Raw genomic sequence first — 57,671 nt, forward strand, 5'->3', positions numbered from 1 at the left:
GGCTAGAAAACGCTCAGTGTTAGAAGATATACCCGGTGTTGGTCCTAAGCGTAGAAGAGAGCTGCTTAGACATTTTGGTGGAATCCAAGAAGTAGAGCGCGCCAGTGTTGAAGAAATTGCAAAAGTCTCTACCATAAGCAAAACAATTGCCGAAGAAATCTATGCGGCACTCCATCCTGATATTTGAATGCCAGATGAATATACCCAATATACTTACATCGTTACGTATTGTTTTAATTCCTGTCTTTGTGCTGATCTTCTATTTGCCTTATAGCTGGGCACCTATTGCTACAGGCGTGGTATTTGCCGTTGCTGGCTTTACTGATTGGCTGGATGGATATTTAGCTAGAAAGTTGAATCAAACCTCTCCCTTTGGTGCTTTCTTGGATCCTGTTGCGGATAAGTTAATGGTAGCTATATCTCTGGCTCTATTAGTTGAAAGCTATGCGTCATGGTGGATCACAATTCCGTCGATCGTAATTATCGGTAGAGAGATTGTAATATCAGCTCTACGTGAGTGGATGGCTGAAGTGGGGCAGAGAGCGAGTGTGGCTGTCTCTTATATCGGGAAGGTAAAAACAGCACTACAGATGCTGGCGATTATGCTCATGATTGTTACAGAGCCCTACACGACAATATCGATTGCAGGGATTGTTGCACTGTATCTAGCAGCAGCATTAACTTTATGGTCTATGTATCAGTACCTTAGAGCTTCTTGGCCTGCTTTATCTGAACAGATGTAAGTGGTTAATAATTAAGCAGATTTTTTTATAAAATATGTGTTGACTTATAAATGGGGCTCTCTATAATACGCACCACATTGTTACAGCAGAGCGGGAATAGCTCAGTGGTAGAGCACAACCTTGCCAAGGTTGGGGTCGCGAGTTCGAACCTCGTTTCCCGCTCCAAATTCTAAAGTAACAATATTGAGGCGCGGTGGCAGAGTGGTCATGCAGCGGACTGCAACTCCGTGTACGCCGGTTCGATTCCGACCCGCGCCTCCATCTTCTGCCCGGGTGGTGAAATTGGTAGACACAGGAGACTTAAAATCTCCCGCTCGCAAGAGTGTACCGGTTCGAGTCCGGTCCCGGGCACCACTTCTGGTAATCACTTCCATAGATTTATCTTCAATGCTTATATAGATTTTACGTTAGTTTTTCGTTACCTGCGTACGTCTTTCTATTTGTGGTGCGAGGTCCTACAAAAAACTTCCTATCCTAACTATTTGATTCTTAATCTGTTTTGTCAGCCAGTTTATTTTTCATGTTGATATACCTATCTTCTATCCATGTGATTTATATGGTGTTTTTTAAAGGTGTTTCATGAATGCGCCTCAAGCCCTTATTGGCGGGCCTTAATGGATATTGCATTGTTTGAATTGATGTCTATTGTTACTGTTATTAAGTGAATAGCCTTGCTATATATAGGGTTGGTTGTTTTTGCTTAAGGGATCAGCGCAGTCAACGAGATAGTCATTGCTATACTTAAATGACATCGAGGGATATAAGCAACACGCAGGAAAGGGGGTTTAGAGATATTATGACAGATCTTCCGAAAGGTATATTTATACTGGCTGTTGCTGGTGTTATCGGGTATCAGGCAATCAAAGCGCTTGATATGGATTATCTTGCTCAGTCGCCGAGCTCTCCTTCAACTGCGAATAAGGCTGCAAAAGGTCCTTTAAATGACGCTGATAAAGTAGAGGCTGTATTGGCAGGTGCTGATCCTACTGATGTATTTAAGCCAGCTGCAGCTGGTAAAAAGCTTTCGGTTGTTTGTGATAGTGGCTATATCGCAGGCGATATTAATAAGAACCGCTATTCCAAAATTAGTTATGCCTCTATCACTGAGCGAGGAATAACCTACATTCAAGTTTCACGTTACTCACCAACCTATCTTGTCCAAGAGCACTATCAAGCTGTAACGGCAACGGAAGTAAGTAAGGTGCCTCACAGAATAAAAGCAGCGCTGAAAGCCAAAATTAGCAACCCATACGGATGCAGCTCTCAAGATTTATATCTCTCGCAGATAAATTATCTTAAATAATAAAAGTTATATTTGCTGGAAAAATTAAGCCCTTCACTAAGCATGAAGGGCTTAGTTTTTTATGGTTGTCTTAATTTGAGATTTGGTGAATTAGCTGGGCTGTATCAAGCATTCGATTTGAGAAACCCCACTCGTTGTCATACCACGCGAAAACCTTAATGGTGTTTTCGTGGGTCATGGTTTGGGTGGCATCAAAAATACAGGATTCGGGTCTGTGATTGAAATCGATGGAGACCAGGGGTTCGTGATTGCATGCAACGATTCCTACGTAGTTATTGTCTGCTTCCCTTTGGATTAAGTCGTTTAGCTCGCTTGCTGAGCAGTGGTTCTTTAGTGTTGCGCTGAGATCAACGAGGGATACGTTTGAGGTGGGAACGCGGATAGCCATGCCTGATAGCTTTCCTTTAAGCTCAGGTAGGACTAGTCCAACTGCTGCTGCAGCGCCTGTTTTGGTTGGGATCATGGAGCTGGCAGCAGATCTTGCTCTATATAAGTCGCCGCTAAAGGCGTCCATTAAATGCTGATCGTTAGTATAGGCATGTATGGTTGTCATTAAGCCTGACTTGATGCCGTAGTTGTCGTTAATAATCTTGGCTAGAGGGGCTAAGCAGTTTGTTGTGCATGAAGCGTTTGAGATGATGGTGTGATGAGGTTGAATTGAGTCTTGGTTTACACCGTAAACAACGCATGCGTCCGCATCTTTAGATGGCGCTGATATCAAAACCTTTTTGGCGCCGGCCTCTATGTGTTTAGATGCTGAAGCTCTATCCGTAAATAATCCGGTACATTCAAACACAATATCTATATCTAGATCAGCCCAGGGTAGGGCGCTGGTGTCTTTTTCACGAAACACTTTTATGACGTCGCCATTAACGATTAAAGCGTCGTTCTCAGCAATAACTTCATGTCTGAATTGACCGTGAATACTGTCGTATTGCGTTAGGTGTGCATTTACCTGAGGGTCACAAAGGTCGTTGATGGCAACTATCTGTAAATTGTCGCTCAAGTGGGATTCATAAAAGGCTCTGAGGATATTTCTGCCTATTCTGCCGTAACCGTTGATTGCTATTTTTGCCTTCATAGTACTTCCTTATCATGCAGTTAGGGTTACTTTTAGCGTAGCTCATCTAGACATTCCGGCAATATAAAAATTGAAACAAAGCGGCGCGCGTATATAATAATATGTATCATTTGATACATATTTAATATTATATGAAACAGAATACACAGAATTTGGTAAAAGAAACTGCCGATAAGCTGTTGCGTGAAGGCATAAAGCCCACACAGCAGAACATTAGAGATCGAATTGGAACAGGCTCAATTACGACGATAAACAAAGCGTTAAATGTTTGGTGGTCTGAGCTTGGGCTGCGTCTTGATGAGGCTGAGCGAAACCCAGACATTCCAGAGCCGGTTGCCAATACTGCTAACAAGCTTTGGCTACAAGCGCTTGCTTATGCTAATAAGGAGCTCGATTCACAAAGAAGCGCCATGGAAAGCGAGTTTGCTGACAGAGCTAGAAAGCTGTCTAGAGCATCTTCTGCTGACCATGGAGAGTTAAAGGAGCTGAGGGCGCAATGTCTTCGATTGCTGCAAGATAATGAAAGACTCTCAAATGAGAAGGGTGATGGCCTTCTAAAAATCGCAGAGTGCGAAACAAAGCTTATCGAGAGCCACTCAGAGATATCTCGTCTTACAAGAGAGTTGAGGCAGGCAGAGATAATGTCTGAAGGCAGCTCTAATATCGATCAATATATTGAGGTTCAAGTGGAGAATCGCACCCTGCAAGAGGAGAATAAGAGACTCAATAGGGCAATTGATATTCTTACGGGAGAGAAGGCTGAGCTGCAGCTAGAGGTGATAAAATTAAAGCAAATGTTATCGCCTAATTAGAATCCTAAAGTAGTGATGCTATATATTATTAACGATGTTAATCTTCATTAAGCTTTGTGCAAAATTGATTCATAGCTTGCTGAGCATATCTTTAATAAAATAATGCTTGCTACAGGTAAACTAATTTCTATCTATTTATAGGTAACTATCTGAAATGGATATAGTTTTAAGAGAATCAGCACAAGATCAAGAGATTGTTGATGCCTTACATCAATGTGGCCTTGATGATGCTGTGTGCTGTAATAGTGAGCAGGACTTCAAACAGGCTAAGGTTCTTCTTCTTAAAGAAAAGCTAAAGAATGTAACAATTCAGCTTCTTGATGATGATGGCTATGCTATTAAGCAGGTAACAAGTAAGCCCAAAGATCCAAGGATAGCCCGCGAACAGCTTAATGGTAGGCAGGTGGCGGTTGTTAAGGCGCTGGAGAAGGTGCTTAGGCATTGTAAGAAAGAAGGTGTCCAGCTTGTTGGTTATAGTGATGAGTTGGTTGCTTTGCCTGCGCACATTCCAGTTGAAGAAATTTCGAATGCTGGGGCCATGGATGTTGAGAGCTTTGATGTATACAAAGGTGCCGATGCTATCGCGCCTTCAAGTGATATTTAGAATAATAAATTTATATAAATCAGATAATTAGGCCGTAAACTTGAGCTTAAATATCTATGGGCAACCTGGTTATTAGGAAGCGAATATGTCGACCCCAATTAAGATTTTGCTTGTTGATGATCACCCTTTAGTTAGGGCTGGATTTCAACGCCTGCTGATATCTGATGAAAGCATTGAGATTGTAGGGGAGGCAGATAACGGTCAATCGGCTTGTGAGATGTACTCGCAATATGAGCCTGATGTCGTGATTATGGATCTGAATATGCCTGCAGATTCAAATCCTGAAGAGACTGCTTCTAATAATCTGAATGGCGGCCTTGAAGCGATTCGACGAATTATTTCAAAAGACCCAAAAGCAAAAGTGCTGGTATTAACAGCAATGGAGACGGATCCATTTCCAGCTCACGTTGTAAATGCTGGAGCTAAAGGCTTCTTAACCAAAAGGTGCGCTCCTGATGAGCTTTTAGAGGCCGTAAAGGCGATTCATAAAGGTGAGGAGTACATTACCGAAGAGATACGCTCACGAATCAATGGAGACTCTTCTGGCGAATCATCTTTAGGCAGTCTTACAAAGCGTGAATTGCAGATATTCTCGCTGCTGGCCGAAGGCCGGACGGTTGCTATAGTCGCTGAAGAGATGTTTTTGAGCCCTAAAACCATTCATGCTCACCGTACAAACATCTTTAGAAAATTAAAAATTAGCAACAATTCTGAGCTAGTTCACCTCGCAATTCGTCACAACATCGTCCAAGCTTAAGGTAACTCTCTTAAACGAGGTTGCCGATATGAGTGTACTGGACTTTACAGAGTTGCACCTAGAAACCGAGTTTCTTTGGAATGAAATTTCTGTAGGCGATCGCGTAATGCTTGACGCTGATCTATACGAATCCAATAGCTGTAAGCTCCATAAGTACCAGCCTTATGAGGTTCTGGCTAAAATGCACTGTATGGCGCCAGAGCCATCTGTCTTAATCGTCGAGTCTGATGTGACAGGCGAGCTCATAAACCTTCATCCAGCGCTATTGTGTAGCTATCAATCAGCTGAAGTACCCATTACTCATTCATAGCTTTTTTATCCGATTTTGCTTTCGTGCTTTAAATTTAGTCTCCAATTGAGCATATTTTTTTCTAGTTAAGATCTAGGTATTTATTGCTGCAAAAGTAGGTGTTAAATCTAATTTTGTTGGTGTTTACTGACGTCATATTTTTATCAGCTATGAGGCGTTAAGAGTAGCTTTAATTTATGGAAAAGCGAGCACTTGCATAGATTATAGCTATTGGTAACTCACAATATCATACTTCGCATAATATATATTATGTTAAATAGGATGTTTATATATGTAACTAGGTCTATCGCCTTCTTTGTGTAGATACGTGTGAATTCCATCGTAAACGTAAATTAGTTTAATTAAGTTTGGAATTGCTTAGAGGTGCCGTAACTACTTCGTACTTGGAACTTGTAGAGATCTATTGTGAGAAAGCCCATTCCTAACTTACGTAAACTTGCTCTGAAATTGATACTGTAAATTCTCGTGCGGAGAGCTTTGCAAAATACTTATATGTGGGGAAAGTATCGAAAAGAACAACGTAGCGAACGTACCATGACGCTGCTCTTTTCTCTTGTTGTAAATAGATGAGTTTAATAGCGATTATTAAGAACCAACACCTGACACTTTACAGCGCTGTTCTTCATTTTTTAACTTTAAGAATGGCACTAATGCTCTATCTTCAAAATCGTAAACTATGATTTCGGGGTGGTTTGTATCGAATGCTTGACCTAAAAAAACGCAAGCTGCATTTGATGCACAAGGCAACAAATGGACCTGTTGAACTCCATGATTGGAGCTTAAATCTAATAGTAAGCTGTGCATTCCTCTTGTAAACGCCATTCCCTCTATTGGGTGCCCTATTGCGCCATTACCTAATCTTTCAGCTTCCTTTACTGTAACTTCAACTGTTTTTATGCCTGAAGTATTCTTGCTATTAGACAATTGTTCAAATTGTGGAGGTTTAGCTGTCAGCGATATCTGGATTACGATCTCAGTTTCATCATTCCCAAGTTGTTCCATACCTTTAATGTCAAAGAAGTGCCGATTAGGTGCTTCTATCGGCCAACACCACTGACCTCCGTCCCTGTACCGCAGCATGGGCATAATTTCATTTTTGTTCCCTAGCTTTGCGCCTAAGGCTATCAGTGCTGACATAGGCCCAAATGCAAACAAGGCAGAACGGTAGCGATGGGAGTGAAGCTGCATAAGTAATTTGTCTGCAACACTATTAATGATCCCAGGCATTAGTGGCTTTATTAGTGATGGTGATAAATCACGAAGCATTGCCTCGTTGTCACTTAAATCATTCAATGAACTATCAATTCTTTGTTTTGTAACTGCTAAGCATTGACTTATTTGTAGCGGAGATGGAGCGCTGATAGTGTTACGTTGAACTGGCCAAAGAACTGAGTAGACGGGTATTGGTTGGTAAGCGACTCCATCCAATAATTTTTTTACGATAGATATAAAATTTGACCGCATTGCTGCAAGTCGTTCTGCTGGATAGTCGGATTTAGCCACCTTATCAACTAGCCTGTGATGTTTATCACACAGCAGTAACACATTTTGGGGGTTATCTGATAGGAGCCTCGATGCGACAGGGATGCTTCTAGCGCTCTTTTCAGAGGACGCGATATTATGAGCTAGATACGAGAAATTTCCTTCTTCTCCTGTCAATTCATCGAAACCAAGGTCTACACCGCAGCCGTCAAACATACAGCGTCCGTGACTGTCCTGCATGACTTTACGTTTTGTCTCGACACTGAAGTCTTTTCCCCTTCCTGTTTCCCTTGTTTCGGTTTCAACTTTATAAAAAAATTCAAGTACATTGTTTTCATCAAGTTCTACATTTGAACAAGTAGATGAGTCCCATAAAGAAGTAATAACATCAATATCACGAACATCTGTTTTAGAAAAACAGGAGCTTTGATAGTTACGCAATACAACTTTGCCACCTTCTGGAAGTAGCAGATCAATTGCCTCCTTACTTTGGAGACCCTCCTCGCCTTCATTACTAGGTAAAACAAACCTCATTACAGCATTGATGCAGCTTTCCTGTATAAGAAGGATTAGCGTGGAATGAATATCCTTATCTACAAATATGCCGATATCTTTCCACTCAATGCCTTCATTTTTTAACCTTTTCTTATAGGTTTCTATTAAAGCCATATCTTCTAGAGGCGGCTGTAGTGTCTGGATAGCTATGTTTTCTTCAGTCATATTCATTGATTAAATACTCTGCCTTCATTTCCCTAAGGCTGCCATTTGCACTGGTATATATCGTTATAGAATCGGTTCCGACAATAACAAATATTAAGCTTCTATCTGGATTACGTTTGCAGCACGCCTCCCAGTCTTTTATATCTAATTTTGAAGGCTTTGGGTGTGGTTCAGGGTGCGTATGCCATGTACCAATATATGCCAATTGCCCTTGGCTTTGTTTGAAATGTTGATTCACTTTTTCTTGGTGGTAAGGATCAACCAAGGAGAATCTTGTTCTGGTTGACCGATCCAATCCGATTGGCACAGTAACCTCGTTGATAAGATAGTCGTTAGGTTCACTAAATGAACCAATAAGAACACCAAACTGCTCATTATCGGTTAGTTTCTTCTGTTTGTGTTCATCCCATATATCAAGAACCTTTTGCTTAATTCTCACTGTCTGAGTGTCATGTATGAATATCAGTGGATAGTCAGTCACGGCAAAGGTCACAGCTTGCATTTAATAATGGTAATGTTTTTAAGGATTGATCAAAGTTGTAGTACCTGTGTGTTAGTTCGAAGCCTTTTTGTAAAGCGTCGATAGAATCCCCTTTCCAACTTATTTTTGAAGATTCTGAAATATTACCTCTTAGGTATCTTACTGCTAAATCAGTTGCCATTATTGCAGTTTGTGCTGAATTGACACCGCTGTAAGGCAAGTATAACTGACCACATCCTGCATGATTGACAGTTAAAGATTGATCATCTTCTAAAAAGTTAAGGTTTGATGATAATCCATTTGTTTCAGTCTCATTGTCGATATACGCACACCTGAGGCATCCCTTGGAGCCGTGTATATCTAATACAGCATGCCCTCCTACACCATAACCTTCGACCCATGTATTTATAACGGCTGACTGAACTTGGTTTTTTATTAGAAAGTCATGAAAAAGTCGCTCATGAGTTGGAGAGCCGATTGCTATCACTATAAGATCAAAGCTCTGAAGGAAGGTTTTTTGCGTGATATTCTTATCAAGAAGTTCTCCTACAATGCATTCAATATTAAGCCAGGGGTATTTTGTCCCAACCTGATATTTCAATGCTTGCGCTTTATTAATTCCTACAAACGAAATATGTAGACTATTCCTATAGATGTTTTCGAACTCAAAGACATCATAATCAAGTAAGTAGAGCTCCCCCACACCAGCTGATGCTATCTTGTCAGCAATCTCACTGCCGACTGAACCGCAGCCAACCAATAAAACTCTTTTGTCTGTTAAGTGTAAATTGGCCCCACTTCGAGGCATCAGCAAAGCTGGATTAAATAGAAGAACATTGCATGGTTCTAGTGTCCACGACTCTAATTTTTCGCTTGTTAAAGGAAGGGCTTTTTTTACTGAATTTTTTAAACTGATTCCAAACCATGCTGTGCCAGATGGTGTTGGGCCGTTAATAACTAACCAAAACTTAGAGGAACGGTATGAACCAGCTTGTTCTTTCAAATCCTGCGCTGCTTTATCATCAAGAGTATTCGTTAATTCTAAGAACCATTCCTTAATATTGTCTCTGGATGTTGGTGGCAGTGGCAAAAACGGCACTGAAAGTACATATCCAATAGCGCCAGATTTTTTGCGTTCTGATAGCAACTGAGTGGAATTAATATAAGCGTACTTGTTCAGTTTTTTTGAGCTTTCAGTAACACCAAGAAACCTACTATCTAATCCATATCGACTGCTACTTAGGGGGTTGTATATCGTTATAGTTTCACTGCTTCCTTCTTCAGCGGCCAGAACCAGACCATCTTGATCATTAGCACAGATAGCTGACCAATTTGCCTGAAACTCTCGAAGAAGCTCTTTGTTATTCCAATCAGGATCTTCTATCGCCTTAGTTAGGATACCAATATGCTTCTCTAAAGATGCTTCAATTGCTAAATGGGGCTGTTCGTAATTAATAGATAATGAATCGGTATCACTTACACAAATGCAGGCATAATCTTTCTCAGGAACTGACAATACATGGGCCAGTTGACCGTAGTCAGATGAATCGTCGAGTACAAAAATTGGTATGCTTTCAAACTGAGTTATATGAAAGTGGACTAATTTTACCTGCTTAGTGCCAATTTGATGCAATACAACAAGAGAAGATTTACCATCATATTTTTGCGTGCAGGCAACATATCCGCGCTTAATTAAGTAACTCTCGATTTCATGATAATCAAGCACCTTGCGATGTACCTACTATGCCAGCTGAAGCAAATCTTGATGCTTTGTTGTTAGAGCTGCCGTTGTTTTCACTATCAGATGGAATATGAAAGTCCTCTCCAAACAACTTGTTAAGAATTTCACATTTTTTGGTTAGGTTTTCTTCTTTTGATGCCTCGTCAAGCTTGTTACGCATATTTATGAGTTTATTTCTAAGTTGCGTACCTGTTGATAGGCTACTCCCATCAAAAATATCTCTTCTTGGTGGCACAGGCAGGTGTACTGTGACGCGATATTGCTCACCTACAGGAGAAAAGTATCCATAATCAACCATATGACTCACAGTACACAAGAGCGCCGAAAGATCATCAAATTTCCCGTCCTTATCCACGTTAGGCACAAACCCACGCTTGGCCATAACAGTAAGGCCTATTGAAAATATTTTTTTACATACACTTTCGCTGAATTGGTGGTCACGCCAGCGCTTTAGATACCTAGCTACTCGATTAAACTGTTGAAGTTTTCTATCTGCTGAACCTATGTAACTACTCTTATCTTTAATCCAGGATTTTAAACCTTTCGGGTCGCTTTCCGACCATTCGCGGTTTTCTTCATCTGAATTGCGCTTTCCAACGGCTAATTCGTAGGTGCCATCTGCTTTTTTTCTATATATCGGGAAATCAATATGGAGGTTTTCGCTGCTATAGTTTGCTGTTACACAGGGCTTCTTAATCTTTGCATTTTTGAACCCCCTCTTTTCTAAAACATCAAACACAACTTTTTTGGGATCAACGGGGTTATCAGGTGCACTTGTACTGTCAATAACAATGGAACGGTCAATATCAAAGTCATCAGCTTTTTTGAGGATAGCTGTATCAGTAGCTAGAGATCCTTGTAAAAAGTCTTCTGTAACTGGGTATCCTTCATCTTTAAAGGCCGATTTGATGGCTGCGGTGATACTATCATCTCTTTCCCGAGCCTTTCGGTAAGCATCATCTTGACAACCAAGCTTTATTCTATTGTGGAAGTTAATGAATTCTGTTTGCACACCCATTTTGATCACCTTTAATTACCAGTCTTAATAATTTGTGGGATCAAACTCTAGGATTTCAACCCTGATCAAAAACAGTTTTTAACTTATAAATGAAAGGCTTATAAATAATTGTAGGAAACTTGCTTATTCATAAGCTGATTTCTCCTATTGTTATTTTTTTAAGCATATTAAGGTCACTCGGGGGATTCAATAAACTTGCTTTTATGAGAACAACTGCTCCCTTCAGAACGATAGTTCTCACAGCCCCAGAACTTTCCATATCGGCTTTCTCTCATCATCAAATTACCACCACATTCAGGGCATATAGGAATCCACCAACCGCAGCTAGAGTTCGAGCAAATTCTGAATTCATTGCTATTGTTCATGGCGCTGTTGCACCTTGGGCATGTTCGCTCTTTGTAATCACATAGAGGGTAATTACTGCACGCCATAAAAGAACCGTGAGGCCCCTCTCGTTTTACAAGAGTTCCAGTTTCGCATGACCTGCAGCTACGCTCTTTAGCTTCTGACTGTCCTTGATCAATACCAAGCTCATCCAGAGCTAGTTCATATTTGTCCTCTACCAGTTCTTTCACAAAAGAAGAGGCTCTAGCCATATCTGCTATCAGGTAGCAGTGATGTTTAGCTCGAGTTATTGCTACGTAAAAAAGCCTGCGCTCCTCTGCCTCAGGGTATTCTTCAGCTTTAGGTAGAAGTTCTTCGATCAGAGGGTGTGTGAGCTTCTTAGACGGGAATCCGTGTTTACCATTATCCAAGCCTACAATAATCACAAAATCAGCCTCTTTGCCCTTAGAGGCATGAAATGAGAGCTGTGATATTTCCAGGTTCGGATACATTGATCTAATGTGCCTCAGCTGGGAACTCTCAAAAAGCTTAAAGTGATACCTGGCCAGAAAGTATACCGTTGCCCCTGGTTTGGCTGATTCAGAAATCCTCGATAGAACCGAAACTACATGCCCATAATAATCATCGCTATTGATGTTCTTTCTAATGAGGGAAACTGAGGGTTGATCTACGTGTACATGTGAATGCATCTCTTTTTTGACTTGCGATGGATTCTTCATCACAAACCGAGACGCAACATCACCAATCTTGTTATTGAACCTGAAGGTTTTATCTAAAGAAATTGTCTTTGTAGCCCCAAACATCTGATCGAAACCAGTTGTCAGGCCAACATCGCTACCTGTGAACCTATATATTGCTTGCCAGTCATCCCCAACACAGAAAATAGAAGTGTTCTTTCTGGAATCCCGTAACTGCCTTACCAGTTCCGCCCTTGGGAATGAAATATCCTGGAATTCATCAACGAGAATGAATTTCCAATGAGATTTGAAACTTCCATCTTCAACATATGAAATAGCTTTACTGATCATATCTTCAAAATCTATCTCCCTATTCTCTGCCAAGTGGTCCTCATAGCGGTTGATAATAGGTTCAAGTAGTTCAGCAGCAGCTACAAGCTGGGGGCTTTCTTTCTTGTTCTTAATAGCCTCTAGGCTAGAACCTGATGATTTAAATTGCTTTAAGAGAGCTGATAACAGCGAAGAGAAGTTTGTAACCGCACCGAACTCACGTAATGTGCTCAGCATTGAGTCAGCAGGAAGCGGATTAAATTTAACGCCTTTCAAAGCCAGCTTAGTTTCAAGATTTGCGAGGAGTTCCCCTTCCACCTGTTCATGGTGAAACGTTTCAATAAGTACTGTTTCATGCTCTTCATGTAGAGCTCTTTTCCAGTTAATGCCTTCCCAGTATTTATCTTTATCTACATATGGTGCAGTGTTCCCTTGTTTATCTATACCAAAGTGCTCGAGGTATATCTCATACTCGGGAAGGTAGAAGTCAGGTTTGTACTGTCGGAAGTCAGGCGTTCTTGTGTTAGCTGCTTGGTAATCAACTTCATACTTGTATTCGATACCCATTGAGTACAACCAATTAGCGATCAAGCATTCCTCAAAGCTTTTTACGTTTTCTCCTTTGAATGTCCTGATCTCATTAGCTCGAATGTATTCGTAGTAATCACCCTGAGTCTCAAATTCAAAGGGATTGGCTTCAGGAAAGAGGTATTGCTCAAAGTACTGCAGAACTAACTCTTTGTATTTGGTATCACTGAGAAGTGATGAGAACCATTGATCCACATAGCTTGTGAAGAGCTTTTCATCTGTGGCTAATGGAGAGATTGAAGGTTTCTCCCCTTCTACGTCTGAAATGATTTTCTGGCCTAATACATGGAACGTATAAGCTGCTACATTCGATACACCAAGTTTCTCCTGAATCCGCTCTCGCATCTCTGCTGCCGCTTTATTCCCATAAGCCAATAGCAGTATTTCATGACCTACAGCTTGCTTGCTCTCAAGCAGATAACCTGTCTTGCCAATCATCGTGCTGGTTTTGCCTGTCCCTGCACCAGCTAATACCAAATTGTTATCTTCGTCAGTGATGCAGGCTAAGCGTTGCTTGTCGGTAAGAGGATTGGATTCAACCTTATCGAATAAAGTCCCATGCTCAGCAAGTTGTTGCTCTATATACCTGTTACGTAATGATTCGATAAATGCGGGGTTTCTAGACGACCAATTTCTTAATGTCCCGTAGAGGGCAATAAGGTCGGATGGCAATGCATTATAAGAATCAGTGTCAGGGAGTTTAGTTTTACCGAGTGCACTTGAAGCAAAAGCACTGATCTTCTCTACATGGCTAGTCCTGATATAGTGAACTTTACTGAGCTTCTCATTAATTCTATTTAACGCCTGCTTTGCAGTCGTCGAATGAAAGTAATAGAAATGCTGGAATGCTTGTTGAACTAACTCGCCTGTTTCTGATTTAGGTAGAAAACGGATCTTCTCTTCACCGACTTCGAGGCTGCTGAATAACCAACCATTAGAACATTTGGGAACGTCAGATAATAAGTCCCAAGTAACGAGCTCACGCTCACCTCTGTTGGTAAGACGTATGCCATCAACGGTGACCTCAATTTCTTGGGGCTGTTTACCGAAGAGCTTGGAAAGAAAACCAGCTTTGACTGTTAGCTTGTCCATAAACTAAGAATTATTATTCCTTTAAAAGCTATATGAAGTTAGCTTAAACCTAACATGAATCAAGCTGGAATAATCTAGCTTTTTCAGTATATAAGTCCACAAAATCAATTGATTAAAAACTTTTCCTATAAATTAGGATAATAGCTCCGTAAAACAGAATTAATGGCCTAAGCCTGTAGTTCTGCAAACTATGAAGAGTTTTCATAATTGTATAGACACGGAAGTAATTATTTTACCTTGGCCTCGAAATTTTGATGCGTTCTAGTGCTTCTTCGTTTGAAATGAGCCCGTGTGTCGCTAGTCTTGCAATATCTATTTGCTCATCACTGAGATGCAGATTTGATAGCTTCAGATTCCCTCTGACTACATTCAGCAGAGCATCTATGGGTAATTCCGATTCAAGCAACGGTTTTAGAATTAAACCACGTTGCGAGTAGAATCTTTCTACATCATGCCAGTAGATACCCCAATTATCAGGCTCACGCGTACCATCATTGTCGAGTAGTACAAAGGCGCTACCCATGAAATATTCGTCCCACTCTTCTTTCAGTCTAAGGTGTAGCAAAGTTGCTTCAAGTACAGGGTATCGTGCAACATGACCGCTCCGTTTTGGCACGCAACTCATAAAAACTTGTGAGCCTAGAAGTAACGCAATACCTCTGAGGTGACAGTAACGCCTAGCATTCGCATCCATAGATTCAGGACCATAATTTGAAGCCCCCCTGAAAAGGTTAGCTTTATAATCCTCCCAGTCGCTTAATAGGCCCAACTCTATAAGCAGTGCTTCAAATTCCTCACTACGACCTATGGCCTCTTCACCATTTAGCTCAATACAGAATCCCATTTTGAACCTTAGTGTGTATGACCGTTTACAAGTTTACGCATATTCTTAACGTCTCCATCCTCAAGGAGAGGCTGAAGTAGTGCCAGATCTATTCCAATTAGTAGTGCTGTAGCGACCAATTTAGTCATTTCAAGCTCGGATTCTGGGCAAATCGCTGGTGGGCAGTGACAAATAACGAGCCTGAAAGCTTCTTGGTTGATCCCCTGGTAAAAATCGCTGTTCATTGTTAGCCCCTTGCACTGAAATAACTGTCTTCAGTGAAGCACAAATCAACATGTAGAAAAAAGAATTCTCTTCATGTTTGTGTGCGCTAACATTCTGTAAAAAAAGGATATTTTTAGAATAAGTTCAAAGTAAGTTTTGTTCTACAATTCATTACCTTTATGAATGTAAGGCCAAATAAGGGAGGTTATATGCTCTGTTCGATCCTTTTTTGTCGACAATAAACAAACATATGAAATAACAATTCTATGGTGGCGATTAGTATCGAAAAAGCAACAGTGAAGATTATTATGTCTAAATAAGGATCTTCTTCAGTTATCTTGAACGGGGGGGTGACTACTGATCTAAGAGTTTCTGTTTCCAGAATTGTGCTAGGCGCGGGTGGGTTTCCAATCCCTTTTTGGTAAATTTCACCACCATTCTTGGCCGACGTTTCATTGGCCTTATTGATTTTGTCCGTCATATCAGCTGTAAAGTGAATTGAGCTGTTAACTATCAAGATAGTGAATACTATTACAGAAAATGCTCCTGCACCTAAGATATTCCAAAATGATGCATGACTAAGATATTTAAAGATAATCACTAGAAATGTAGCCCCGCCAATGACTGCATCAGGCTGAGTTGAGGAAACGAAATATGTTGTAACTAATAATAGGCATTCTAAATATGAGGCAATGCGATTAGCTATATTTTGAGCTGTATCAGTAATTTCCTTTTCAATTAAATACGCAAAGGTGAGTAAAATGAACAAGCAAAGAGGCAGTGCAAAGCTGCTCCCTGAAATGTGCATATAACTAGTAATTATTAGAATAAAAATAACATCAATAAAAAAACGTTTTTTAATTTTCATTTATGAATAATCCATGTCTAGAAGTCCGATAAGCTAGGAGACTCACCTTCTTGAGCCATGCGGTGACTGCTTGGCTGGGAATGCGAACACTAGGTAAGTCATCAAGGTATCTAACAGCCTAATCTTGAATATACTTTCTGACTGATTTCTAAATCAGGCAAACTAAATATGATTTTCCCTTGTACGTCGCTGAGGGCTGCTCTTTTCTCACAGTAGTAGTTATTACGCCCTGAACTCTGATCCATAATGAAAGCAGCAGCCTTCCCAGATAGGTCATAGATAACTTTGAAGTAAGAACTAGGCACTTTGTGTTCTTCGTCTGCTTTTGGCATAGAAGGCATCTCAGCGGTATAGAGAGGCCCAGTAATAACAAAGAGAGACTTCCTAAAAGACACTGCCTCTCGGACCGCTTCTTCTAGGTTCTTCCAGGGGCCCTGATTTAAATCTTTTTTCTGAGGCGTGATGTTGGACAAGTAGTTCAACTCAGACCAATAGCGGGAGCCAGCAAATGAGGCCAGAGGAGCCTGATGCCCTCGATCCGCTTCTAATACGGAGCTAGAAGCGCTTTTATAATCTGCAGCCTCTAATGTTTTATTCTCATCTAAAAGTGGCTCAGCGGCCCATTTTCTTCCAGGCGTATCCCCGAAATTGGACACATCAACTTCATATACCACCCAGTCTGCAAATTTAGTGCTTCCATTATTCGATAGCGCATAAACATGACCAAACACTAAATCATTGCCCTCAGGGTTTGACGGGCAGCCAAGTGGGCAATGAACCGATAAAATATCCGCTACTGAGGTTGAACTTAATGCGGACAGGAGTATGACTGAAGCGATGTGTCTCAATGTAGACCCTTATTTAGTTGCGCTGTGTGTTATATGAGTCTTCAGAATCAAGTTTGGCCTTAAGCTTCTCTCTGAGTATTGTGACGTCCTTAGGAGCATCAACTGAGAGTTTAACTTGTCGAGAACCAACGGATTCGGGGTGAAGGTGGACAACGATGTCATCACCAATGTAAAGCTTCTGACCTTCCTTGATAGTTACAGTAAGCATTTCGATAATCCTCCATGAATTAATGCTACGTTTAAACGATATCACGAAACAAAAAGTGTTGAAAAACAAAAAATGTTTGTGCTATAACAAATTACGTCGCTTGAACGACACGGTTTGACAGGCCCCGCTGGTTCCAACACGTCCAGTGCAGTTAATGCTTGTTTCACGTCTACATACCTTATCCACATCCAATAGGCGCTGTGGAGATAATGGAATCGTCTCTCTCGCTGATCGATATTGGATTGGAAGATGATTGTTATCGCAAACAAGGCGGATATACGTGCCCTTCACGAGGCATTCAAGCATGCCCTCGCTTATCAACTTGACCTTAAATTACCCCACGCCAAATCCCTCAATCTTCTAGGGAAAGCGATCCTTGGCCCTACCGCAAATGCTCATGCATTACGAGGATTCATGGGGGCAGGAACACCAGCTCAAGTCTTGTTCAAAGAGCTTTTGCTTAGAGCGTTTAAGACAAGCCCTCAGCAGCTCGAGACTCTTTTTCTGTCCTTGAGGCTCCAGTTTGATGAACATCTTCAAAACAAACCTTTCAGGGCCAATAGTGCTTCTTTCCATTTATATAAATTGCTCATGGACGATAAGTTTCAAGTAGCACAAATCAGTCGTCATTATGTGCCTCCTGCAATTCTTATAAGGACTTCTAAACTACCTGGCGACTTTAAGCACTTTCTTGAAAGAAATTTAGAAGACCTAAAAAACATTTCATTAAAGGCTCAAGAGCTTCTCACTACACGAACCGCTAAGATATTCTTTCTTTCTGGCATACACCCCACCTATTATATGAAGAAAATGCCAGAGGAATTGATCAAGAAAACTTACTCACTTGATTTTTTTGAAGATTTGTCAGATCAAGAATTGACTGAATTTATCGGCCTTTCATTACGCATTCATATTCAATCTATCTCTCTAATGTTTGGTTCTTTATCTCCAAGCCTTCTGCTTCATGAGCTACCAACCGACCCTTATCACATCCCTGAAGAAGAAATTGAGAAGTGGTACATCACGAAAGAGGATGACTTTGAAACCTTTTTTTGCCGCCATAAGCTGATTGGGTTGCACAACGAAATTGTAGAAAAATCTGCAGGCACCTCTGACTGTGGTGGACTTTGCATCGATCCTGAACATCAGAAAAAACACATGCCATCGTTCCTAAAGCATGGGCTACTGAATTACATCCATTTCGAAGCAACCGAAGATATCTGCTCTACAGTAGTGGAGTTAGCCATGGAACACTTCAAAACTCACATTAAACAACAGATAACATATTCTTTTGAGAAGAATTTTAGTGATCTCATAGGGGATAGTTTCGAAATCATAAAGAAAGGTAAAACGTAACTAATCCATACACAGCAAACAATTAATCAATCAATTAATAGAGTAAAGGTTTCAATGTATGGATTTTCTAAATAGCACAAAGTTACTGCATCATCCTGAGCACTACAAAGAGTGGTTTGAAACTGGCCAGACTCACGGCCCTATCAGTGTAAAGTTGGATCTCACAAACATCTGCAACCATTCATGCCCTGGATGTAGTGATCAGAGCGTTATCGAAAACAACAACGAAATACTTAATATTGAGCTTATTGACGAAGTTCTGACAGATCTTCGCATCAAGCTTGGCGTAAAAAGCATTCAGCTAACAGGTGGTGGCGAGCCAACTTCTTATTCTGATTTTGAAAAGGTCGTTAAAATTGCCAAAAACTTAGATCTTCAAATTGGCTTGATTACCAACGGCAGTCTTCTTCATAAAATTAATCTTGAAGAAGTGGTCCCAGCTCTCCAGTGGATAAGGATATCTTTGGATAGTTATGATCAGGCATCCTATGAACGAACTCATGGTAAGCAGGCTCAGTTCTCCAGGACCATTCAAAACCTCAAGGACTTACTGCGTATTCGCTCAAGCCTTACTTCAAAGACGATTATCGGTGCTTCTTTTATCACAGGACTGAATCCACTTTCAGACAAAGGAATTCTTGAGTTTATTGCTCTTTCCAAGTCACTTGGAGTGAATTATGCCCAAGTCAAGCCGAATATGTTTGCTCCCAAATCTGATCTGCACAACCCTCTCATGCTACAACTACTAATCGATAATCTGAAGTCTGCTGAACAGTTTTCAAACGAAAACTTCAAGGTGGTTATCGACTATGACAAATACAGAAAAGTATTTGGTGAAGCCTCTCACCAGAATTACAACACATGCCACTTTCAGGCCATTTCAGGCCTAACAATAGGGGCTACGGGAGATGTCCATATGTGCTGTAACCTTCAAACACCTGAAGGGTTCGTAGGCAACGTAAAAAAATCTTCAGTAGATGAAATTTGGCATGGAAAGATACGTAAATCCAAGCAACGATCACTCTGCGTTCATAAGTGCCCAAGCCTATGCGTTGGAGATCGAGTAAACGAAAGCCTTGAGGCCATTAAAAGTTCAACTCCTTCATGCTCGAACTTTATCTAAAAATTGACGTTCAGCTTATAGAAATGGGATCAAGTTTTATTTTGATTAAGGAATGTAAGTTATGGTTACCAAATATAAATTGGTTACGTTCGTTTATTGCAATGGTACTGGTCGGTCCATGCACCTACCTCTAAATTATCCGTAACTTCTCTGTCATAAGTAATAAAGACAGACAGTGGCGACAAATTATAACGAACCAGCAAATTATTATGAAAGACACCCTCACTGTAAAGCTAAGGAGGCCCCACAATTGTATGGATTCCTTGGTCTGGGAATATTAGCCTGTTTTGCTGCGCTTTATGTTAGTTGAAAATTCTTAAAGGGGTTGTAGTGGAGCTATTCTTTGCCCAATTCTCATATCTTACAAAGCATTATCACTTCTTAATTTGGGAGTATGTGAGCAAGCTGCTGGGTGGCGATCAGTTTGTTCTGTATTTGGGAGGAATCGGCCTCTTCTTATTAACAATAGCGCTCTACGTCCCGAATCTTGCTAAAAAGGTTGATGAGGGAACCGCAATTATCTTTAAAGGCATAACTTGGTTTTCTTCTCTCATTATGGGGGGATGTATAATTTTTGCTTGCTACCTCTTGTACCAAGGAAATGCAGAGTCTTGGCAGCAACTCAACGTTCATCAGAAAAACAGTCTATCGTTTCTTTTTACATGTAATGCTTATTTTTTCTTCAGTTGTTGGATGGTACGACTTGTTGCTTTGAAGAAAAAAAGAATCATTGGAGCGCTTGCAGTTTGCTTTGGTTTCTTAATGTTCTTCTTTGATGATGGCTCGGCCCTTGATGAAGGTCTGAGAATCCAGGTAATGGGGGCGATATTTGGAGCAGTCGTCCTCCTGAACTTGTTACATAAGCTTTTTAAGTGGCTAGAGCCTCAGCCCCCCAGACCTTCTAGGAAGCTGCAGAACATTGAGAGGAGAAGGCTTGAACGTTTAGAAGTGCTCCGAGAAAGGCAAAGACGTTTACGTGAAGTACATAGTCGTCATAGGCGACGGAGGTAGTAAGCTTAATACTCGCCAGCGGAAATTAAAAGCAAAGCAGCATAGGATTAAAACCCCATCGAAGATGATGGTTTTAATGATAGGGAAAGGTCGCAAGCTGCGGAACCAATGTTGATTGAGACATTCATTCCTGAACTTTTCATTTAAGTGTTCTACAAAAGCATTTTGATATTCCTCCATGAATTTATGCTACGTTTAATCAGTTACCACTGAAAAGAGCTATAGGAAATATTGAAGCCAGGTTATGGGAAAGTTCATCAATGGCACTCATAGAGAAGTTCTTCCTCTACGAGAGATACCGCATCCATCTGAAAAGCGTCTGGTTAAACGCCTAGAGCTTGAGTTTGCATACGATCATGCGAATCCCAGCATGAGAGCTGAGACCCTTTTATATAAAGTTGTAGAGCGATATCGCTTTAACGACATGCTTCAGATTGCTTTTTATTACGGCCTTGATCAGCTCAAAGAAACAGTTGTAGATGTATTCGGGGATGATCAGCCCAGGCGTGTAAAGCAGATACTCAGAAACATCGAATCTGGTTTTAAAGAGGCCCAACTAGAGCATTGATGCTGTTTTTTGATCTCTGTTTTCCTTAAAGCTCCTCATTTTAATGTCGCCCGTATCATGACAAGCTCTTATTCATAACCGATAGATTCATTCATCACTATAAAAAATACCGCTCCGACCAAATTATACTTTAGTATAAAAAATCTGGTTGTTTTGTGATCAATTTCCCCGTTTAGACTTTTTGAAAAATTAAGGGTTGCATTTTCTAAAACCTCCGTATGGCGTGAAGTTCAAAAATTGTCAACCCCCTACTTTTGACCATTTTATACCTTAATCGTGAAACAAATATCCTTTGTAAACATAGAGTTACACTCATGTTGAAAACTTGACTCGCACATGCAGGATCACTATCCTTGTGAACACTAGCTACCACATCTGCCAACCAAAGGAGACGCCTATACATGAGACCCACCTTTTATGAAAGAGGTATGCCCTCATGCAACATCGCTACTTGGAGAAGACGTCTCCGTTCGGTCCACGGACCTCGTTCGTGTCTGTTAAGACACGATCCACTCACTTCTGCGAAAGCGTGCACGAATTTGACGCACTGCTTTGGCTAGAATTCAATCCTGAAGTTCTCAGCTACGAGACCCAGAAACACTTTGAGTACACACATAATGGTCGTCAGCGTCGCTATACAGCTGACAAATATGTGACTCTGCGTGATTTATCTTCCTTCTACGTTGAAGTGAAGTCTGATGGAGCTGCGAACAAATCCGACTTCCAGGAAAAGCTTTGGTTGCTGCAATATTACTTTAATGCAGCCAATGAAGAGCTACGTCTGGAAACTACGACTGACATCTACAATGGAGATGCAGTTCCTAACTTCCGTCGTTTATATCGCTATCTGGCAAAGCGACTCAATTCCGAGTTGATGAGCCGCTATCGAAAGCAATTTGGTCATTTCCATACCACGTTTGGGGAGCTTCGCTCCTCTTTGGCTAAACGTGGATACCCCGATCACTTCGGGCATCAGTTATTGGCACATGATCAGATCAAATTCGATTTTATGAGCGAGTTAAACGGTACATCGGAGGTTTGGACCCATGACGCAGCATAATCATAAACTTTTCTCTGCAGGTGTCCGCGTTTCTATCGATGGACGAAAAGCCACCCTATTCCCTTTAGATGGGACTGACAAAATGTCAGTAAACTTCGATGATGGCACATCGAAACAAGTTGCTCGTGAGTTTTTGTTAAATGGTTTGATAAACCATAAAGTTCATCTGATCGGTAACAATGATAATGGCGAAGCTATCATCGCCGCCATTGCCGATGAGTCTAAACAGGACAAGGCGACAAAACGCGCAGCCTATGTTAATGATCTTCGCCGTTTAAAGCACAATCGTTCTTTGAACGTAATTGCTGGCAGTATTGAGTATACAGCTGAGAGGCTTTACGACTCAAAACCACCCAAACCTAGCACTGTTTATAAATGGCTGGTTAAAGCCGACGAGAAAGGGAAAACTGCCAACCCGTTAATTGGATTAGCTCCAAAACCTCGTAAGCGCGATAAAAGAATACCAGAGTCTGTTGAAAGTCTTTTAAAGCTAACGCTTGAGCGTGTTGTGTTAAGGCGCAAGAAGAAGTCGATAAAACATGGCTTTCGTGTTTTTCAGCGCTTATGTAAGCAGCACCTAAACATTGTAATCAAAGATTCTCAGAAGACTCTTTACTACAACCGATATAACGAACTCGATCCGATCTACCGTGAGCGGAAACGAAATGGTGCTCAAGCCGCTAATGCTATGGCTCGACATGCTCATGCAGAAATGCAAGTTGGTTCTATTCTCGAGCAGATTCAATTTGATGCTGTAAGTCTGGCAATTGGTCTTAATGATAATGAGGGTAACTTCATTGGCTTCCCTGTAGTGCATCTTGCTATTGATGTTTATTCCCTTGCGGTTGTCGGATTTTTTATTGAACTGAATTCAGAGACATCTAATGGTGTTATTGAATGCATGAAGCATGCTTTCCGAATAAAAACTAAAGAAAAGGACCACCCTTTTACCAAGAATAACTGGATTATGTTCGGTAATTGCTTGTTCATCGTTACTGATGGCGGAGCTGGGTATATGGCTGAACCAACTGCAGGCTATCTGGGTACAATTGGCATTTCCAGAACAGCGTGTAAAACCAGAACGCCTTGGCACAAATCAAATATCGAGCGCCTTAACGGCACCATTCGGACACGATTTGCAGACCATTTCGGTGGTTATATCGGTCGTAGAGATAACCCTAAGGGTTGTGAAACAGAACTCAAGAAAGCGGCTTGCCACACGCTGGACGAGTTTAGGGAAGAATTCACAAAATATATCGTAGATGACTACAACCAATGTCCACACTCAACTTTCTTTGGTCGATCTCCACACAATGTATGGCTAAAAAATGCTGAAGATAATCCACCTGTAGAACCTGACAACATGGTTATTGCAGACCTACTGCGGGGAAAATGGACAGATCCTACTTATGACGCAACAAATGGATTGCGAATCAATAATGTTTGGTACAACGATGCAGACGGTGTACTGCATGATATCTATCTGAGAAATCGAAAGAAAAATGAAGCGTTTCAATTTCATTGTCTCTACAACAATATGGATATAAGCGAGATTACGGTTAAGTACGGCAATCAACTGATTCGGGTTAAGGCACGTCGCGCGGCTCAAGGTCGTATTCGAATCACAGAAGGTATGTCCCTTGCTGAGTACGAAGCAATTCGGAAGTCTCGTAAGGATTTGGCTGATCAGGAAAATGAAGATTCGGATGCGCATGTAGATTATGGAATCTCACGTGAACTACATGACTTACAAGCCGAGGCTAATGGTGCTCCTAATCCCGACATTCCCATACGGCAAGACCATCGGCGTGCAGAAGCTGACCTAGATTCACAGAACCTTCATCAAGCTGCAGCTGAGATAGCAGCAGAGAAAGGGTTTATCGGTGATACAGAAAATATTTCCGACCAGGTGGTAAGCGATTCGCACGAAGTTGATGCTTTTGATGATAACCCATACGCAGATCTTGTAATCCGAAATAAGTCTCAGTCGGAGGATGAATAATGAGTAATTTAATTTTGACGACTGATAGTCGCCCTGAAGCAAGTGAGTTTTGTAATGCAATACTTCCTCATTCACGTTTTGAAGAAGGCTTGATGGCAATAAATCAGGTACACAAAACTCTAAATAGGACCTGCAAAGGATTACTAATCGTTGGCCCCTCGGGAACTGGTAAAACCAAACTCATCGAGACCTATGCTGACAAGCAAAATGGGCCGAGCTTGGGGCCAAGGGATGCAAAAAAAGTTGTTATTATCGACGTTTTTGCATCGAGCAGTGTTGATTTGCTTTACCAATCGATCCTAGATGCTTTAGGTGACCCTGAGCCAGCAAAAGGTCGCACGGGAGCTAAGTTTCATCGTATTCAGGTGCTGATGAAGAAGCTTGGTGTAGAGTTACTGATATTCGATGAAATTCATAACCTACTACCAGTAAATGCTGGCGCTTCTACAGTAAAAATAGCAAATACAATTAAGACATTGATGAATGTTCTTAAGGTTCCCATGATCTTGGCTGGCGAGAACGATTCGATTTACCTAAGAAGTGATCACGCAGCAATCGCGGGGCGTTTTCCGAGTACTTTCAAGCTTGGTACTCTATCTTGTAAGCCGAAAGAGATTGAGCGTTTTAGAGAATACATGGTGGGCCTGCATAGCTTAATTACAGTCCCCTGTATTAATTTACATACAGATGAAATGCTTTATCGTTTTTATCTGGCCACAGCAGGTAAATCACGAGAAATCGGTGAGTTAATAACTAAGGCAATCGAGTTTACACCACCAGGGAAAGCAATTGAGTTAGTGCACTTCAGGAAAAGCTTCAAAATGGTTGATTGCACTCCTCTTGGAGAGCTGGACTATAACCCGTTTGGTATTACTGCTAGTAGGCTTGAATCTGAGATGAGGGAGTATTTATGAAACTTCCTGTTCGAGATATGCCTGTGCCTGGGGAGTCATTCCCAGGCTACCTTCTACGGCTTGCTCACTTTAATGGCAGGTTTCGAAGCGGAGAGATCCTTAAGCTTGCAGGGTTAAGGGATAACCATTCCAACAGACAGCCTAGCTTAAAAGGTTTAGAAGCAGTTTGTGAGAAACTAGCACCTTTGTTGCTCGTATCAAAAGAGCAGTTAGCAGCTCACTTTACGGAACAGCTTTCTGAACCTTGGTTGTACGACGAGAAGAGAGTTATACGCGACATTCAACTTAGACAACCGAGAGTTTGTCCAGAGTGCTTCTCTGAATCAGACGAACCTATTTTTAAGCAAGATTGGCAGTTATTGCCTGTTACACATTGCTCAAAACATAACGCCCCGCTTGTTGAACGCTGTCCAGGCTGTCAGAAACCTCTGGAATGGCACTATTCAATATTTGAGGGCTGTAAGCATTGTGGCTTGGAGTGGAGTCAACTTCATCCCCGTATGAATCAGGGACTCCCTCAGTGGCAACTTGCATATATAAGTAATCTAAAAAGCCCTGAATGCATGAAAGTATTTTTGCGAGAACTAGCAACTAATATCGTAAGAACCGCAAGACCAAACGATGTTATTCATGAAGATATTAGCCGCTTCCCCGAAAGCTGCAGGGATTTGCAATCACTTATAAGTGATGCGTTTGACTGTGGGCCAGGTGATAAAGAATACGGACCTAAAGGCTTTGTATCACCACGTAGGTTGAAACATTCGGATACGATTAACTACCACTGTGGATATAAGGAAATTGCCCGTGTATTAAATATCCCTGAAGGCGAAGTTGCTTACTTAGCATCAAAAGGGCTAGTAAATATCATCCATGAGACACCAGTCCTGAAGGATACCCTTTTTGATATCAGAAGCTCTCATCAGCTTCTAGAAAATATTCCTAAGGCGGAATGCCCGCCTGAAGGATATGTAAATTTTACTCCAAGCTCTACGCTGCTAGATCGATATGCTACTAGCTACGGCAGGGTTTTGGCTTCAGCGCTAGATTCTTCTGTTACCGTTTATAGATCATGTGACGACTTATCTATGGTTTTCATAGAGGAAGAGTCTTTAAATCGTACTCTTCGCACTGAACTCATGAAAATTTCAGGGGGATCGGTGACTGATATGGAAGCTCGGAAGATTCTCGCCATATCCCGAAAGGAAATGGCGATAATGATTATGAATCGACAGATACTACGGTGTAGTCATTCAATTCATGACCTAACTGGGGATTCTATCCTTGAGCACTTTAAATTGTGATTGCTTCACACCGCAACTAACCAGAGTAAGGCTATTGGCTCCGCTACAGGAACCAATAGCCACAATATTAATCAGTCATCATCCCAATCATCTTCGAATTCATCCTCAGATTGGCATCCACAATCGTCGATTGCTCCACCGTAAAAATCATTCAAACCGTCATCATCTTCCCACATATTCGTCGTACATAGGCAATGCTGGCATTGATAGTGATATTGCGTCATTTCCCTTTCCTCTTTCCTTACCTACAATATTTCTTTGTCATTGATTCCACATAGTTACGAACACGAGAACCACTTGGTGACGTTGCAATACAAACTCTCCCTGAATTGTCTGGTGAAACCAGCATTGCATGCTTTTTCCTTCTTTCGTATTTCCAGCCTTTTTTAAGAAGCCTTCTAATGAGTTGATTAAGCTCTTTAGAGCTACTGTATTTCACGCTGCCGCTCCTTGAATATTGGCTGGAACATACCTAGAGCAAAACGCAGCACTAGAAAATTCAACTTGATTAAACGCTGAGGCAATCCCATTTTCTAATATTGGATCGCTGTATAGATATTCAGTTACACCTCGTTGAACGAGTGAGTTTTGGTAAAAACGACCATGTGGGTCAATCATCAAATAAGAGTCCTTCATGTCGAGGTTGTCCTCGATATACACTTGTGTATCAGCTCGTTGATTTATCTCTATGAAATTCTGAAATTGAGCATCAGATATTGTGAGATTGTGATTTGTTGCTGGAAGTGCTCGAAGGATTTTCCATCGTTCGGGTTTTAAAAGATTTACCAACTCTTTAAGGTCTTCGTTGAAGTTTGAACGATTAACAACAGTATTTACTTTGATTTGAATGTTGGGATTATGCTGACGTGCTACACGGACTATATTAGCCAAGAAGCCTTCGGATAGCGTATTTCCTTTGGAATCGACTCTTCCAATTAACTTATTTGAGTTTGATTGCGTGGTATCGACGCTGATTCCAAGTATGCAAAGCTTTGGGGCAAGCCATTCAAGTGTTTCACTATTCAGAAAACTACCATTAGTAATCAATGAGATTTTAAAACCCAACTCTGAAGCAGTTTCAACAATGTCTTTGAATCTGTCTCCAAGCAGCATTGGCTCACCTCCTGCGAGGCTCAGCCTAAGGTCCGACCAATGAAGGTCTTTAGTTAATGGATTTGCATCATTGGTAGAATCAAAATGCTCTCTCAAGCTTTTAAGTAATTGATCAGTCTTGTTTTTGTTTCGCCAAATGGCAGAAAACTCTGCAGGTTTTATCCATGATGCATAACAATATTTACATTGATAATTACATGCTTCCGTGAGATGCCAATTGACTACCAGCTCAGAAACGCGAAGATGTTCTGATTGTTTTGATAGCTCGTTCATTCCTTTTCCTCTTTAATTTGTTTAGGAGATGGAATTTAAGAAAAACCACCAAATTAATTAACGAAGATATCCGTCCACCCCCTATCCTGATTTTGAAACTGGGGTTGTACGGATTATTTCGTTAAGGAAATGAAAGCCAAGAGCTACATTGACGTAGCAGTTAACAGTAAAGGAGTTACAGCAATGGCTACCCTGCCATCATTTGAATCATTCTTGTTTAATGCCTATCAGTCGTTGGGTCTCAATAGTCAGGAGTCAGCAAAAAATCGGGACCAGATAAATCGATTTGTCGAGCGTAAGAAACTGTCTGTAGACAAATACACCGAACGATATTGGGACCTAATTAAAGGATTCCTTTCTTTATTAGACTGCGAATCAGATGAAAACTTGGTAGATGACTTGATATGTTCGGCCACTGAAATACAAATTGGCTCAAATAATTTAGAAAACCGCGTATGGACATTTGATGCGAGTAGTGAACAAGTTCTATGGAACTCCCTAGCTATCTACTATGTGCCTTGGTTAGCCAGAAAAAGTGCGTTCTGGCATTTAGAGACTCCATTTCCAAAAGATATGCCTGGCGGGGCTCTTTGGTTCCTTCCACACGTTCAAGGAAACAAGGTTATTCTGCCTGTTGCAAATGCAACAAGATGGCTTCTGGATGAGATCGGAGCGATTAGCCCAGCAAGCTTGGAGAAACTCTTATTAAATAACGAGGAAATGGCTGAAAAGCATGTGTCGAGCTTTATCCGAGATATGGAAAACTGGTTAAGTGGCAAAAATCTTTCAGTTGAGTCTATCGAAACGTATTTTACAGATGCTGCTAAATCTCCGCTTAAAGGTCTGCTTAATGCTAGAGATGATCTTGACTGGGAGACTGTAAGGCGTAGGTTCTTAATTGCAAGACTTGCTCAGTACAGCTATCAAAAGCTTGTAACTGAATTAAAGATTGATAGGCATAAGGAATCTTCTGATCTATCAGAAAATAAAGCTCTACAACTTACTCTGTTATTTCAAAAAATATTTGAGTGGACCATCCAATCCTACGATGAAACCAAAGCGTTTCGTAGTCACGAGAAAGCTGATGAGTCATTCTTAGGAAAACTATCGCCACATCCAAGAGCATTCGAGCTTCAGGGTCTAGATGTCAGCTTGGGAGATTCTCATATTGAATTTACCCCAGAGTTAATGACGGAAATCTTCAAAGGGTGTGTGCGTGACTCAGAATTACGTGATATCGAGCATTGGGATGAGTCCTCAAAAAAACGTATTTCATCAGACACAGAGCAGTTGCAGAGTGTAATTGAAACCCGAAGAGAAAACTTTCATAACTTCTATGCTTTGTATATGAATGATGGGCTGTTACCCGATATCAAACATAGCGACCTCTTACAGCCTCTGCTTTATATGTTGAGACAGCAGAATATTCCTTGGAAAGCTAAGCATTTAGTTCTTAAACAAATCAGGGAACTTAATCTCAGTGGCTTTGATGAGATGTATGCAATTAACGCGGAGCTGGCTTTATATCTTAATGATCACGCGCAAAAAAACCGCAAAGAAACCATCCAGCGAGTTGACGAATTACTTACAAGAGCTGAAGCTCATAAATTAGGTCATATTTTTAAAGCTTCGACTCTGCAATACAAAGCCAAGCACCTTTTGTCGTTGAATAAAATTTATGAAGATGGAAACAACGGAGAAAGCGCAATTGCAATGTTTGAACGTGCGCTTATCGCTTGTGAGGAGAGAAACTATGGTCCGCTTAAAGGTGAAATAACCCGAGATTTACTAGCTACTAAAATATTCAATACTGCCCTACACCCCAATGATAGTAGGCTTTATCTGAATATAATGTTTGGCAACATCATCGAGCATAATGATTCAAACTGTCATGGACAGGACTTATTAGATCAAATCAAAAACGCACCCCAAGCAATTCCATTTGAAGATATCGCAGCCATGTCTGCCGAACACTTTTGGCAAGAATTATATGTTCCTTACGCAGGAATAAGTCCATTCAAACCTGGTATAGGTGATGCAGGCTCCATCATGGCTTCCATGATGAAAATGATTTTCGACAACAACTGGGATGAATTTAAAAAGTGGATTAAGCAAAATAAAGATAAGGTCTTTCAAAGAGTTAACGATGTCAGAGGCCAAACAATATTGATTTTAATGATCAATGCTAGGCATGGATTATTTAAAGATCATAAGATGGCCATTAAATACGGTGTTATTTCTGAAGAAAAGGTAACTACATTCCAAGCGCAGCTGGATAGAGCAATTGAAATATTAGTCAACATTGCGACGAAGAGGCATGTAGAGATGAATGACTACAAATCCCAAACGCCTCTGATGTTGGCTTGTAATGAAGGCTTATCAACAGTTGTAGCATCAATACTGGCGAAGAAGAACCTAAGTGTTGATCAACAAGACTTTAACAAACGTACAGCTCTGACGGCAGCAATCTCTTCGGGCTCTAATGCTTGCTTCACCATGCTTATTGAGGCAAATGCTGATCCTACCATTTGTACAAATGAAGGCATCAATGCATTGCATACAGCGGCTAGATTGGGGCGTTTTAAGATGGTTGAGCAACTAGTTCGGAGCCATCCTCAGCTATCAGATTCTAGCGACAAGTTAGGGTTGACCCCTCTTGATCATGCAGTTGGTATTATAAACGGCATGGGATATGACAAATGGAAAAAAGCTCTTAAGGGTCAGCACGATAGAGATATCGGAACTGAAGATGATTTTAAGAGCATCATAAAACTGCTTAGTGAACTGAAGGACCTTAATGTTGCATAGCTGAAAAGCGTGTTAGTTTCAGCTATAGAAGCAGACCTCTATTCCAACGGTAGCTACGTTTGAATTCTGCCTCTATAGCTGCTAGTTTATTAGTAATAAATAATAACAACACATTGTTATGTAAGGACTTTATTCATAATTTACTTTTAAGCTGGACCTTTTTTTATAATTTATTCTTAAGCTGGAATCTTCGATTTCAAAGTTTGGAACGAATTCTCCCAATCCCCCGTATTTTCTACATTTCTCAGTTTACAAAAAGTTAGGAATTCACAGCAACACGTGCTGTGGCAAAGCAAGGAGACAAATAATGGATCAGCATGATGATGACAACCGATCTTGCCAGTTAAACCCTGAGCATGATGCTTATTGGCAAAGCCGTGGTGAAGATGAGCGACCAGAGGATTGGTACGAAAGAACCCATGACCTTGCTTTTGATCACCATGATTTAATCAATACAGCGAGAGAAAGACTGAAGAATAAGACTGCCTATACTGTACTGCCCATTCATATTATCAGAGCACCCTTTTCTCTGACGCAATTACAGCAGGCCTTCGAGATTCTGATGGATAAGAAATTAGAGAAGAAATCCTTTAGGCGTCGTATGGCGAATGCGGAACTATTAAAAGAGGTAGGAGAAGGTAAACCTGAAGGCGGGAAAGGCCGTCCTGCAGCGCTTTATATCCCCGCCCCTGGTTCTGAAGAACATCTATTTACCCGAGCATTTAACGATTAAGTTTATTTAATTTAACGCTTCCCCTTCATTGGGTTCATTTGCATCTAACGGTGGCACGGGAGTTTGTAGCTCTTCACTGTTTGAACTCTTGGCAAGATCAATCATCAATGAGAAGTTTTTCATAGACTGGAGATGGATGTATATCATCTCTAGCTCTCCACTTTGCGCCAACTCAGATAGGGTATCGCCAGGTAGTGCGTTTAATTTTGCACGGTTAATACCTAAAAAGCCTGTTAAAGACATTTGTTGGCCCGTATCCAAAGCCACTTTGGCCTGCATCGGTTCAAATAGATCTAACTCTTTAAGTTTATTTGCAAAGCCTTGAGTACGCTTAAAGTGTGCTTGGTATTCTTCGACAAAGGAAAGAACTCCGTTTAAGTATTGTGTTCTTTGCCCTTCAGCATCGAATAATCGTTCCCCAACTCCTTCTTGATTAAAGCCACTAAAGCTTTCATCAATACATAGCATCAACGTTCCGCCGTCGTCTGTGGTTGAAAATACGAACGGATAACGACGTACGAAAGCCGGGATATACTTAGCTTTCCAGTTACCCTCATCATCAACAAACATATTTCGTTCATCAGATACGCCCAATATGGCTACAGGGAGAACATCTGAGCCAGCTTGAGCAAATACTATAGGGTATTCCTGTGCTGCATTTGGAAATTCTACAGCCATTAGCGGAACTGAGTTGGTCAGTTTAGCGTATTCGTAATTTTTACCGATTTTGACTGACCAATCGCGGTGTTTGGTACTGGAGACAGGCACTGCATTTGTATAAAACAACAATTGCTTACTCACGACATTCCCTCCGTGATATTGATATGTGAATGGCAACGGGCCATTAATAATCATCACAAACGGCAGCTGTGTGTTTTAACGCTAGAAACGTCCGTTTTTATGCCGTAGGGAACATCTTGTAATTATTGTTTTATGGCCCTCGATAACTATAGCTGAAGATAGGCTTTAGTCAGGTTATTTGCCTTTAAATATTGGTTATTCTTTGTGCTTATATCCTCTTACAAATATTCTTAAAATCCTGCTTGAACAGCTCTATTCAGATGTATCAACAGCGGAGATAGCCTCAGGTTCATTTGGATTGAATGTGATGTTGCATCTAACACCACTTGGAATAGTCAGTCCTGGGTTTGATAATTCTAATCGAACACCAAAAGTATCGCTGGCAGGGTCAACAATCTTATCAACTACGGCGACTTTTGCAGGGTGATCTTTTGCTCCGGGATATTCTGGAAGAACCGTTGCTTCCATTCCTACAGTGATTTTCCCGTAAAAGTCGACTGGGACGATCAGTTCAACATTCAGAGGATCAACTTCAGCAACCTGTAGAATAGGACGATTATCTACGGATTCTCCTAATGAGATTTTTCTATCTACGACGATTCCATTTAATGGACTTCTAATAATTCTTCTATCATAAAATTTTTGAGCCCTTTCCTGTTCTATCTTTGCTACGGCTTGTCTGTTTATTGCCTGTTTAAGCTGTAAGTTAGCTTTTGAATAATTAGTGCGAGCTTCATCTAATAGTTGTGCTGAAATTGCTCTCTTTTTATGTAGCTCTTTGATTCTTGAAAGCTCCCTACTAGCGAAGTTGAGATCTGCTCTCCTTTCAGATACCTCAGCAGTAATGCTTGCTCTAGCTTTTGCTAATTTAACCGTTACTTCCTCAATATCTGCGTCTAGCTTGGCTATTTCTTGACCCATAGTGATTAGATCGCCCCGATCTACTAATAGCGCTTCAACTACGCCCTGCTCCCTAGTACTCACATCTGCTAATGAATGAGGCTTAATGAGGCAATCGAATCCTTCCAATTTATCATCTGCATATGAACTCGGTATTTGGTTTATAGCCATGATTATTCCCAAGTGAAGCAAGAGGCTTTTCATAAAATTTCCTCATTCCTGTTGGCCGGAATATGACAACATATTCCCTAAATGTTCATCGATTCGAAGAAGCTCTTTTCTAACTTGTGCGTGTTTATACTCAGCGATCTTTTGTGAAATTAAGACGCTAATTTTTCTAAAGTGGCTTTTAGGGGATGCTGTATGTGATTGTAGATTCCAGATCCATTTAGGGCTGAATTTAGTCACAATTTCATCTTCTAATGAAAGGATATATTCGTAGCTTCCAGGATCTCCTTGCCTAGCAGAACGGCCGAATAACTGACGATCAATTCGGCTGGCTTCATGTTGCTCTGTCGCAATGACATGCAGGCCGCCTAAAGCGATCACGCCTTCTTCTAAATGGATATCTGTACCACGTCCAGCCATATTAGTTGCAACGGTTACACGACCTTTCATGCCAGCTTGGGCGATGATTTCTGCTTCATTTAGGTCCTGCCGTGCATTCAGAACTTTGTGTGGTATATCGAGCTCTTGTAATAATTGGCTAAGATTTTCAGATGCTGCTACAGACCGTGTACCAACCAATACTGGCCGACCTTCAGTTCTCATCTGATAAATTCGAGTTAATATGGCGTTGTTTTTAAGATCATTATTTACGTACACTCGCCAGCCCATGTTCTTTCTGATCTGTGGTTTATTTGATGGAATTACCATAGTGCCCAAGCCGTACACAGCCCATAACTCTCCGGTGATCTCTTTTGCAGTGCCGGTCATGCCAGCTAAGTGCAGGTAGCGTCTAAAAAAACGTTGGTAGCTTATACGTGCCAATGTCTCGGGCTGAGAGGTTATGGGGCAGCCTTCTTTAGCTTCAATCAGTTGATGAAGACCTTGTTCCCATGAACGGTCAGGCATAACACGGCCTGTATATTCATCAATAATCAGAACTTTGCCGTCTTTTACCAGATAGTGAGTGTCTTTGATAAAGTAATTTAGTGCGCTTAGCGCTTGCCTAATTAAATTCTCGCGCCTTTTTTTACCTCGCCATAAGCCACCTAAGGTATCGCCAAAGCTATCAAGTTTGGCTTTTCCGTTCTTGGTAAGCTCAATGGCTCGTTCTTGATCTATGAGTTTAAAGTCTTCTGTAGGCTCTAGTTCTGCAGCCATCTCCAATGCTTGTTCGTAGATCTGTGACTCTTTGTGATTATCGGTTTGTTTAGAAATAATTAGAGGTGTTTTGGCTTCATCGACTAAGACGGAATCTGCTTCGTCTACGATGGCGAAACATAATCCCCTTAGCAGAACATTGCCCTGCTGCTTACCATCATTGCAGAGATCATCCAATTCATATCGGAGGCGGCCACTGTTATGGCCCATAACGATTCGATCTTTTAGGTAATCGAATACAAGCTGTTTATTCGTGCAGTAAGTGACATCGCATTCATATGCACTGCGGCGTTGTTCAGGTGTCATCCCTTCACTAATCAAGCCAACGCTGAGGCCTAGTGCTTTATAGATTGGCCCCATCCACTCTGAGTCCCTTTGTGCTAAATAATCATTAACGGTAATGATATGAACAGGAATTCCACTCAGGGCCGCTGTGCACGCAGGCAGTGTTGCTGTTAATGTTTTACCTTCACCGGTCTGCATTTCGGCTATCTTGCCTTTGATCATGGCCCAGCCACCCATGATTTGAGTATTAAAATGCCGAAGCCCTAAGGTTCTTTCAGCAACCTCACGAATAAGAGCAAAGCAGTGAGCAGTTGAGTCATCAGTCAGGCCGCCTACGCTGAGAGATTCCTTTAGCTCTCTACATACTGTGGCCAACTGATCATCGTTCATTGCCGTTAATGGCTCTGAATGACAGTTTACTTGCGTGATAAAACTATCGAAGCGCTTTTCTTTTAACTCAGGAACAAGCTGGCGCAAGCTCCCTTCTATTTGCGAAGCAATGCGGTCTAGCCTGCTGTTTTGGCAGGATGACTTTTGTGGGTAATGCCCCAGAATTACACCGGGGCGCAGTGAGGCGCTAGATTTCAAAACGACTCAACAGCAGCTGTTTGAGTTGTCTATACCATTGAAATGCCAATGGCTCGTAACCGTGATCAAATCGCACATTTACACGACCTCCTATATTCCCTATCTCTTCAATATTTGGGAGAAGCAGATCAAATTGGAAGAACCGTTCCAGTGTCGTTAAACCATCAGGGTCACTGAGATCGACAGGAAACTTACCTCCTCCAGTACTGCCTAATGCTGCCGAAGGTAATTTGAAAATCCCTCCTGGCACCTCTCTCTCTATCTGTGCTTCTTGCGGAAATTTGTCTGCACTCTCTATCCAAGCATCTACTTTTTCAGTTCTATTCCTTACTAATCCGATTTGATTTTGGCTGACAACGGTTCGAATGCGTGTGGTAGTAGGTTCGAGTACGTAGCCAATAATATCGCCACGGTTCATAAATCGTCCGGGTAAGTCGATCGCTGAAGGAACAATAAACAAACCTGTAGCACCACTGAAGACTGTGAGGGACTGAAGTTGTTCTTCAATTCTGGTTTGCTCAGCCTCAAGGCTTTCTATCTCTTTCCTAATGACTAGCGCTTGGGAGCGATTGGCGAACTGTAACTGCACTAAACGTGCTTCTAATTCCCTTCTTTGTGCTTTAAGAAGCGCCGATTGAGCTTCAAGAAAGGGATCGTGAGATTGAATTAAGGGCTGACCTTCTTGGACTATCGTATTTTGCTGAACCAAAAGCTCTTCAACAAAACCATCCACTTGCATACGGACATGAGACTTTTCCGGTAGCCAAATAACACCCTCTGCAAGGGTTTTAGATGGAGCTGGAATGACAAATAGCATGATAAACAAACTGGCTAGCCCGACAGCTGAATAAGTAATAGCTTTGGATCGTTTGTACTTAAGACGCGAATGGGTAAATAGGAAATCCAGCACCTTGAATAAAGGCAGAACCAACTGGGTAGTTATCGCCCAGATAGCCAATAACACCCCGATAAAGAATAGTTCGCCCGCTATAAATAAGATGATGACGAACATGATAAACATGCGATAAGCGAACGAAGCGATCCCGTAGAAGATTAACCACCCTCTTTCACCGCTTTCTGCTGGTGAGTGCTGATCGGTAACGGAAAACAAGTAGCGTTGAGTTAAGTAAGCCAGATACTTTTTAGAGCGGGTTGCAAGATTAGGCATCTCTATGAGGTCCGACATGATGTAGTAGCCATCAAATCGCAGTAATGGATTGCCGTTAAAGAACAGGGTTGATACACCGCCTATCAGCATGACGTTGAATGCAATGGCTCTAACGATACCGGCTTCAACGTTTAACCAAACAAACATAGCGATAGATGCTAAAAAAAGCTCGACCATTATGCCTGCAGCACTGACTACAACACGCTTATGCCTTTCCGGGAATGCGGTTGCGGAAGATGCCTCGACGTAAGGTATGGGCATCAAAACTAACAACATGACGCCCATCTCATGGACTTCACCGCCCCACACCTTTGCCGCATAAGCATGCCCGAGTTCGTGTAAGGCCTTAACTAATGGGTAGATCAGCCAAAGTAAAAATAGATTGTTATAAGTAATGGCTTGGTCGATAGCGTTCTCTGTTAGATCAGACCAATGAATACCTGCTTGAACAGCACCAGCGATAATTACGCTTAGCCAGATTAATAAACCACCAAGGCCAAACAAAGGTTTGGTTAAATACAGTGTTTTGGCTAAGAATTTATCTGGGTCCCATAAGGGAAAGCGAAGCGCTAAAGGTGACATGAGCCTTTGCTTCCATTTAACCTTTTCATGACGTTGGTGGCGGTTAAATAACTCTTCGCTGTCTGGAATTACATCAGTCTGGAGAACATTTGCTATATGAAGCTGACTGAGAAACTGCATCGTTTCATCTTGTGTAGGTGCGTCATCTCCAAGTTGTTTGGCCAATAGCTGCCAAATCTGATCTACAGTGCGCTCCCCGTCCATCAACCCTATAAAGTGATAGGCAGCTGGGGTGAAACGATGATATTGCCCAGACGATGGCTCCTTAATGATGTACCAGATCTGACCACGGTACTCATGTCGATTGATTTGAGTGTGGCTACGAATATGTGGTTTAAGCTCTGCTACGCGGTACCACATTGAACTGTATAGATTGTCAGCCATAGTCTTCTCCGCCTACGGCCACCAAGACCAAACTGTAAACCTTACCCATTCAGTGAATTCATGGGTCCATATCCAAATTAGTTTACGCTGCTCTATATTTACTTTGCCGACTCCCTCCATGCCGGGTCTTAATCTTTCTATTCCTCCGTCTATATAGGCTTCTACTCGGAAATAGTTACGCCCATCCTCTGCAATCGCTACAGGTGTTTTCTTGACGATTACCATATCCAAAAGCTGGTTTGGCATGCTTGCTAGTTTTAATGAGCCTAACTGTCCCTCTTTGACTTGAGAGTATTCCCTCTCATCCACTTTTAAAATGACCCGATAGCTATTCAGTGGCGCCAACTCGAATAACACTTGTCCTCGCTCTACAGGCGCGCCTAGCATCTGACTCAGATCACCACTGACGATGACACCATCAAAGGGGGCTGTGACCGCTGTTCGATTTAGCTGGGTATCAATCAGTGCTATCTGGCTATCCGCCTGATCTTTCTGGGCACGGAGGATCCGCATCTGCGCACGATCGCCATTGGCGAGGGCTTCTACATATTCACGCTGTCTCTGTTGTTTTTGATTGTTCCATTTAACGCGTTCTAATTTGAGATCTTTATCTTCCATGGCAAACAGAAGATCGCCTTTATTCACGATATCGCCTGCTCTGATATCGGATTTAGAAATGTAACCAGTAAATTTGGCGGTGATCGCGCGTTGAATAGAACCCTCTAGACTGGCATTGGCAGATACCCGGTAAGTTCCGTCGGCAATACTCAGGAACACAGCTAGGAAAATTGTAGAAATAAGGGCGAGTTTTAAACCGGTATGTCCTTCTCGCACAAAAAGCAGCAATGTATCAGTCAGCGAATCCCACATCTTACTGCCGATCCAACGATCATCTCTTCTACGTGCATCTAATACAGGGCCAACGAGCAGCGCAACATACCGACAGAAATCGATCTCATCTTCTGTGAAACTCTGCCCTTTAGCTCTGGCCAATGTTAGTCCGCCAATCGGATCACCCGCATTTCCCATCGGAATCGTACAGATATGACCGACACTATCTTGCCTTGCGAGGTCTTCATGAGATCTGAGTGCCCGTGGGGCCGTATCAGAAGGCGCTGGATAGACTAATAGCGCTTGTTGATCGAGTGCTTCATCCATAGCTCTGGCGATCAGACGCATTAAGTTATTTTTCTCTTCAAATTCCGCGCTATGAGAAAATGCACTCAATTTAATGTGCTGACCTTTTAAAAAACCAATACCTACCCACTCACAATCCATGCAGGATGTTAGTTCTGTGACAAAAGCGGTGGCAGCGGCATGAAAACGCTTGGATTCCAAACTGACTGCAACTAACTCAAGGGCCAAAGCTAAACGGGCTTTAGACGTTAAGGTGGTTTGTCTAACAAGCGTTTCAAGCCATGCGCAGCCCCATTGGAGCTGGCGCATAACTAAACTTAGTTGCCTTTGATTTCTTTCGCTGACTTCGAGTGCGACCACGCCACAAAGCTGTTCATCAACCAGTAAAGGGTAAGCTAGCGATGTGTGATGATGAGATGATTTGCTTGATCTGACTGAGCCTTTTCTTTCGCTCATTGCGAGCTCGGCCACGACTGTCATATCAAAACTAGCTTCGCTATCTTCTGGCCAATGAGCGATTGGCGTATATGGCCCTTCTTCTGGCTCGCCCATAACTACAACGCCAGCATGTACTTTTTCGATCAACTGGCATTGCAGTGCAAGCCATGTAGATACGTAGGCTTCACGCGAGGTTGTTTGTGTGAGCTTGGCCCAATAATTGGGGTTTAGAAAGGTGTCAGAAACAGCGGATGTTTCTGAATTTTCTCGGCTACCATCCTCTGGTTGCTCGATTCGGTATTCGTCGGTTCCCACAATATAACCTTCCTAACATGGACTAAGCGCATTGGTAGAGGTTAAGGGAGTTGAATGCCAACAGCTGATTTATGAAACATTATCAGCCCCCACAAACTAAACAGAGTGTTTTGCTATCAATCTTTTTTGCCGTATCTGTTTAGAATTCTTAGCTGTAGAAAAAGTATAGACGTGGATCTTAAAGCTCTCAAAAAACAAAAAGCCATTTATCTAATAGTTGTTTTAAAACAATTGGATAAATAGCTTTTGTAATGCTGAATGTAACAGCTATTTCTTGCTGGATTTTGGCGCTACTGGTGAATTGCCCCAACCAATCATCGGTTTACCAAGACTACGTTCCACCTCTTCCGGTAATTCTCTATCATCGAATAACCATTCTGATACAAAACTTGTATCTGCCTTATCCGTTTCAGAAACATTATCTGAGCCTTCATTATCCGAATCACTGAAATCAATAAATGGAAGCTCTAGCTCATCGTCGTCATGATCAGTATGCGTGAATGATTGTCCAATTAGATCACCTGCGCTTGGAGTATTACCTTTAGTGAAAGCTATATCCCTAGCCGCTACCGTGCCTTCTGATTTGATCTGCTCGATACCAGGAACCTCCTCAGGAACCATCATGTTGAGCAATTGATGACCACTCAAGGCAAGGTGTGCAACCTCAGTTCCTTGCAACTCATCTGCTGCCAGAATGGTTGTATGGAAGTCTTCGGAGTCATCGTGACTATCAGGAAGTAGACGAATGCCGGTACTCAAATGCTCGGCCATCAATTCTGAATGTTCAGTTGTATCATGATCGAAGCCAAGGAGATGGCCTATTTCATGAGAAACAACACTGAGTAGATCCATTGATTGAGCTGCTTCATCGTTTCCGATAGCACGTAAAGAGCTTTCAGATGTTTTAACGATAAATTCGCTGTCCTCTTCTGGGGTGCTATCGATAAACCAGCCAAAGCCTGCTGCATTGATGTCGATCACAATGGTGTCAGTCCCTTGAGCTTCACCTAGCGTGTTACCTTCTAGATCTTCGATACGAACATCGATGGTTTGCAATGTTTCAAGCTGTTCTGCACTGAGTTCACCGGTGTCTATCCAGCGACTAATCGCTTCATCAACGATTGGCGCTAGCTGATCGTCTGTTACCACTGTTGGGTTTTCAATAGATTTTGGAGCGCTATGTTTAGCTTCCATTCTATTGTCATCATCCATAATGGTGATCATAGCTTGATTATCAGTGAGTTCTATTCCGTTTGGATTACTAAAGTTAACAGTGAAGGTTTCATCACTTTCTCTTGAACGGTCACTGTAGACTCGTAAGTTGATTGTTGCGCTGGTCTGACCCGCAGCGAATGTTAGTGTGCCTGATGCGGCTTGATAGTCATTATCAGCCAGTGTTGCGGTACCGTCTGCCGTGCTCCAGTTTACGCTGACTGATTCAGTCGGTGCAGATGAAAGATTCACGGTTAGACTGATATTTTTATGTTTTTTGTTACCTTCGTTGACTGAAAGATCACTGACTGACAGCTCAGGTGTGCTGGTTGCCGGTTGATCATCGTTTGTAATGGTAATCACCCCTGAACTATCACCAATGACAACACCAGAAGCGTCGGATAGCTCTACAGTGAAGTATTCATCGCTCTCTTCGTTAGTATCACCATAAACCTGAACCGTAATATCAGCACTGGTTTCACCGGCAAAGAAGGTTAGCGTTCCAGAGGTCGCTTGATAGTCTCCATTGCCTAATGTCGCGGTTCCATCTACGGTACTGTAATTGACAGTAACAGTTTCGGTGAGCACTTCTGAAAGGCTGACCGTTAGGATCGCAGCAGTTGCGCCACTGTTTCCTTCTATTAGTTCGAAGTCACTGATAGTCAGTTCCGGTTGTACTGGCTGTTCAAGCTCAGGGTCATCGGTGCGTACAACCACATCATCGAATGTAGTTTCGCCATTTTTACTGTAAAGACCAAAGCGACCGTCCAATACTTGGGCATTGAATGCAAAGTCGACTCGTGCAATGTCGTATTCAGATCCAGCTTCGCTAAGCGTTGCGGTGACTGTCAGGCCTTTGAATGAGAGATCGATATCATAATCATCGCCTGCTTGAAGATCGCCAGAAACTTCATAGCTGTCATCAACGACCCAACCACTCGCTTCTGTGTGGTGACCTACAACCAGAGCATTGCTATCTACATCCAGAGCGACAAATTTGAAATCATTCTCGCCATAGTAATCGAAGATGATGCCACCATTAGTTTCGGTATTTAGTGTTGCTGCTAGTTCTAGAACAGAAGAAACATCAAAACCGTTGCTAAGTCCGAGATCAACTAAGCTAATGACATGCTCATTAGTATCTGCCGTTCCTGTATAAGCACCGTTAAGGACGGTCCAATTAGCTGCATCGAGCGGTTCGAACGCTAGGTTATTGGTACCGGCGTTAAACTCTTCGGTGACTTCAAATGTGATTTCTGGTGGTAGTACCTGAACAGCCACATTATCGAAGGTGCCGCGGGCATTATCAGAACCTACACCTACTAGACCACTATTCAAGCCATAAACGAAGCCATCAGGATCGACTCTAGGATCAAAGGTATGAGTAAAGTACTCGCTGCCATTAACCACCAAGGTTGCTGTTGTGCCGTTTATCGCAAGAAGTAAGTTGTAGTTACGATCAGGTTTTACTTGTACCGGAGATTGAACATCAACTATCCAACCATCTGCTGTTCTACGACCCATTTCAAATTTGTCGTTGGAGACATTGATACCGGCAAATTTAAAGTCTTCTGGACCTTGATAATCGAAGATCAGATAAGCATTCGCTTTCCAACCACCTGTAGGTTTCTCTGAACTTACAGTTGCTGTGATTTCAAAGTAGCTAGGCAGTGCATCGTCGATATAGAAGACACTGGCCGCATCGCCACCGAGTGAATCCGCAGCAACACTTAATCGACCCGCTTGCACCTCGAAGCTACCGCTATCAGTGAAGAAGCCTTGTGACTGGCTATTTAAGCCATCATTGAAATCAGCGCTGCGAAGTACATCACGACGACCGCCTGGGATGTTACCTGGTTGTGGATCAGTTGGACCGCCGGTCTGATCTTGCCATAGACCGTGATCTTTCTGAGTAATCATGCCCATTTCGCCGTAAGGCTCGGCTTGTAGGTGCGCCACGTTACTATATCTGCTGGTGGAGTTTTGCGTACCTACATCTGCGGTACGGGTGATATCTGCACCATCACTCGCCGCTTGTGCCCAAAGGAAGTCATATAAATGAGGAGGAACTTGACGACTTACGGTAGCTATACCAAATGGAGCGAACGGAACAATGTAAGAGTTATATTCACCTACCCAATCGATTAAGCGATCGCCACCGGTATTACCGATAAGGATATCGAGACCAGCGCCACCAAAGACACGATCTTCGTAAACGATATGGGTATCTGGTGCATCATTTAGACCATTGGTTTGGTCATAACTTGTGCCTGAACCACCGGTTACATCATCAGCGTTCATGAGGTCATTACCCCAGCCACCGTAGATATGGTCGCGGCCAGTACCGCCGACTATCCAGTCATTACCTAGATCACCGAATAGAACATCATCACCGTCGCTTTCGCGATCTACTAGATCACCGATTGGTGTGCCATTTGGAGCGAACTCAATGTAACCCGCTTCAGTAGCACCCTCGTTATCCATTGCATTTAGGAAGTAATGTCTTAAACCGTCAGGGTTTACTGCATCATCTTTCCAAACAGTGCCGTCATGATTGAACAAGATTAGGCGACGAGGATCATATTCATCGTAGAGATAGAATTCACCCAATCTGCTTTGCACTGGTTTAGGCGCATTCCATGGATCGGTGTCATCACCGAACAGCAAGATGTCATTTGGATTGTAAGGTCGACTGAAGTCAGTTCGGATTAGATAGTCGATTTCGAGATTATCATCGATCACAGGCGCGTAGGACTCAGGTAGCGCCTCAGCACCACTCATCGCGTCATCACCCGCACCACCATGGATAAAGTCTTTACCTAGCCCCCCGAAGATGATGTCGTCTGCAAAGATTGGATTGAAGAATGGATCATCAATACCCGGCGCTAGATCGAATGGGGTTAGATCGACTGATTTTTTCAGTTCAAACTCAATGTTGATGGTCTCAGTCTGTACTTGTCCTGGTGTGTAGATGAATTCATTCAGTACGTCGCCCTGACTAGTACGCGTATCTGGATCACGGTCTAGCAGCAGTTCCACACCATAAAGAATCTCTTCTCTACCGTCTGTAGCGGTATTACGGCTGGTAAAGATGCGACCATCATCACCAAGAATACCGTCGATGCCTGTACCGCCTGAGATCCAATCAAATCCCCAGCCGCCGATAATATCGTCATCATCAGCATCACCGAAGGCGATATCGTTACCACCGCCTAGGTAGATAAAGTCATCACCAGTACCACCGTGGATCTCATCATTGCCACCAATATCCACTTTGGCGAAGATACTGGTATGAACTGAGTCACCAAACATTTCACGGTAACTAGGATCGCCTGGGTCTTCTAACTCGAATAGGTCAGGTTTGAAGTCAGCACCGCCCGGTGTGTAATCCAACAAGCGCACACCACGAACGATAATCCGCTCATCGCCACGGTCTACTTCATCTGTAATATTCTGATCGTAGTTGTATTCAAGGTAATCGTGGTTACCTAAGCTGCTTACATCAATTCCATCGACACCTACAAGTCTGATTATGTCGCCGTTATCGCCAATAATGGTGTCTGAATCGCGACTATGGCGACTTTCATTAGTAGTGCCATCAGTTAGTTCAGTAAAGTCTCCATTCTCATCGATATTAAAACCATTGTTTCTATCGATTTGAGTTCCTGCTCCGCCGAAGATCATATCGCCTTTATCTGGACGATGATCTGGAGTAACTAGGCTAAAGTGAGTTGAAGAACCACCGACAAGGTCATCCTGACCTAAGCCACCGAAGATAACGTCTTTACCGCCACCACCTTCGATATAATCCTCTCCGTCACTAGCAAGCTCTGTGCTAGCGATAACGGTTAGTGGGCCTACTGGGTCTTCCGCTCCCATTCTTTCTCTTGCAGCGCCTATATGGGCCTCGGCAGCGACAGCGCTATCGATAGAACCATCACCTTGGATAATGTCGTGGCCGAGTTGACCAAAGATGGTGTCATGCCCTGCACCACCGGCAATATAATCATTACCGAAGCTACCGACGCCTTCTAATCCTGAATCGATGGCAAAGTTATGATATTCAGCGTAATCGATCTCATATTCAGCCCACCATTGTGGACCATTAGGATCACGGTAATCTCGAAGTAAACCGTCAGTTAATAATCGACCAGAAGACTCACCGCTCAATGGTGTTTGACCAGCACCATCGCCGTAGGCATAGAGAGGATCGACACCATCAGGAAGATCTCGGTCAGTACGCGCGTAAATCAAGGTGCCAGCCAGGGTCTGGAAGCGTGCATTAAGAATATCGTCGAGCAGATCACCGTCGATAACAACGCCATCTTCACCGGCCATACGGGTGAGGCTTACCATATCACCAAAGATCAGATCATCGCCTTCGCGACCATCAATCATGTCGTGACCAGAACCACCAATTAGTACATCAGCAATGGATGTACCGTAGATAATGTCATCTGCGCCGTTTTGAGGTGACAGCGCATTGATTTCTAGCACTGTGTTGAGTTCAGTGGTCTGGATTTTCTGTAATAGAGGTAAAACACCCACTGGGATTGGTACCAGCGCATCTAGATCTGGCTCATTTGGATCGTGAACAAACTGCAGAACCTCACCATGGTCACCAAATATGATATTTTGACTATCAATTATGCCGTCATCTATGCCATCTACACGTCCATCGCCTTGCAATGTGTCCTGACCTGCGATCAAGTTGTCACTGACTGGATATGGAATTCGAACTGGCGCAAAGGTTTGATCACTAGAACCTAAGTTAGGATTGATAGAAGGTGCAGGATTGGTATCAGTCGCTGTTATATCTAAGGCTCTGGTAAAGATATTGACGTTAATACCACTGTCGCCGTAGATATGATCGACACCACGCTGGCCCAAGATAGTATCGTTACCCGAACCGCCTGCTAGATGATCACCTGCTTGGCTACCTATAATCAGGTCGTTGCCTGCGCCACCGTAAGCAGTAAAGCCAACGGTTGGCATATCCTGATCAGAAACACCGGCAAATAGCTGTGAAGCATCGATGATATCGTGACCAGCAAAGTTGTATGGATTAGCGAGTGGGAATACCCATTCATTATCCTCGTTCTGACCATCTGGTAAGTGTGGGAACATATCAAATGGTTTGTCACCAAACTCTTGCCCTAGTCGATCAAACGAGTGACCAGAATACCAAACACCGTCTTGGCTAGTATCGCCGTAGATAACGAGAGGACTATCTGGGCCGGCTCCGCCGGAGACAATAAAGTGATCACCGCCGATCTCTGAACCAACATCGGTTGTGATATCTGTGCGAGTAATAGTGACGGTAGTGGATTCAAGCGCACATTCGTGAATCGCTGCGCCTTGGAGATGTATTTCAGTTGTTGTGACGCTCTCTATAGTAAAGCCACCTGCTATACCTTCTAGGTAAATAACCTGACCTGCTTCAAATCCATCTGCTTCCCAGTCTCCACCATCGGAGCGCACTAGCCGATCAACGATCAGTTCGACCTGTTCGACTTCGGTTACAGTAGTTTCAGCGATTGATAGATGGAGGTTTATATTGCTGATAGTACCGCCAGCAAACGCTGAGCCTGATAGGATCATTGCAGAACCAGCACCCCATGTTGCGAATTGATCGCCGGGGTTGAGGCTTTCATCTGCGTCAGCAAAACCGATAACTTCACGGGTTTCACCTTCACTGCCTACCTGAATTAGCTGGCCGATTGCATAACCATCGTCTTGCCAGCTTCGGCCATCGAGGCGAGTTAAGATATTATCGCCATCAGTGGTTGTAGCATCGTAATCACCTATTGTTTCGACGAAGAGGTTACCGCCACCATGGAGGGTTGTTAGGCTTCCATGTGGACCTTGCACCCAAATCAGTTCTTCAAGGCCTTCCTCTGTTTCAAGTTCACGTCCGAGCAGTGTCATGCTAGAGCCATCTATATCCAATACTCGGTATTGAACTGCTGAATCAAAGCCTCCAAGTGAGATCAGATGACCTTCTAGGAAGCCATTATCTTCCCAGTTTTGACCATCCTGACGGGTAAGAACACCGCCTTCGCTATTACCATCAACATCCAGCACGAGTGATTCGATCACCAAAGCATCGACCGCAGTTAGACGAATATCACTTGTGCCGTCGAATAGAGGTACTGGTGTGGCACCAGAAAGAACAAGGATCGAATTATCATTTGGATCGGTAATTTCAACAGTGCCAACGCCACCAGGTGCTGTGACAGTTTGAGACGCATCTAGCACTTCAACTACGGTCCAGCTACCTACATAACCATCAATAGTGACTTCTTGGCCAGGTAAGAAGCCTTGTGCTTTCCAGTCATAACCCGCAAGGGTAATCGTGCCACCGCCGTTGATTGGATCAGGTTCTGAGGTAAAGGCGTTTTCAGCAGATACAAAGGCTGTTGGGTTAAGCGTACCAGTAACTTCTAAACGGTCATTACCTTCGCCGAGCATTAGATTGAATACTTCGATGCTGCTTTCGGAATCGTTAGTACCGAAGCCTTCGGATCCTAGATTGATCTTACCGAAGCTAATACCACCAGGAACGACGATATTGCCACCGCCGGAACCTTCACCGAAGGTTGGGCCGCTCACAGGGCCGAAATCTAGATCCTCAGCCATACCGAAACCTTGTAGCGTGGTTTCTGTCAGAATTCCGCTGGTATCTGCTTGGCTGGAGTCATTAAAGATGTTCAAGACATCGATCTGCTGACTTTCTGGAGGCTGAGCGCCAATAGCGATCAGGAAGTCGTCTGTTTCACCTGGTAGTTTGATACCGTTGGTGAGCGAGCGATCAGCGCCTGTTGGTCCACCTTCAACCGCCAATGGGCCTCTGAGTTTAGATAGAAGATGGTTTGAAACTGGGAATATTTTCACGCCTTCGCGTGTTGGTGGCACGGTGTAATCATCATCCGCTTGCAGCTCTACAGTCTGCATATTGTAGTAATCTGCATCAGTGAATGTTGCTAGCGGTGCGATCCTCACCACTGTTACATCATCAGCTACGCCATCGCCTAGCCAAGTTGCATCTAGTTCAGATTCAACACCATCAATGGTCACGTGGATCAGTTGCAGTTTGCTATCTTGACCGTCGTTGTCGCCACGAATCAGCTGAACTTTGGCTTCTACGTCGGCCTCGACACCGTTGGTGTCACTGATACGAACCCACATGCCTTCCAAGAAGCCTTCGGATAACCAGCCTGCCTGCTCGCCTTCTAAACCTCTATCTAAGAACTGGCCTGGGAAGAAGTCAGGATTGGTCTCTTCGCCAAAACTAACCACTCCAGAATAGATAAAGGCTTCAGCGAGATCAGAAAGCACAATTGGATCGACCGATTCACCATCAGTGCCCCAAGGTGTGGCTAATGTCGCAGTTAATGTAAGCGTTTGACCATCTTCCGAAACTGAGAGTACTTCATAATCGCCATCATTAGCGCTGCCGCCAATTCTGATAGATTGACCCGATACAGGGATTAGGTAGTTTATTGATGTTTCTTCTGATGAAGGTCCAGCCTGAGTCCAACTGCCCATCTCTACAAGAGTTATGGTTGTTGCACTAACAGAGAGAATTTCATAATTACCGTTGTTGTTAGAGAAGCCCCCTAAACCGGTGGCATCAATAGCAATGGTTTGTCCTGCGGCAAAACCATCGGCGGCAAAGTCGCCTGCCGCTCTTGATAGTGTTAGGTTGGTTCCATCATCGCCAAAGGTAACAATATCGTTAAATAGCTCTTGGGCATCGAAGCTGGCACCGTAGAAGCCTTCATCGGCAAAGTTACCAAAGTCAGAGCCAGTGCCTCTTGTGAGTGTGAGGTTAGTGCCGTCATCGCCGAAGATGATATGACCATTAAAGATCTGATTAGCTTGTAGACCTCCAATGGCTTCGTAATCTTCTGGTGTAATCGCTACACCATCGATTTCGATTACATCGGCTAAACCATCAGTGAGTACGGCAACTTGGACCTCACCAGTTGGTGCTCGGGTTAAGCGAAGCTCATATGTATCCGTTTCACCGCTGCCTGCTGGAATATCGCGGATTAATTGAGTAGATCCGCCGCTTTCGATCACTACAGCGCCTGAGGTTTCATTATCGTAAACTTCAACATCCAGAAGCTGCAGTCCAGAACGTAAGTTCGGGAAGATGTAATCAGTATCGGTAGTGTCATCGTTACGTTCAAACTCTACGACAGCAAGCTGGAGGTCTTCTCTGACGTAATCGTCACGCGCCTCAATGCCAATGTTAATTGCATCATTCCAATCAGGATCTACCACGCCATCAACAAAGGTGAAGGTTGCTTGACCGATAACGACGCGATCATTGACCGCGTCATAAACCGGATCGCTAAATAGCTCTAGGCGGCTATCAGCGTCAGGGTTTGTGAATTTGATCGCTTTATCGGCGAAGTCATTCAATACGATATCAACCACCACTTCACTGCCAGGTGCTGGTTGCATCGCTAGCTGTAGTCGAATTTGATCGTTGAGTTGAGTCGTTACATCACCCTCAACCACAATAGTTTGACCGTCTACTAAGCCGTTTTCATCTATCTCGGTAATCAGTACTCCCGGAGTGTCGTTATCAAGCACAGTAACTTCGACATTACGGACATCAGCTGCATCATAGATATCAACGTTAGAGATCACAGAGTGTTGAATAACGACAACGCGATCTCCTTCAGAACGTTGGTCGTCCGGTGCAAACATATAAACGGACTGTTCAAGGTTCCAGTTGGTGTGATCGAAGGTTAGTACAACCGCTCTGTTATCGATCTGAGTTGGCACACCATTGATCATTACAGTGCGTTGGAAGTCAGCGTCAGTGACTAATGCGCCTGGATCGGCAGTAGATAGCCAGATGCTATCGCCAAGGGCATCTACTAATGGATCTGGGTTGAGATCGTAAGGCTGTCCAGTTGAAGGATCGATTGTTCTCTCTTCTTGAGTAGATCGCGCTGCGGATACGGTTACATAAACGATCTCACCGGCTGCTAGCTCTTCTGAGAGTCTTACGGTGTAGAAGTCACTGAATTGATCAGCTTCTAGCAGCTCTTCTCGAACGATGCTTTGACCAGAGCTTGTATCACCTGCAGCCTCTTCGTTAATTACGACTAGACCTTCAAGTGCGGTAGATACGTTGTAGTCGAAGCCATCGACCACAAGACCGTTGTAGAGAGGGTCGTCGGAAGATACTAGATGATCAACGGCACCGGAAACACCTTCAAGTTCGCGGGTAACAATATCTTCGACAACATCGCCGCCAACATTGATGGTGTCAGAGCCTAAGCCGCCGATTACCCGGTAAGCGACACCAAATGCAGTGGATTGAACGAAGAACTCGTCATCGCCTTCAAGACCGTCAACTTCAACTACCTCAATGGTGGAGTAACGAACATTTAAGCCTGCACCGTAAATACCATCTTTGGTGATGGCTATATCATCTGGGAATTCCGTACCGAGGATGACAAGTTTATCGAAGCCTGCACCACCTTCTACAGATACTGGCGCGTTAATGTTGTATCGAACTTCATCCTGACCGCCACCTGCTCTGATATCTGGGGCTTGGGCGACAGAGAAGCCTAATCCAATTTGAGGAGTAGCGACACCCTCTTCGTCTAGGACAATGACATCATCGGTAGGATCTTCGGTCAGTAGAAGATCAAGGAAGTTGATACCACCATCACCGTTAACGTCGAAGACTGGATTACCACCGCCATCAGTTGGTAATGCCGCTTCAAGAGCCGCACCATTATCTAATTGAGCAAATGTAATCACGCCATCTTCAAGGTTTTGAAGAATCTGAGCACCGGCTTCAAGGTCCGCTTTATCGATGACACCGCTATTATCGAAGTCAAAGTCGACTGTAGCGGCTAATGCAAAGGCACGAACGATGAATAGGTCATTATCATCATCGCCCTCTAACCGAAGTTCAGCTTGGTTCGAGTAGACGCGGAACTCATCGTTACCGCTACCACCTTGTGCTACCAGTGGTGCTGTAGCACCAGCGGATAACCAACCTCTTGTAGTCGCTACTAGATCTGGGAAGACATCTTGCTCGAGTAAGTTACCATCAGCAGTATCACGCTGCGCACCGAAGATCTGACCGATCTGGAATTGATCATCGCCAGCACCACCATCAATAGAGGTAATCACTGTAGTATCATCAACGAAGAAGGCATCATTACCGCCTCGGCCTTCAACCAGTAAACGACCATTTAAGCCAGTGTCATAGTTGATACGTTGAACTTCATCACTGTCTTCGTTGTTTTGAATAACATCGCCGTATTCGGCTAGATTTCCGTGCAAGATGGCAACATATCCCGGACGATCTGTTGTTTCGTTAGGCAGGAAGGCTGCTGCACGCATCAAGAAGATATCGTCAGTCGCGTAAGCATCGCCATTGATGTCAGAACCACTATTAGGGCTATCGAAGCCAAAGATACTTAGTTCGTCTACGCCATCATTCTCAGCGCCTGTATCCAGTACATTGATGACGTAATTACGTTCATCTTCACCGTTACTGCCCAGAGAGTGAACTTCGTAATAATCAGTTCCTGCCTGACCGTCGAGCGTTAATGTGTGCTCTGCATCAGATACGGTATTTGGTCCAGTAGTGGTTGATGTGTCTTGTAAGAAGTAGACCACCATTCGGTCTTCACCATCTGCCACTAGTGAATCTAGATCCGCACTACCGTGAACGCGTGTTTTAGAACCGAGGAAAATATAGCCATCATCGCCCTGTTCGGTATCACCACTAGCGCCTGATAGATCGCCGAATTGAATGTAATCGGAGTCATCGTTGCCCCAGATATTGGTCAGATAAACAGGCGCGGTATAGGTTGGAATTGCTGTGCCAACAGGATCACCAGAAGTGACATCAGCTCCGGCAATGATTCGGCCCCTTAGGGTCATGTTGGTACCATAAGTGGCATCAGCATTGTTATGATCACCGAAGATGTCGATAGTTTCTTGAGCTAAAATCTCACTATTTTGATGAAGATCGACATTGTCACCGACCAATAGAAGTACTGAACCACCTTCTGCAAAGATCTGACCATTTAGAATGTTACGTGGAGCATCGGGATCTAAACCCGGTAAGCGACTGACACTTTCTGCAAAACGAGCGCTACCTGATTCTAGTAGGATAAGATGCTCATCTAAATCCGCAGATTCTCTCACCGTTAGACGAATATCACCTGTATAGGTATGGGCTAGAACCAGACTCAAATCGCCGTCTGTTTCAGTAAGGTAGATGTTATCGGTTGCTTCTAAACCAACATCGTCGACGTTTGTAGCTGAGCCAATTCGGGAATTGATTTCCACATCATTGGAGCTACTACCGATATCAGAACCGGCGCCATTAGCGTCTAGATCAATTGTTTGACCTAGGATATTGGCTGCCGCATCACCTGCTCCGCCGTTTCTTGCATCTCTGATTGAGCCATCAGTTGTTCTGAGTGATACATTTTCGTCACTGTGAACTGTATCTAACTCTAGAGGGCCCGTAAGTTCATCGATATAGATGCCACCATTAAACGGCGCATTGATATCAAAGGCGTTGAGAACACCGTTACCATTATTGCGATCGACATTGATCTCTAAGAAGTCATCTTCTGTGCCAATTCCACCAAATAGTGGTCCTGGGGTTTCATCAGTGATTACACCGGAGTTTAGTGTGATGTTTACCCCAGACACATCGATCGTTGTAGCCGCCCCCGAATCGGTATCAGCATCGATGATTCTGGCACCTGAATTTAGCGTGACATCATCTTCGGTCGAATGGATATGGCCAACCAACATATCACCGATCAACTCATCAGCAATGATCTCACCATTAGTGGTTAAGAATATCTGTGGCGTACCGTCTGGTGGTGTGCCGCCGCTCCAATCAACATCTGTGTTAATGATGAAATCGATTGTTGTATCTGGTGTGACATCAACAGTGACATTGGAACCGTATGGGGCACCAGTGATCGATGTGGTTCGATATGTTCTGTTTTCTGCGCCTGTGTAACCGTCATTACTATCAACATGGCCGATATCTATATCATCACCAGCGCGTACTTCCGTGAAGGTATAGACTGAATCCACTTCACTGTGGCCTGTGCCATAGGTCTGACGAACCCAGTTATATAGGGACTCACCCTCTACATCTGGGCTGAAGTGATCCCAGTAAATTCCGCTACGTCCATCAGGGTCGAACAGACCTGGAGGATCGTATGTGCTGACATTCACACCATCGATAGGCGCCCAATCATCACCGGCTCTGGAGTCATTGATAATCACATCGACATCATCACCTGCGGTAATCCGGTGGATGGTGATATCAAGATTGTCGGTTTCGGCTGGATCTTGAGAGCGATCATGCAAGGTAATATCCAAAACGGTGTCATTACCGGCATCTGCTTCCAGATGAATCTCTTCAAGTGCTGGAGTGACATCGTTACTGGTGGCATGGATAATTCTGACTAATTCCACCATTAATGGCGTACGGCCATCACTGGCATTTTGATTACCTATATCTCCACTAGCATCGACATCAAGCGTATTGGTTCTGATTAAGCCTTCATCGAAAATAGCCGTTGGCAGTACGCCTTGTTGAACAACCAGATCACGTTCATCTACTCTGATATCCCCGCGTTGGTTCTCAATTACGGTATCACCAATAACGTTATCTATACCTCCTAAGAGTATGATATCGCTATCATTATTATTTCCTGCTATGCGGTTTCTGATTTCAACTAGTGTTCGTGGATAAGTAATATCTAAATCAAATTCGAAGGTATCGCCTGGGGTGGTTGGGTCAAGTGGGGTATTATTGACTGAGAGTGGATTAAAGCGAATATCGTCCACTTTAATATCTACCGCAGCCGATCCATCATGGGTATCAATATGGTTTATAACGAGGTCATATTCAGAATCATTGATGATTCTGACACTGTCCCAAGTACGCTGACTTTCGACTAATCCACTATTACCCCAGATAATGCCATCGGTGCCATTCACGTGGTTGGCAAAGAAGGTTAATTTACCGGCTTCGTTATAGATAATGTCGTCGAGGATAACTTGGTTATTAGCGGCACTGAGTGTATTGCCAACGACCTTGCCGGTATTACTGCCTAAGAATTCAATGTTAGTCAGACTGAGTATTACCCCGTTTTCGTCGATAACCAGCTCTGGGTTAGGTTCACCAAGTAAAACTACGTGCGACTCCCAGAAGATATGGCGATCTGGTGTACTACTAACAGTCTCATCTTCATCAATATCTACACTCAAAACGTTGAAACATACTTCTAATTCATCGACCCCAATACACACTTCTAGATCTGGCAAATTAGTTATGCTGTCAGCGTCAGCAGTGATCGTAGCGATATTTTCAGAGTTAACATCTATATCTTTAGCTTTTAAGAACGATCCATCGCGTCCACTAACGCGGGTAAGGCTGTTATAGGTAGAGCTTGCGTCAGAGTGCACATCGACCGGAATAGGATTAAATACTGAGGCAACAGCACTGATAAAGTTGGCTAGCGCGTTGTCGTAGTCATTGTATTTAGCAACAGCATCGGCATGCATTTGGGAATTGTCGTGACGCGCTTCTACAACGATATTGCTATTGCTGATGATTGAAGAGCCGTCATGTAAGATAGTTTCGACGAGGTCCCAAGATTGGATATGCGCATCGGCGGTTGAATCAGCAACAGGATAAGCTTTGGTATCGGCTTCGGAGTTAACATTTGCGGTCCACTCTTTTACTAAACCACTGTTATCTACAACGACATCCCCTGTACTGTTATCTATTTTGGTTTGACTACCGGCGCGCGCAGCCACGGCGACATTATTTGCTTCAATGTCTGAATTACCCGTCAATATGACTTGATTGAGCACTGGATCAATTGCAGAGCCTATTGTGAGCGATCCATCGGCATCTGCGAAGCCTGCTACGGCTGTAGCATCCGCGTTTGCAGTAACATCTGCATTTAAACCAGTACGAGATTCAACGAGAACAGTTCTATTAGCTTTAATGGTCGCGTCAGAAGTTAGGATCACATCGTGATTAACGACAATGTCAGCATCAGCATCTGAATCAGTTACCAAACCAAATGAACCATCGGTTTCAGCCAGCGCTGTTAAGGTTTGCATGCTGGTTGCGAGTATTTGAACATCACGCTGTGCGATAATCGATCCAGAGCCTATATCTGTAAGTACATGACTATCAGATGTAACGGTTGCATCTGTGTTACCAATGACAATGCCACCAAGTGCTTTGTTAGTTGCTATAGCATTAGCGTTGGTATTGGCACTGGCCTCGATGATGACGTCATTACCGCGAAGGATATTTGCATCGACAAGGGCTTGCACAGTGTGATTGGACTCAGATGTGGCATTAGTATTACCAACCGAGACAACACCGCCTCCAGAACCTGTAGAATCGGCTTTAACTTCTGCAGAGCTATGCACTGCTCTCAATGTTAGATTATTGCCTGACTCAACATAGCCACTACCTACGATAACATTAACCGTCGGGTTCGCTTTGGCGCTAGTGTTAAGGCCTTTTACATCTATTGCCCCACCACCCGAAGAATCTGCAAATGCGTCAGATATAGAGGTTGATTGAGCTGTAAGGGAGACATTTCCAGAAGCGGTTATATTGCCTGATCCAAATTCGGCAACGACTGTAGGGTCAACTTCAGATACCGCTGTAGATGCACTTGCTGCTACTATGCCGGCTCCAAAAGATTCGACGACAGCTATAGCAGTATCGTTTGATACGGCATTAACTGTGATGGAGGATGCACCCGCAACGCCATACGTAGTCGGTAACCCATCTGTATCTAACCCGGCAACGGTTGTACCAACACTACCAAGAAGTTTTGCTGAGGTGTCAGCAAAGATTTTAGCGCTAGGACTAGATACGCTAACCGCCACTGCGCCTACACCTACAGCACCTGAACTAGCAACGGCATTATTATTTGACGTTGCTGTAACGTTTACAGCCGAGCCAGGAATCGTAATCAGAGAGCCTGAACCGATACTGGCATCAGTATCAGCGCTATTAGTGACTTCCGCACTCGCATTGGCACCACCGCCGGCAAATAGACCGATAGAAATCACATCGGAAGTGGCTAGCGCGTCATTATCAGAGGTGGCTGATACAGTTAATGAATTTGCATCAACAACATCAGCATTCATTTCGGCTTTAGTGCCACCTCCAACCTTAGCCGTTGGTATAGAGACACCGACCGCGACTAATCCACCACCGGCTGAATCAGCATCCGCAGTAGCATCATGATCAGAGGTAGCGATAAAGGTAATTGAGCCATTAATATCAAGTACGTTGCTGCCTGTACCACCCGTCGCGTTAACATCGGCAGAGCTAGTCACCTCTGCAAACGCAGCCGCACCATTGACAGTAAAGCCACCTAAGCCTGCGGTAACTACGTCAGCATCTGCAGTATTATCACCATCCGCTTTAACGAGTAAGGAATTGGCAGTGACTGAACCATCCATATCAGCGATAACTGCACCGCCTACTTGTGCTTTTGCGCCTACTAGCGATGCTGTAAATAACCCGCCAGCCAGACTTAATGCATTAGCTGTGGCAAGATTTTGAGCACCCTGCAGTAACGCCTCAACTTTTACTGCGCCGGATGTCCAGATCGAAGCGGCAGAACCCACTTTAGCTTCTACATCTGCATCACTAGTGATAATGGCGTTGGCTTGGGCACCATTACCGCCGCCTAAACTGATTGAACCCATAGTGACAGTTGCTAGAGCAATGTTTTGACCCAAAGCTTTCACATCTAAACTTGATGCGGCACTACCGACAATATCACCATCAAACTGTGCTAAGACGCCTCCGCCTACGGTTGCAGATGGCAACATCACAGAAATTGAAATCACACCGACTGTAGCACTATTAGCGACACCTTCTGCTTTGTTATAACCAGTGGCAATAACGTCGATATTGGCTGCTGGTACGGTCAATTGAGCGGTTGAACCGACAGTTGCTTCAACATCAGCATCAGAGGTGATCTCGGCAACTGAACTCGCACCTGCTCCACTAAACAAACCTAAAGAGATGGTGAGTGCATCTGCATCCGCATAGTTATTACCGGTGGCGAGGAGATTTATCGTATTAGCATCGAAAACATCCCCATCCATTTCAGCAATGACCGCGCCGCCAATACGGGCTGCTAATTCACCACCGGCTATAGAAACCAAACCACCAGAAGCAAGATCTGAACTGGAAATCGCATCATTATCGCCGGTAGCTTTTACATTCAAGGCATTATTTGTAGTGAGCGATGCCGTAGAGCCTACAGAAGCAATCACATCTGCAAATTCTGTAATCTCAGCTACAACACCGCTACCGGCACCACCAAAGGCACCAAAACCACCTGCCAATGTGTGCGCTTCAGCAAGATTACGACCCACCGCTTCGATTGTGATTGAAGAAGAGCTAGTAATATCACCATCGACATCAGCGATAACTGCACCACCGACGTGCGCAGTGGCGAGCATGACTGAAACACCCGCCAATACACCTGCAGCTCCACCTGCAGCGGTTGCAGTTGCTCGGTTCATTGCGCCTTGTAAGCGGGCATCAACGACAACCGTGCCTGTTGCTGCGATAGACGCGGCAGAACCCATTCTCGCTTCTACATCGGCATCTGCCGTGATACTAGAAATCGCTTGAGCACCTGCCCCGCCACCAAGCGATACACTGGCTACAGTTGTTGATGCATCCGCAATATTTTGGCCAAGGGCTTTAACATCTAGAGTAGATATCGAGCCACCGGTAGTTTGACCATCGAACTGAGCTAAAACACCGCCGCCTACATGGGCTTCTGGTAGCATGACCGAGATAGAGATTACACCGCCACTGCCTCCAACTGCGGTACCAACGGCATGATTATATCCAGTGGCTAGCACATCGATGTTGGCATTAGGTGTATTGAATTGAGCTGTAGATCCGACTTTGGCTTGAACGTCTGCGTCGGAAGTGATTTCTGCTTTGGCACTTGCGCCTGCTCCACTGAATAGACCGAGGGAGATCGCTAAAGCATCTGCCAAAGCAACATTGCTACCATCGGCTTTAACCAGAACAGTATTGGCGTCATTCACATCACCGTTCATCTCTGCGATTACTGCGCCACCGACTCGGGCAACCAATTCGCCGCCCGCAATTGACACTGCACCACC

Annotated in this window: 36 protein-coding genes, 3 tRNA genes and 1 pseudogene (2 of these 40 only partly in view); 20 read left to right on the forward strand and 20 right to left on the reverse strand. The window is 43.3% G+C overall.

What is annotated here, in order from left to right; all coding sequences use genetic code 11:
- The 6 genes from uvrC to ACMXYT_RS07965 all read left to right on the forward strand — a co-directional run.
- Window positions 1–187, forward strand: the 3' end of a protein-coding gene (gene uvrC, locus ACMXYT_RS07940; RefSeq protein WP_415901070.1) for an excinuclease ABC subunit UvrC. 1,655 nt of this gene lie to the left of the window's left edge; 187 of the gene's 1,842 nt are visible here — the last part of the coding sequence; the start codon falls outside the window, past its left edge; its stop codon occupies window positions 185–187.
- Between the two features lie 7 nt (window positions 188–194).
- A complete protein-coding gene (pgsA, locus tag ACMXYT_RS07945; protein WP_415901071.1) occupies window positions 195–743 on the forward strand; it encodes a CDP-diacylglycerol--glycerol-3-phosphate 3-phosphatidyltransferase in 549 nt (182 codons plus the stop codon).
- A 90-nt stretch (window positions 744–833) separates the two neighbouring features.
- Window positions 834–908 (forward strand) — tRNA-Gly (locus tag ACMXYT_RS07950).
- A gap of 22 nt (window positions 909–930) precedes the next feature.
- Window positions 931–1,004 (forward strand) — tRNA-Cys (locus ACMXYT_RS07955).
- Window positions 1,005–1,010: 6 nt separating this feature from the next.
- Window positions 1,011–1,097 (forward strand) — tRNA-Leu (locus ACMXYT_RS07960).
- A gap of 442 nt (window positions 1,098–1,539) precedes the next feature.
- Window positions 1,540–2,046 carry a hypothetical protein gene (locus ACMXYT_RS07965; protein WP_415912167.1) on the forward strand — a complete coding sequence of 169 codons (507 nt, stop codon included), beginning with the start codon at window positions 1,540–1,542 and terminating at the stop codon, window positions 2,044–2,046.
- Window positions 2,047–2,116: 70 nt separating this feature from the next.
- On the opposite strand, the gene gap is transcribed toward ACMXYT_RS07965, so the two are convergent.
- Window positions 2,117–3,127 carry a type I glyceraldehyde-3-phosphate dehydrogenase gene (gap, locus tag ACMXYT_RS07970; RefSeq protein WP_415901073.1) on the reverse strand — a complete coding sequence of 337 codons (1,011 nt, stop codon included), beginning with the start codon at window positions 3,125–3,127 and terminating at the stop codon, window positions 2,117–2,119.
- A 131-nt stretch (window positions 3,128–3,258) separates the two neighbouring features.
- On the opposite strand from gap, the gene ACMXYT_RS07975 reads away from it, so the two are divergent.
- The 4 genes from ACMXYT_RS07975 to ACMXYT_RS07990 all read left to right on the forward strand — a co-directional run bounded on the left by ACMXYT_RS07975 (window position 3,259) and on the right by ACMXYT_RS07990 (window position 5,610).
- Window positions 3,259–3,939 carry a DNA-binding protein gene (locus ACMXYT_RS07975; RefSeq protein WP_415901074.1) on the forward strand — a complete coding sequence of 227 codons (681 nt, stop codon included), beginning with the start codon at window positions 3,259–3,261 and terminating at the stop codon, window positions 3,937–3,939.
- Window positions 3,940–4,093: 154 nt separating this feature from the next.
- The gene (locus ACMXYT_RS07980) at window positions 4,094–4,543 is read left to right on the forward strand and encodes a response regulator (protein WP_415901075.1); all 450 of its coding nucleotides are present in this window, start codon (window positions 4,094–4,096) and stop codon (window positions 4,541–4,543) included.
- An 85-nt stretch (window positions 4,544–4,628) separates the two neighbouring features.
- Window positions 4,629–5,300: a response regulator gene (locus ACMXYT_RS07985; RefSeq protein WP_415901076.1), complete on the forward strand. Its 672-nt coding sequence runs from the start codon at window positions 4,629–4,631 to the stop codon at window positions 5,298–5,300.
- Window positions 5,301–5,328: 28 nt separating this feature from the next.
- On the forward strand, window positions 5,329–5,610 hold the full coding sequence (locus ACMXYT_RS07990) for a hypothetical protein (RefSeq protein WP_415912168.1): 282 nt from the start codon (window positions 5,329–5,331) through the stop codon (window positions 5,608–5,610).
- A gap of 585 nt (window positions 5,611–6,195) precedes the next feature.
- Here the strand turns inward: ACMXYT_RS07990 and ACMXYT_RS07995 are convergent.
- The 10 genes from ACMXYT_RS07995 to ACMXYT_RS08040 all read right to left on the reverse strand — a co-directional run bounded on the left by ACMXYT_RS07995 (window position 6,196) and on the right by ACMXYT_RS08040 (window position 17,056).
- Complete coding sequence (locus tag ACMXYT_RS07995) at window positions 6,196–7,818, reverse strand: SAVED domain-containing protein (RefSeq protein WP_415912169.1); 1,623 nt, start codon at window positions 7,816–7,818, stop codon at window positions 6,196–6,198.
- Window positions 7,805–8,251: a Mov34/MPN/PAD-1 family protein gene (locus tag ACMXYT_RS08000; protein ID WP_415912170.1), complete on the reverse strand. Its 447-nt coding sequence runs from the start codon at window positions 8,249–8,251 to the stop codon at window positions 7,805–7,807. Before ACMXYT_RS08000 ends, ACMXYT_RS07995 begins: the two co-directional genes overlap by 14 nt.
- Before the next feature lie 34 nt (window positions 8,252–8,285).
- Window positions 8,286–10,019, reverse strand: a complete 1,734-nt coding sequence (locus tag ACMXYT_RS08005) for a ThiF family adenylyltransferase (RefSeq protein ID WP_415912171.1) — start codon at window positions 10,017–10,019, stop codon at window positions 8,286–8,288.
- Window positions 10,012–11,052: an SMODS domain-containing nucleotidyltransferase gene (locus ACMXYT_RS08010; protein ID WP_415912172.1), complete on the reverse strand. Its 1,041-nt coding sequence runs from the start codon at window positions 11,050–11,052 to the stop codon at window positions 10,012–10,014. The genes ACMXYT_RS08005 and ACMXYT_RS08010 overlap by 8 nt, the downstream gene beginning before the upstream one ends.
- A gap of 173 nt (window positions 11,053–11,225) precedes the next feature.
- On the reverse strand, window positions 11,226–14,084 hold the full coding sequence (locus ACMXYT_RS08015; protein ID WP_415912173.1) for a UvrD-helicase domain-containing protein: 2,859 nt from the start codon (window positions 14,082–14,084) through the stop codon (window positions 11,226–11,228).
- Between the two features lie 232 nt (window positions 14,085–14,316).
- On the reverse strand, window positions 14,317–14,928 hold the full coding sequence (locus ACMXYT_RS08020) for a hypothetical protein (protein WP_415912174.1): 612 nt from the start codon (window positions 14,926–14,928) through the stop codon (window positions 14,317–14,319).
- Window positions 14,929–14,936: 8 nt separating this feature from the next.
- On the reverse strand, window positions 14,937–15,152 hold the full coding sequence (locus tag ACMXYT_RS08025) for a hypothetical protein (RefSeq protein ID WP_415912175.1): 216 nt from the start codon (window positions 15,150–15,152) through the stop codon (window positions 14,937–14,939).
- Between the two features lie 185 nt (window positions 15,153–15,337).
- Window positions 15,338–16,000 (reverse strand): hypothetical protein, encoded by a 663-nt coding sequence (locus ACMXYT_RS08030; RefSeq protein WP_415912176.1) that lies wholly within the window; start codon window positions 15,998–16,000, stop codon window positions 15,338–15,340.
- A 110-nt stretch (window positions 16,001–16,110) separates the two neighbouring features.
- Window positions 16,111–16,848, reverse strand: a complete 738-nt coding sequence (locus tag ACMXYT_RS08035) for a DNA/RNA non-specific endonuclease (RefSeq protein ID WP_415912177.1) — start codon at window positions 16,846–16,848, stop codon at window positions 16,111–16,113.
- Window positions 16,849–16,861: 13 nt separating this feature from the next.
- Entirely contained in the window at window positions 16,862–17,056 is a 195-nt protein-coding gene (locus ACMXYT_RS08040; protein ID WP_415912178.1) for a carbon storage regulator, read from the reverse strand.
- A gap of 249 nt (window positions 17,057–17,305) precedes the next feature.
- Here ACMXYT_RS08040 and ACMXYT_RS08045 point away from each other — a divergent pair, with 249 nt between their 5' ends.
- The 3 genes from ACMXYT_RS08045 to ACMXYT_RS08055 all read left to right on the forward strand — a co-directional run bounded on the left by ACMXYT_RS08045 (window position 17,306) and on the right by ACMXYT_RS08055 (window position 20,546).
- Window positions 17,306–18,412 (forward strand): hypothetical protein, encoded by a 1,107-nt coding sequence (locus ACMXYT_RS08045; RefSeq protein WP_415912179.1) that lies wholly within the window; start codon window positions 17,306–17,308, stop codon window positions 18,410–18,412.
- A 58-nt stretch (window positions 18,413–18,470) separates the two neighbouring features.
- Window positions 18,471–19,535, forward strand: coding sequence for a radical SAM/SPASM domain-containing protein (locus tag ACMXYT_RS08050; protein WP_415912180.1), 1,065 nt, complete (start codon window positions 18,471–18,473; stop codon window positions 19,533–19,535).
- A 330-nt stretch (window positions 19,536–19,865) separates the two neighbouring features.
- Window positions 19,866–20,546, forward strand: coding sequence for a hypothetical protein (locus tag ACMXYT_RS08055; protein ID WP_415912181.1), 681 nt, complete (start codon window positions 19,866–19,868; stop codon window positions 20,544–20,546).
- A 93-nt stretch (window positions 20,547–20,639) separates the two neighbouring features.
- Here the strand turns inward: ACMXYT_RS08055 and ACMXYT_RS08060 are convergent.
- Window positions 20,640–20,714, reverse strand: a pseudogene (locus ACMXYT_RS08060) (integrase core domain-containing protein); the annotation flags it as partial.
- A 76-nt stretch (window positions 20,715–20,790) separates the two neighbouring features.
- Between ACMXYT_RS08060 and ACMXYT_RS08065 the strand changes: the two are divergent.
- The 5 genes from ACMXYT_RS08065 (at window position 20,791) to ACMXYT_RS08085 (ending at window position 26,391) form a co-directional block, all read left to right on the forward strand.
- Window positions 20,791–21,114: a hypothetical protein gene (locus ACMXYT_RS08065; protein WP_415912182.1), complete on the forward strand. Its 324-nt coding sequence runs from the start codon at window positions 20,791–20,793 to the stop codon at window positions 21,112–21,114.
- Between the two features lie 436 nt (window positions 21,115–21,550).
- Window positions 21,551–22,174 (forward strand): hypothetical protein, encoded by a 624-nt coding sequence (locus tag ACMXYT_RS08070; protein WP_415912183.1) that lies wholly within the window; start codon window positions 21,551–21,553, stop codon window positions 22,172–22,174.
- Window positions 22,161–24,176, forward strand: a complete 2,016-nt coding sequence (locus ACMXYT_RS08075) for a hypothetical protein (protein ID WP_415912184.1) — start codon at window positions 22,161–22,163, stop codon at window positions 24,174–24,176. Before ACMXYT_RS08070 ends, ACMXYT_RS08075 begins: the two co-directional genes overlap by 14 nt.
- Window positions 24,176–25,090: a TniB family NTP-binding protein gene (locus ACMXYT_RS08080; protein WP_415912185.1), complete on the forward strand. Its 915-nt coding sequence runs from the start codon at window positions 24,176–24,178 to the stop codon at window positions 25,088–25,090. Before ACMXYT_RS08075 ends, ACMXYT_RS08080 begins: the two co-directional genes overlap by 1 nt.
- Complete coding sequence (locus ACMXYT_RS08085) at window positions 25,087–26,391, forward strand: TniQ family protein (RefSeq protein ID WP_415912186.1); 1,305 nt, start codon at window positions 25,087–25,089, stop codon at window positions 26,389–26,391. The genes ACMXYT_RS08080 and ACMXYT_RS08085 overlap by 4 nt, the downstream gene beginning before the upstream one ends.
- A 71-nt stretch (window positions 26,392–26,462) precedes the next feature.
- Here the strand turns inward: ACMXYT_RS08085 and ACMXYT_RS08090 are convergent, their stop codons facing one another.
- Both ACMXYT_RS08090 and ACMXYT_RS08095 read right to left on the reverse strand, forming a co-directional pair.
- Window positions 26,463–26,615 carry a hypothetical protein gene (locus ACMXYT_RS08090; protein ID WP_415912187.1) on the reverse strand — a complete coding sequence of 51 codons (153 nt, stop codon included), beginning with the start codon at window positions 26,613–26,615 and terminating at the stop codon, window positions 26,463–26,465.
- A gap of 211 nt (window positions 26,616–26,826) precedes the next feature.
- Window positions 26,827–27,777, reverse strand: coding sequence for a viperin family antiviral radical SAM protein (locus ACMXYT_RS08095; protein WP_415912188.1), 951 nt, complete (start codon window positions 27,775–27,777; stop codon window positions 26,827–26,829).
- Between the two features lie 183 nt (window positions 27,778–27,960).
- On the opposite strand from ACMXYT_RS08095, the gene ACMXYT_RS08100 reads away from it, so the two are divergent.
- Window positions 27,961–30,585 (forward strand): ankyrin repeat domain-containing protein, encoded by a 2,625-nt coding sequence (locus ACMXYT_RS08100; protein ID WP_415912189.1) that lies wholly within the window; start codon window positions 27,961–27,963, stop codon window positions 30,583–30,585.
- A 307-nt stretch (window positions 30,586–30,892) separates the two neighbouring features.
- Complete coding sequence (locus ACMXYT_RS08105) at window positions 30,893–31,318, forward strand: NrtR DNA-binding winged helix domain-containing protein (RefSeq protein ID WP_415912190.1); 426 nt, start codon at window positions 30,893–30,895, stop codon at window positions 31,316–31,318.
- A gap of 6 nt (window positions 31,319–31,324) precedes the next feature.
- Here the strand turns inward: ACMXYT_RS08105 and ACMXYT_RS08110 are convergent, their stop codons facing one another.
- From ACMXYT_RS08110 to ACMXYT_RS08135, 6 genes are all read right to left on the reverse strand, one after another.
- Window positions 31,325–32,119, reverse strand: a complete 795-nt coding sequence (locus ACMXYT_RS08110; RefSeq protein ID WP_415901084.1) for a SapC family protein — start codon at window positions 32,117–32,119, stop codon at window positions 31,325–31,327.
- Window positions 32,120–32,371: 252 nt separating this feature from the next.
- The gene (locus tag ACMXYT_RS08115) at window positions 32,372–33,223 is read right to left on the reverse strand and encodes an efflux RND transporter periplasmic adaptor subunit (protein ID WP_415901085.1); all 852 of its coding nucleotides are present in this window, start codon (window positions 33,221–33,223) and stop codon (window positions 32,372–32,374) included.
- 9 nt (window positions 33,224–33,232) lie between these two features.
- Complete coding sequence (locus tag ACMXYT_RS08120; RefSeq protein WP_415901086.1) at window positions 33,233–35,107, reverse strand: preprotein translocase subunit SecA; 1,875 nt, start codon at window positions 35,105–35,107, stop codon at window positions 33,233–33,235.
- A 100-nt stretch (window positions 35,108–35,207) separates the two neighbouring features.
- Complete coding sequence (locus ACMXYT_RS08125; RefSeq protein ID WP_415901087.1) at window positions 35,208–37,352, reverse strand: hypothetical protein; 2,145 nt, start codon at window positions 37,350–37,352, stop codon at window positions 35,208–35,210.
- A gap of 12 nt (window positions 37,353–37,364) precedes the next feature.
- Window positions 37,365–39,242 (reverse strand): efflux RND transporter periplasmic adaptor subunit, encoded by a 1,878-nt coding sequence (locus tag ACMXYT_RS08130; RefSeq protein WP_415912191.1) that lies wholly within the window; start codon window positions 39,240–39,242, stop codon window positions 37,365–37,367.
- 267 nt (window positions 39,243–39,509) lie between these two features.
- On the reverse strand, window positions 39,510–57,671 hold the 3' portion of the coding sequence (locus tag ACMXYT_RS08135; protein ID WP_415912192.1) for a Calx-beta domain-containing protein. 16,284 nt of this gene lie beyond the right edge of the window; the window shows 18,162 of its 34,446 coding nt (coding positions 16,285–34,446); its start codon lies off the right edge, out of view; it ends in the stop codon at window positions 39,510–39,512.

The sequence above is a fragment of the Neptuniibacter sp. QD37_11 genome (assembly GCF_047778105.1).
Classification (GTDB): Bacteria; Pseudomonadota; Gammaproteobacteria; order Pseudomonadales; family Balneatricaceae; genus Neptuniibacter.

Excerpts from the sequence above, each read along its gene's own strand:
- ACMXYT_RS07985 (WP_415901076.1), top strand. The coding sequence starts at position 4,629 with ATGTCGACCCCAATTAAGATTTTGCTTGTTGATGATCACCCTTTAGTT.
- ACMXYT_RS08100 (WP_415912189.1), top strand. The coding sequence starts at position 27,961 with ATGGCTACCCTGCCATCATTTGAATCATTCTTGTTTAATGCCTATCAG.
- ACMXYT_RS07965 (WP_415912167.1), top strand. The coding sequence starts at position 1,540 with ATGACAGATCTTCCGAAAGGTATATTTATACTGGCTGTTGCTGGTGTT.
- ACMXYT_RS08085 (WP_415912186.1), top strand. The coding sequence starts at position 25,087 with ATGAAACTTCCTGTTCGAGATATGCCTGTGCCTGGGGAGTCATTCCCA.
- ACMXYT_RS08045 (WP_415912179.1), top strand. The coding sequence starts at position 17,306 with ATGATTGTTATCGCAAACAAGGCGGATATACGTGCCCTTCACGAGGCA.
- ACMXYT_RS08015 (WP_415912173.1), bottom strand. The coding sequence starts at position 14,084 with ATGGACAAGCTAACAGTCAAAGCTGGTTTTCTTTCCAAGCTCTTCGGT.
- ACMXYT_RS07990 (WP_415912168.1), top strand. The coding sequence starts at position 5,329 with ATGAGTGTACTGGACTTTACAGAGTTGCACCTAGAAACCGAGTTTCTT.
- ACMXYT_RS08010 (WP_415912172.1), bottom strand. The coding sequence starts at position 11,052 with ATGGGTGTGCAAACAGAATTCATTAACTTCCACAATAGAATAAAGCTT.
- ACMXYT_RS08115 (WP_415901085.1), bottom strand. The coding sequence starts at position 33,223 with ATGAAAAGCCTCTTGCTTCACTTGGGAATAATCATGGCTATAAACCAA.
- ACMXYT_RS08090 (WP_415912187.1), bottom strand. The coding sequence starts at position 26,615 with ATGACGCAATATCACTATCAATGCCAGCATTGCCTATGTACGACGAAT.
- ACMXYT_RS08075 (WP_415912184.1), top strand. The coding sequence starts at position 22,161 with ATGACGCAGCATAATCATAAACTTTTCTCTGCAGGTGTCCGCGTTTCT.
- ACMXYT_RS08125 (WP_415901087.1), bottom strand. The coding sequence starts at position 37,352 with ATGGCTGACAATCTATACAGTTCAATGTGGTACCGCGTAGCAGAGCTT.
- ACMXYT_RS08025 (WP_415912175.1), bottom strand. The coding sequence starts at position 15,152 with ATGAACAGCGATTTTTACCAGGGGATCAACCAAGAAGCTTTCAGGCTC.
- ACMXYT_RS08095 (WP_415912188.1), bottom strand. The coding sequence starts at position 27,777 with ATGAACGAGCTATCAAAACAATCAGAACATCTTCGCGTTTCTGAGCTG.
- ACMXYT_RS08105 (WP_415912190.1), top strand. The coding sequence starts at position 30,893 with ATGGATCAGCATGATGATGACAACCGATCTTGCCAGTTAAACCCTGAG.
- ACMXYT_RS08065 (WP_415912182.1), top strand. The coding sequence starts at position 20,791 with ATGGGAAAGTTCATCAATGGCACTCATAGAGAAGTTCTTCCTCTACGA.
- ACMXYT_RS08080 (WP_415912185.1), top strand. The coding sequence starts at position 24,176 with ATGAGTAATTTAATTTTGACGACTGATAGTCGCCCTGAAGCAAGTGAG.
- ACMXYT_RS07975 (WP_415901074.1), top strand. The coding sequence starts at position 3,259 with ATGAAACAGAATACACAGAATTTGGTAAAAGAAACTGCCGATAAGCTG.
- ACMXYT_RS08020 (WP_415912174.1), bottom strand. The coding sequence starts at position 14,928 with ATGGGATTCTGTATTGAGCTAAATGGTGAAGAGGCCATAGGTCGTAGT.
- pgsA (WP_415901071.1), top strand. The coding sequence starts at position 195 with ATGAATATACCCAATATACTTACATCGTTACGTATTGTTTTAATTCCT.
- ACMXYT_RS07995 (WP_415912169.1), bottom strand. The coding sequence starts at position 7,818 with ATGAATATGACTGAAGAAAACATAGCTATCCAGACACTACAGCCGCCT.
- ACMXYT_RS07980 (WP_415901075.1), top strand. The coding sequence starts at position 4,094 with ATGGATATAGTTTTAAGAGAATCAGCACAAGATCAAGAGATTGTTGAT.
- ACMXYT_RS08030 (WP_415912176.1), bottom strand. The coding sequence starts at position 16,000 with ATGAAAATTAAAAAACGTTTTTTTATTGATGTTATTTTTATTCTAATA.
- ACMXYT_RS08040 (WP_415912178.1), bottom strand. The coding sequence starts at position 17,056 with ATGCTTACTGTAACTATCAAGGAAGGTCAGAAGCTTTACATTGGTGAT.
- ACMXYT_RS08050 (WP_415912180.1), top strand. The coding sequence starts at position 18,471 with ATGGATTTTCTAAATAGCACAAAGTTACTGCATCATCCTGAGCACTAC.
- gap (WP_415901073.1), bottom strand. The coding sequence starts at position 3,127 with ATGAAGGCAAAAATAGCAATCAACGGTTACGGCAGAATAGGCAGAAAT.
- ACMXYT_RS08070 (WP_415912183.1), top strand. The coding sequence starts at position 21,551 with ATGCAACATCGCTACTTGGAGAAGACGTCTCCGTTCGGTCCACGGACC.